Origin of the sequence: Streptomyces sp. NPDC020917, from assembly GCF_044333795.1 — a bacterium.
Classification (GTDB): Bacteria; Actinomycetota; Actinomycetes; order Streptomycetales; family Streptomycetaceae; genus Actinacidiphila.
The window spans coordinates 177,674-218,307 of record NZ_JBIRRR010000016.1 but is presented as its reverse complement, the minus strand read 5'-3'; the positions used below and the strand labels follow the sequence as shown (position 1 = coordinate 218,307).

The following is a 40,634-nucleotide window of genomic DNA, read 5'->3' as shown; positions in this document are numbered from 1 at the left end:
GTGGCGGCGGGGCCTCGGGGCGGGGTCTGTTATTTCCCCGGCGCGGGGGGGGGGGGGGGGGCGCGCGCCGGGGGGGGGGCGGGGGGGCCCCCCCCCCCCCCCCCCCCCCCCCCACGCCGCGCGGGACAGGCCTCAACGGTCCGACTTGGGGCGGACGTCGATCATCAGACTCACCGCGAAGGCGCCTACCAGCAGCACCCCGCCCAGAATCGTCAGGCCGGTGTCGCCGAACAGGCCGGCCTTGAGGGCCCCCACCAGGACCGCGAGTGCGAGGACGACGCCGACCGCGATCTTCCAGTCGTCGCCGACGATGAAGTCGTACCAGAACTGGCCGAAGGACTTGAGGTGCTTCATCGAACCGTCTCCTTACCGAGGGCCGCGGCCGCGGCGCCGGCGGCCTGCGGGGTCGTGCCCGGGGTGCGCAGCGCGGCCACGAACAGCCGGCTGAGCAGGAACCACACCACCAGCAGGCCGAGGATCGCGAAGTCGCTGCCCGGCCAGTCCAGGCTCTCCCGGCCGGACCGGAACAGGCCCACGCCCTCGACGGCCCAGAAGGTGCCGAACGAGGCGAGCAGCAGCCCCACGCCGTACTTGAGCAGGTTCTCGTCGATCATCGACAGCGGGCGGCGCACGGCGAAGGCGATGCCGAGCACGATGACCACCGCGGCGACCGCGCCGAGGCTGGCGGCCGGCACGTTGTTCGCGTTGAGGCCGAAGGTGATCACGATGAACACCACCTCCATGCCCTCCAGGAAGGTGCCCTTGAAGGACACCATGAAGGAGAACATGTCGAACGGGCCGTCCTTGCGGCCGGCCGCCTTGGCGGCGTCGACCTCCTTCTTGTAGATCGCGTCCTCGTCATGGATGGCCTTGCGGCCGGACGAGCGCAGGATCGCCTTGCGCAGCCACTGCAGGCCGAAGCTCAACAGCAGCCCGCCGATGATCAGTTGCAGCGCGGCCTCGGGGAACCAGCGCCCCAGGGCGTAGCCGGCGATCGACGTCACCACGGCCAGCAGGGCGAGGGCGGCGGCGACCCCGGTGAGCGCGGAGCGCCAGCTCCGGGTGAAGCCCATCGCCATGACGATCGTCGTCGCTTCGACCATCTCGACGAAGCAGGCGACGAACGTGGCGACGACGAGGCCCCAGGTTGCGGCAGTCACGGAATCTCCTCTCTCGGTGTGCGGTACTAAGAAGCAACATCTGTTTCAAGAAACGCTAGTTACGTGTAACAAATGTTGTCAAGAGATGGTGGGTGCCGTTCTCCCGGCGGGCGGCGAGGCGGGTGCGGGAGGGGGCACGAAGGGGCGGGGGAACGCAGTCGGCCGCACGGACCGGGCCCGTGCGGCCGACTGCGTCCGGACCGCGCGGTCCGGCGGTATGCGTCTGCGGCTCAGCGCATCCCGCTCGTGACGGCCGCCGCGGAGGCGGAGCGGCCGGGGGCGGGCTGCGAGGTGCGCTTGCCGCGCACCGGGATGCACAGCGGCTTCCCGCTCACCGGGTGCTCCATCACGCGTGACTCCACATGGAAGACGTGCTGGATCAACTCCGGTGTCAGCACGTCCTTCGGCTCCCCTTCGGCGACGAGCTTGCCGGCGGACATCACGAAGATGTGGTCGGCGTACTCGGCCGCCATGTTGAAGTCGTGCAGCACCATGGCGACGGTGGTGCCGTGGTCCTTGTTGAGGGCGGCCAGCAGGTCCAGGACCTCCAACTGGTAGGCGACGTCGAGGTACGTGGTGGGCTCGTCGAGCAGGATGATGTCCGTCTCCTGCGCCAGGCACAGCGCGATCCACACCCGCTGGCGCTGCCCGCCGGAGAGCTGGTCGACATGCATGTCCCGCATGTCCGCGACGCCGGTCACCGTCATCGCCCACTCCACCGCCTCGCGGTCCCGCTCGCCGGGGACCTTCAGCGACGAGCGGTGCGGATGCCGGCCGAACCACACCAGGTCCTCGATCGTGATCCCCTCGGGCGCCGACAGCACCTGGGGCAGGATGGCCAGCCTGCGCGCCACCTCCCGGGTCGGGGTGTCCTGGATGGACTTCCCGTCCAGCACGACCTGGCCGGCCCGTGGCGGCAGCAACCGGGCCAGCGACCGCAACGCGGTGCTCTTGCCGCACCCGTTGGGGCCGATGAGGACGCTCACCTTGCCGTCGGGGACGGACAGCGTGAGATCCTCCGCGATCAACCGGGTGTCGTAGGCGAGGTTGACGCCTTGCGCCTGCAGTCTCATCGAACTCTCCCTATTTCCCGGCTATTTCCCGGTCTTGACCAGCAGGTAGAGGAAGTACGGGCCGCCGATCACGGCGGTCACCACGCCCGCGGGCACCTCCAGCGGCGGGTCGACGCCGCGGCCGACGGTGTCGGCGACGAGCATCAGCAGCACGCCGATCATCGAGGCCGCCGCGAGCGACACCAGATGCCGGCCGCCCACCAGGCGCCGGGCGATGTGGGGCGCGATGAGCCCCACGAAGCCGACCGTGCCGGAGACCGCCACGCAGACGCTGGCCAGCGCCACCGCCAGCAGCAGCAGGAGGCGCCGGGTGCTCTCGACCGGCTCGCCCAGTCCCATGGCCATGTCGTCGCCGAGGCCGAGCACGTCCAGCCGGCGGGCCAGCAGCAGCACGAGCGGGACCAGCACGACGACCCACGGCAGCGCCATCACCACGGTGTCCATGGTCCGGCCGAAGAGGCTGCCGGTGAGCCAGATCAGGGACGCGTTCACGTCCAGCGGGTACTTGACCAGCAGATAGCGGATCAGCGCCTCGAAGGTGGCGCTCACCGCGATGCCCACGAGTGCCAGGCGCACCGGTGAGACCCCGCGCCGGTAGGCGAACATGTAGACCAGGCCCGCTCCGGCCAGGCCGCCCGCGAACGCGGCGACCGGCACCATCGAGGCGGAGGCCGAGGGGACGGTGAGCACCAGCAGCATGCCGGCGAAGCCGGCGCCCTTGGTCACGCCGATGATGTCGGGCGCGGCCAGCGGATTGCGCACCACGCCCTGCATGACGCCGCCGGAGACCGCGAGCCCCATGCCGACGATCCAGCACAGCAGGACCCGCGGCAACTGGAAGTCGAGCACGACCTGGGCGCCGTCGGTGCTGCGGTCGCCGGTCAGGGCGCGCAGCACGTCGGACAGGGGGATCGAGGTCGCCCCGATCATGAGGCTGACCACGCTCGCCGCGAGGGCGAGCACCAGCAGGCCGCCGACCAGGGTCCAGGGTCTGCGCGCGAGCAGCGCGGTACGTCGGACGGGCTGTCCCAGCGCGATGTTGACGGTCATGTCCGTGCCTTTTGCCGACGGGCCAGGTAGATGAAGATCGGGGCGCCCACCAGCGCGGTGACCACGCCGGTCGGCACTTCGTAGGGCGGGTTGACGTAGCGCGAGCCGATGTCCGCGTACACGGTGATCGCCGCGCCGGTCAGGGCCGAAAGGGGCACCACGATCACGTGGTTGGAGCCGACCAGCCGGCGGACGATGTGCGGGGCGATCAGCCCGACGAACGCGATCGGCCCGGCCACCGCGACCGTCGCGCCGCACAGCACGATCACCGTCACCGCGCCCAGCGCCCGGGTGCGTTCCACGTTCTGGCCGAGCCCGCGCGCCATGTCCTCGCCCAGGGCGAGGATGTTGAGCGAGCGGGCCAGGGCCATCGCGCCGGCGAGACCGGCCAGGGACCACGGCAGCGCGGTCGTGACGTCGTGCCACTGGGCGAAGTTGACCCCGCCCACCAGCCAGAAGAGCACCGACTGGGTGTCGTTCTCGTGGAAGATCACCAGCACCTGGGTCAGCGACACCAGCAGGGTGCTCGCGGTCACCCCGGCGAGGGCGAGCCGGACCGGGCTCACCTTGCCCGAGCCCATCCCGGCCAGGGCCATGACCGTGAAGCCCGCCGCGGCGGCGCCCACGAACGCCAGCAGGATCGTCGGCGCGCCCGCGATCGACGGCAGGACGGTGATCGCGGTGACCACGACCACCGCCGCACCCGCGTTCACGCCCATGATGTCCGGCGAGGCGACCGGGTTCGCCGTGATCGCCTGCATCAGGGTGCCGGCCGCCGCGAGGTTCGCGCCGACGAGCGCGGCCAGCAGGATCCGCGGCATGCGGATGGTCCGGACGATCTCCTGCGCGGGGGAGTCGGCGGAGAACCAGGACCGCAGCACCGTCCCCCAGCCGATGTGCTCGCTGCCCAGGGACAGGCCCCACAGGGTTCCCACGACCAGGACTCCGGCGCACACCAGGGCGACGAGTGCCGCCGTGCCGTGGTGGGTTCGCGCGGGCGGCGGCGCGGGCGAGCCGCCCGTGGCCGGCTCGGTGGAGACGGTCGACGTCGTCATCACTTCCCCGTCAGGTCCTTGATCGCCTCACGGGCGATCAGCTCCGCGGCCGCGGTGCCCCGGGACTTGGACCACACGTTGCCGTCCACGGAGAAGTCCGCGTTGCCCTTCACCGCGGGGATGGACTTCCACAGGCTGCTGCTCTGCCACTGGTCGGAGAGCGTCTTGGCGGTGTTGTGCGCGACGAACATCACGTCCGGCGCGGTGGTGACCATGGTCTCCAGGGTCATCCCCACGCTCACGTCGCTCGTCGACGAAGGGGTCGTGTCCAGCCCGAGATAGCCGAGCACCGCCGTGGCGAAGCCGCGCGGGGTGTAGGCGCTGAACGCCTTCTCGGAGGCGACCGCGAACATCACCTTGCCCTTGCCACCGGCCGGCAGCTCGCTCTTGAGCTGGTCCATCACCTTCTTGTGCGCGGCGAGCGCGGTGCTCATCCGGTCGCAGGCGTTGACGGCCAGGCCGATCTGCTGCTCGCTGACGAGGGTCTCGTCGTAGTCCGCGACGCTGCTGGGCAGGGAGATGGTGGTGGCGATCGACTCCAGCTGCTTCTCGACGGCGGAGTCGCGCTTGGGGTCGGCGATGATGAGGTCGGGCTTGAGGGACTTGATGACCTGCAGGTTGGGGGACTGGCGCAGCCCCACCGAGGTGTAGTGGTCGATCTTCTGCCGCACCGGGTCGATGATCCGCTTCGGGTCGCCGTCGTCGGCGATGCCGACGGGCGTGATGCCGACGTTGGCCAGGGCGTCGACGAAGGAGAACTCCAGGGCGACCACGCGCTTGGGTGTCCCGGTGACGGTGACCGGGCCGTTGTCGCCCTGGACGACGCGGCTGTCCTTGCCGCACGAACCGAGGTCGACGGCGGCGGTGGCGGGGGTCTTGGCGACGGCCTTCCGGCCGTCGGGGGCGGCTCCGGTGCCCTTGGCGGCCGACCCGGCCGTGCCGCCGCAGGCGGCGCTCATCAGCGCGAACGCGAGTACGGTGCAGGCAGCGGCGGCGGGACGTCTGGCGGTACGCAGGCCAACATGACGGGACATGGAGCGCTCCTGGGGAGGGGGACTGGCACGAGGACGAACGCTGACCCGTCGTCTGATGGCGGGTTCGATACGGAGAGGACGCCTGCTGTTCGGTTGAGGGAGTGGCCGGATGAACCGGCAGTTCAGCCTCGCCGATTGGGCAGAACCGTAGTAAGTGCTACAGCAGCCGTCAATAGATGTAGTGCAAACCTTCAGGAGAGTCTCGGGATCGCCGGGCGGTCAGGCCGGGGGCGCCTCCGCCGATCCGTCGTAGAGGTTCCAGGGCAGCAACCGGTACTCGCCCTCGCACGGATTGCCCGCGAGGATGCGGTACTCACCGGACGTCAGGTCCACCAGGCTGCTCATCGTGGTCTTGTAGCGGCGCACCGGTTCGTCCCTGGGGTCGGGGTGGGCGCACACGCCGAAGGGATGGCCGAAGTGGTCGCTCATCGTCTCGGCGACGACCTTGCGCACGGCGGCGGAGCCGGCGGCGTCCCTGGCCCTCGCCAGCCCCCGCTCGATGACCGGCACCCGGAACAGGGAGTCCACGGACGAGGGGCGGTAGCTGCCGGCCAGTGACTCGGGGACGCCGTACTGGTAGTGGTTGCCGTGCACCAGCACGCCGCCGACCGGGTAGCCCCACCGGTGGTCGAGGGGTGTCGTCTCCAGATCGATCGCGACGCCGTCGCGGTGGACGATCACCAGGTTGGTGGCGATGTGCTGGCGGACGGAGAACGGTACCTGCAGCGCGTCGCGCATGGTGGCGCTCTCCAGGATCAGCCGCCGCAGGATCGGCTGCGGCAGTCCCGGGGGTGTGCCGAAGCGGCCGTCCAGGCCGTTGGCGTTGAGCGCGATGCCCGCCGCGTTGGCACCGTGCCTGCCGACCTGGCCCGCCTCCACCTGCATGATGATCGTCGGCCGTGACGGCTGGACGACCCGGACCATGACCGTGGTCGCCTCGGTGCCCTCGCGCCAGTCCCAGTTCTGCCCGCAGTAGACGTGGCCGTCGCCGGTGGCCTCCGGCAGCAGTGCGAACGCCGAGCAGCCGTCGGCCGGTTCGTCCGCGGTGTCCATGCCGACGAAGGAGCTGTCGCCGCTGCGGACGATCTCGCCGCGGGCGTTGAGCGCGAGGATGTCGTCGGCGCCGGCGTTCGCGCCTTCGGCGATGCCGTCCATCTCGTCAAGGAGGTGCGGGGCGTCGCGGGCGATGACGCCGCGCCAGGACCGGGCCCGCTGGAGGACCTCCGGCCAGTCCAGCCCCGACGACACCGCGAACGCCCGGCGGTAGTAGTCGAGCGAGGCGGCGATCTCGTCCCGGGCCGCCTCGCCGTACGCGCGGCCGCGCTCCGCGGGTGTGCCGCTGATCTCGATGAGGGGTATCGCTCGCGTCATCGTTCCTCTGCCTTCCCTGTCGCACCCGAACCGGCAGCCCGCCAAGGGCTTGTAGCGACTGCTACGGTAGCAATCCCTACGACATCGTCAATGGATTGACGTAGTTGCGACAGATAGGGATCCCCGTGCCCCGACCGGAAGGCAGACCCTGATGCCCGAGCGCACCTACACCGTCGCCGTCATCGCCGGCGACGGCATCGGACCGGAACTCGTCGAGTCGGCGCTGACCGTGCTCGACGCGGTGACCTCGACAACTCCCTTCGCCCTGCGGACGGTTGCCGTCGACGGAGGTGCGGGTACCTACCAGCGCGAGGGCGCCGCGCTGAGCGACGCGGGCCTGGCGGCGGTCCGTTCGGCCGACGCGACGCTGAAGGGCCCCGTCGGGCTGCCGCACGTGCGGATGCCCGACGGCACCGAGGCGGGACTGCTCGGCGGGATCCTGCGCAACGGCCTCGACTTGTACGCCAACGTCCGGCCCGTCACCCTGCTGCCCGGCGTCGAGTCCCGGCTGCGCGTGGAGCCCGGCGCCATCGACTACGTGATCGTCCGCGAGAACACCGAGGGCCTGTACGCCTCCCGCGGTAAGGGCGTGGGCAACGAGCGGGCCATGGCCGACACCCTGCTGGTGACCCGGGCCGGCTGCGAGCGGATCGTCCGCCACGCCTTCGACCTCGCGCTGCGGCGCTCCGGGGCACCGGCCGACGGCGTCCGCCGCGTGACGTGCGTCGACAAGGCCAACGTGCTGCGCAGCATGTACTTCTTCCGCTCGGTGTTCCTGGAGGTCGCCGAGGAGTACCCGGGAGTCGAGGCCGAGTGCCGCTACGTCGACGCGATGGCGCAGGCCCTGGTCATGGAGCCGGAGCACTTCGACGTCGTCGTCACCGAGAGCATGTTCGGGGACATCCTCAGCGACCTGGGCGGCGGCACCGTCGGCGGTGTCGCGCTCTGCCCCGGCGGCAACATCGGTGACGCACGTGCCTACTTCGAGCCCATCCACGGCAGCGCGCCCACCCTGGCCGGCCAGGACCGGGCCAACCCGCTCAGCCAGATCCTGGCCGCCGCGATGATGCTCGACCACCTCGGCGAACCGGCCGCGGGTGACCTGATCCGCGGCTCGGTCCGGACGGCCCTGGCGTCCGGGGCGATCCGGCTCCGGCGCGACGGGACCGCCGAGGGCGGCACCCGCGCCGTCACCGACGCGGTCGTCGGCGCGCTCGGCTCCTGACGGCCGCAGCGCGAACGGGCCCGGCGCGCTGTCCGCGCGAGGCGCGCCGGGCAGCCGCCACGGGCGGACCCCTGACACCCGAGGTCGCGCGGAGCGGCCCGCCGACCGCTCCCGCCGACCGCCACCCGAATCGAGGACTGCTGTGAACGCCGAACCCACACCGCCCAATCTGCTCGTCCGCCCCGGGTCCGTCACCCCCTTCGACCGCGGGAACGGCGTGCGGACCCTGCCCTACGTGGGCGTCTGGAACTGCGCGTCCGCCACCCTGACCACCGGCGTCACCGCCTTCGAGGTGGGCACCGGCCTCCCGCTGCACACCCACAACGTCGAAGAGACCGTGCTGCTCCTCGAAGGCCGGGCGACCGTGACCATGGGGGAGGAGACCTTCGCCATCGAACCCGGCACCAGCACCTGGGTGCCGGCGGGCGTTCCGCACCGCTTCGTGAACAGCGGCGACACGGTCATGCGGATCTTCTGGGTGTACGGCGGGCTGCACGTCACGCGCACGATCTGCGCCACCGGTGAGACCTTCGCGCACCTCTCGGACGGCGACCGCGGCGGTATCACGCTGTCCGGCTGACGTGCCCGTCCTCGGGCCCGAGGGCACCGCCGGGCCCGAGGACGGCCGACGCGAAGCGGCAGCCCATGCGGCGGTAGCCGGCCGCGTTGGGGTGCACTCCGTCCGGCTGGTCGCCGGCGTCCCGCGGGCCGAACAGGCGGCGCCCGTCCAGGTAGTGCAGCGCCGGATCGGTCCGGGCGCGGGACCGGACGATCGAGGACAGCGCGTCACGGACGAACGCCATCGTCAGGTCGTCCTGCGCGCACTCGCCGGGGTCGCCGGCAGGTGAGCCGTCGCCCCCGGCCGCCCGTCCGGCGGCCGGCCCGCCCTCCGCCTCCAGCGTCCGGCTGAACACCGGCGAGACCACCAGGAGCGGGGTGTCCGGGTGGCCGTCGCGCACGGTGTCGAGGAAGCCGTGGACGGCGGGGCCGAACGTGCGGGGCCTGAAGGTGCACCTGGACACCGGGTTGGCACCCAGCTCCAGGCTGATCAGGTCCGCCGGGGAGTCCCGGACCGTCCGCGCGACGTACGGGTCGAGATGGCAGTTGCCGGCCATACCGAGGTTGACCACCTCCACGCCCGCCCGTGCCGCCGCCACCACCGGCCAGGTGCCGGTCGGTGCGTCGGCCTGCGTGCAGTGGCTGATCGAACTGCCGTGGTGCACCCACACCCGCCCTCGCGCGGGGCCCGGCGGCTCGACCGCCCCATCGGCCCGCAGGGTGCGCAGCTCGCACGGGGTCTGCTGCGGCAGCCACAGGGCCAGTTCCTTCATGCCGCCGGGCAGGCCGGCGAACCGGACGGTGCCCGCGCCGCCCGGCAGCAGCCGCCCCTGGGCCCGGGAGTGGGCGAGCCGCAGGACGTTCCCGAGCGGGGCCTGCGCGCGGGCGAACGGCACCCCGTCCACCAGCAGGTCGAGCACACCGGCCGGGCCGGGCTCCGGGGCGCCGTCGAAGTGCCGCACGGTGGTGAGCAGTTCGAGTTCCAGCGCGGTGGCGTCGGTGCGCAGCACCAGCCGCACGCCGGAGGGCATCGACGCGACGAAGTCCGTGAACGCGTCCGGGTACTGGGCCCTGGTCCAGGCGGGCAGCCTGCGGGGCAGGACCCCCGATCCGCGCCGCTCCAGGTCCAGCGCGCCGCGGATCTCCACCGGCCCGCCGCACAGCGGCACGTCACGCCAGGACGCCATCCGCGCGCTCTCCCGTCCGCGCCAGGATGTCCCGCAGCACGTAGCGCATGATCCCGCCGTGCAGGTAGTACAGCCGCTCGCGCGGGGTGTCCAGGCGCACCCGGGCGGTGAACTCCCGTTGCCCGGCCCGCACGGTGACCGTCCCCGGATGGTCGTCGTCCTCCAGCCCGGCCAGCCCGAGCACGTCGTAGGTCTCGGTTCCGGTCAGCCCCAGGGAGCCGGCGGACTCGCCGTCGGTGAACTCCAGCGGGAGCACGCCCATTCCGACCAGGTTGGCACGGTGGATGCGCTCGAAGGAGCGGGCGAGCACGGCCCGCACACCGAGCAGGGCCGGGCCCTTGGCGGCCCAGTCGCGCGAGGATCCGGTCCCGTACTCGGCGCCCGCCAGGACCAGTTGCGGGATGCCGGCGGCGCGGTACGCGTACGCCGCGTCGTAGACGGTGCGCAGTTCACCGCCCGAGGTGAAGTCGCGGGTCCAGCCGCCTTCGCGGTCCCCGGCCAGTTCGTTGCGCAGCCGGAGGTTGGCGAAGGCGCCGCGGGCCATCACCTCGTGGTTGCCGCGCCGGGAGGCGTACGTGTTGACGTCCGCGCGGGCCACCCCGAGTCCGGCCAGATAGCGCCCCGCCGGGCTGCCGGGCGGGATGGCGCCGGCGGGGGAGATGTGGTCGGTGGTGACGGAGTCGCCGAGCTTGAGGAGCACCCGGGCGCCGGTGATGTCCGCGGCCGGAGCGGGCGCGGGTGCCATCCCGTCCAGGTAGGGCGGCCGGCGCAGATACGTCGACTCCTCCTGCCAGGCGAAGGTGGCGCCCACCGGGGCGTCCACCGCCCGCCACCTGCGGTCGCCGGCGAAGACGTCGGCGTAGGCGCGGGTGTACATCTCCGCGTCCAGCGTCGCGTCGATGACCTGCTGGACCTCCCGGCTGCCCGGCCAGATGTCGGCCAGCATCACCGGCCGGCCGGCCGGGTCGAACCCGAGCGGCTCCGCGGTCAGGTCCACGTCCATGGTCCCGGCGAGCGCGTAGGCCACCACCAGCGGTGGCGAGGCAAGGTAGTTCATCCGCACGTCGGGGTTGATGCGGCCGTCGAAGTTGCGGTTGCCGGACAGGACGGCCGCGGTGCCCAGGCCGTGGGCGGTGATCGCCTCGGACACCCCGGGCACGAGCGGGCCCGACGCGCCGATGCAGGTCATGCAGCCGTATCCGGTCAGGTGGAAGCCCAACTCCTCCAGATACGGGGTGAGTCCGGCCGCGTCGAAGTAGCCGGTGACGACGCGGGAGCCCAGCGACAGGCTGGTCTTGACCCACGGCCTGGTCCGCAGGCCGCGGTCCACGGCGTTCTTCGCCAGCAGCGCCGCCGCGACCATCACCGACGGGTTGGCGGTGTTGGTGCAGGAGGTGAGGGCGGCGATGACCACGCTCCCGTGGTCGAGGCGGTGTTCCGTGCCGTCGACGGTCACCGGCGCGGGGCCGCCGCCGGAATCCGGCAGCGCGGCGACCGCCGACCGGAACGAGGCGCGCGCCCGGTCCAGCGGCACCCGGTCCTGCGGGCGGCGCGGGCCGGCCAGTGACGGGACGACGTCGCCGAGATCGAGCTCGACCGTCTCGCTGTAGCGGGGCGGGCTCGCCGGATCGTGCCACAGCCCCTGCTCCTTGGCGTACGCTTCGACCAGCGCGACCTGCGCCTCGGGCCGCCCGGTGAACCGCAGGTAGCGCAGCACCTCGCCGTCGACCGGGAAGTACGCGCAGGTGGCGCCGAACTCCGGGCTCATGTTGGCGATCGTGGCCCGGTCGGCGACCGGCATGCCGGCCACCGCCGGCCCGTGCACCTCCACGAACTTCCCCACCACCTTGTGGCGGCGCAGGAGTTCGGTGAGGGTCAGCACCAGGTCGGTGGCGGTGGCGCCCTCGGCCAGCCGTCCGGTCAGGCGCAGCCCCACCACCTCGGGCACCAGCATGGAGACCGGCTGACCGAGCAGCGCCGCCTCCGCCTCGATGCCGCCGATGCCCCAGCCCAGCACGCCCAGCCCGTTCACCATCGTGGTGTGCGAGTCCGTGCCGAGGCACAGGTCGGGGAACGCCCAGCCGTCCTCGGCGGTGACCACCCGGGCCAGGCGCTCGATGTTCAGCTGGTGCATGATCCCCCGGCCGGGCGGGACCACGGCGAACCGGTCGAACGCCGACTGGCCCCAGCGCAGGAAGCGGTACCGCTCGCCGTTGCGGGCGTACTCCAGCTCCACGTTGCGTTCCCGCGCGTCCGGGCGGGCGTGGAAGTCCGCGATCACCGAGTGGTCCACGACGAGTTCGGCGGTGACGGACGGGTTGACGACGGCGGGGTCGCGGCCCAGGCCCGCGGCCGCGTCGCGCATCGCGGCCAGGTCGGCCAGCGCCGGGACGCCGTTCGTGTCGTGCAGGAACACCCGGCTCGGACGGATGTCCACCGCGGTCGCCAACGAGGCCGGCGAGCCCCAGTCCAGGAGCGCCCGGACCTGTCCGGCCCCCACCCGCCGCCCGTCCTCGTGGCGCAGCAGGTTCTCCAAAAGCACGCGCAGGCAGTGCGGAAGGCCGGGCGGGGCGAGGTCGCCGACGCGGTGGATCCGGTAGGTCTCGCCCCCCACCCGCAGTGCGGATCGGGTGCCGAAACTGTCACGACCGTGCACGGGCCCGTCGGTTGCCACCAGCCACCTCTCCCCGCCGCGCTTCCGGCGCGACCTGTCGTGCCCTCGATCTCTGTGGGTCACACTACACTCATCGACAGATTCTGTAGGCTACGCTACAGTCGCTGCCGTGGCCGCCCCGGGGCCCGCGGCCGCGCCGCACGGCCCGCCGCACCCCGACCGGTGCGCGGCCGATCCGGGCCGTGCGGGTCGAGCGGTCCTCCGCTCCGCAGTCCAGCGTCACCTCATCTCCCGCCCGTCCGCGGTCCCCCGCGGGCCGGGCCCGACGATCGGGCACAGTCATGTCGACACTCACGGGAGCCCCTCCTCCTGAACTGCACCACCAGCACCGCGATGTCACCGGGGGCTGGCTGCGTCCCGCCACCTTCGGCGTGATGGACGGGCTGGTCTCCAACTTCTCGCTGGTCGCCGGGGTGGTCGGCGGCGGCGCCTCGGCACACGCCGTGGTCCTCACCGGGCTCGCCGGGCTGGTCGCGGGCTCCTGCTCGATGGCGACCGGCGAATACACCTCGGTGTCCTCGCAGAACGAGCTGACGCACGCCGAGATCACCACCGAGCGCCGGGAGCTGTCGGTCAACGCCGAGGAGGAGGAGCGCGAACTGGCGCTGATCTACCGGGCGAAGGGCCTGCGTCCCGAACTGGCCGAGGAGGTGGCGCGGGAGCTGAGCGCCCAGCCCGACGTGGCCTGGCGGGTGCACGTGCGGGAGGAGCTCGGCGTCGACCCCGACGACCTGCCCTCGCCCTGGACGGCCGCCGCGTCGTCCTTCGTCGCCTTCGCGCTCGGCGCCCTCGTCCCGCTCGTCCCGTTCTTCCTGGGGGCGGGCAGCGTGGTCCTCGCCCTGGTGCTCAGCGCCCTCGCCCTCGTCGCGGCCGGCGGCGTCATCTCCCGGCTCACCGCCACACCGGCCTGGTTCGGCTCGTCCCGCCAGCTGCTGCTCGGCGGGATATCCGCCGCGGTGACGTACGGGGTCGGCCTGCTCGTCGGATCGGGCGTCTCATGACCGCGCCGCCGCCGTCGGACGGCCCGCCCGGCCCGGGACTGCGCACGGTCGCGCTGGTCAAACAGGTGCCCCGCGGCGACGACTTCGGCACCCTGACCACGCAGGGACGGCTGCGGCGCGACGGCCTCGGCACCGAGATGAACCCCTGGTGCCGGCGGGCGGTGACCCAGGCGGTCGCGCTGAGCGGCCTCCGCGGGCGGTCCACCGCCGTCACCATGGGACCGCCGTCCGCCGCGGCCGTCCTGCGCGAGGCCATGGCGTGCGGCGTGCACGACGCCGTGCACGTGAGCGACCCGGCGCTGGCCGGCGCCGACTGCCTGGCGACGGCCAAGGTCCTGGCGAGCACCGTCCGCGGCCTCGGCGCCGTCGACCTCGTCACGGTCGGCCGCGCCTCCGTCGACGGCAACACCGCCGTGGTCGGCGCGATGGTCGCCGAACTGCTCGGACTGCCCTTCGCCGGCCCGGTGTTGGGGATGACGGTGGAGCACGGTCCTGGCGGCGCCGTGCTGCACACCACCGTTCAGGCGGAGGGCGGCGGACGGCCGGTCAGCGTCACCCTGCCGGCGGTGGTCGCGGTGGCCGAACGCTCCTGCGATCCCGCCAAGGCGGCCGCCGACACGTGGCCGGCCGCCTCACGGGTCAGCACCGTCGACCTCGCCGGCCTCGGCTCGTCCGCCGCACCGACCAGCCCCACCCGGGTCACCGCGGTACGGGACGCGGCGCACAAGCGCGTCCCGCTCGTCCTCGACGGGCCGCTCCACGAGCAGGTGGCACGGGCGCTCGAACTGTGCGAGGAGGCCGCCCGGCCCGCACCGGCGGCCGCCGGCGCCTCTGTCGCGCCCGTGCCGCCGGCCAGGGCCCTCGGCCCCTCCGGGCGCGACGCGGGCCGGCACCGGGACATCGTCGTCCTCGCCGACGGCGCGGACCCGATCGGCGACCGGGCCCTGCTCGGCGAGGCGGCGGTGCTCGCCGCCGCGACCGGCGGCCGCGTGGTCGCGGTCGCGCCCGGCGCCGCCACCGGCACCGGCCGCTTCGCGGCCTGGGGAGCCGACGAGGTGCTGATGCTGGACGGCGGCGCGCCCAGGACCGTGGCGGCGGCACTGGCGGACCGCTGCGCCTCCCACGGCATGCCCTGGGCCGTGCTCGGATCCGCCCGCTCCACCCAGCGCGAGGTGCTGGCCAGGCTCGCCGTCCGGCTGGACGCGGGACTGCTGTCCGACCTCACCGGACTGGCGCTCGGCGCGCGGCACGATCCCGCCGGACTGGTGGGGACCAAGCCCTCGGGAAACGCGTCCGTGGCCGAGGTCGTCAGCGACAGCGCCGTCCGGATCGCGACCGTGCGCACCGGCTGCCTCGCGCTGCGCACCCCGCGGGACGCCGGCGAACTGCCCGTCCGCCGGCTCGCGGTCGGCCCCGACCCGGCCGTGCGGCTCGGCGACCCCGGCGGTGCGGTCGACTACGACGCCCTCGAACGCGCGGAGGTCGTGATCGGCGTCGGCCGCGGCGTCGACCCCGGCCGCTACGCCGAACTGCTGCCGCTGCGCCGCCTGCTGGGCGCCGAGATCGCCGCCACCCGCAAGGTCACGGACGCCGGCTGGCTGCCGCACGCCCTGCAGGTCGGCGTCACCGCCCGGGACATCGCCCCCCGGCTGTACATCGCGCTGGGGCTCTCGGGCAAGGCCAACCACATGTCCGGCGTGGGCCGGGCCGGCACCGTCCTCGCCGTCAACTCCGATGCCACCGCACCGGTCTTCGCCGCCTGCGACATCGGCATCGTCGCCGACTGGCGGCAGTTCGTGCCGCTGCTCACCGCCGAACTGGAACGCCGCGGGGCCACGGCAGGAACCCCCTGACCGGTCGGCCGCCGCGCCCCACCCACCGCCCGTCACCGCCCCGGCCCGCCCGGGCGGTGGTCCACCTTCCCGACAACGGAGGCCCTCCATGCGCGACTTGCAGGACGACAGGATCCGCACCGCCCCGCCCGGTGCCGTCCCCAGGCCGGTGCCACGCCGATGCGGGCCGGAGCCGTCAGGCCCGCTCGCACCGGCTCCGAGCGGAGCCGGCCGATGATGCGCGCGGCCGCGCTGGACGCGCTCGGACTGCTGCCGCGGGACGTCGACTACGCGGACGTGCGGGTGGTGCACCGGCGGCACGAACTCGTGCTCGTCGAGCACCAGGGCCCCGGTGAGGTCGTCCACGACGAGTCGACCGGCATCGGGGTGCGGGTCCTGATCCGCGGGCAGTGGGGCTTCGCCGCGACCCACCGGCTCGACGCGCAGGGACTGTCCGACGCGGTCACCGCCGCGGTCGTGCAGGCCCGCGCGGCGGGCGCCGACCGCAGGGACGTGCGGCTCGGCGAGCCGGTCACCACCACCACGACCTGGCACTCCCCGATGAAGGTCGACCCCTTCACCGTCCCGGTCTCCACGAAGCTGGACCTCCTCGCCGCGACAGTCGCCGCCGCGGAGTCGGCCGGCCCGCAGGTGTCCCAGGTCGAGGCGTCCATGGACTTCTTCCAGGACGACAAGGTCTTCGCCAACACCGAGGGCGCCCTGATCGAGCAGCGGATCACCGAGAGCGGTGCGGGACTGCTGGTCTTCGCCTCCGACGGCGAGGACATCCAGCGGCGTTCCTACCCGCAGGCGATACCCCGCACCATCCGCGGCCAGCGCGGCCTCTTCGCCACCGCCGGGTACGAGCACATCACCTCGCTGCGCCTGGTGGAGGAGGCACCCCGCGTCGCCGCGGAGGCCGTGCAGCTGCTGACCGCCCGCCAGTGCCCCGACGAGACCACCACGCTCATCGTGTCCGGGGCCCAACTGGCCATGCTGCTCCACGAATGCGCCGGCCACCCGATGGAGGCCGACCGCGCACTCGGCGCGGAGGCGAGCCTGGCCGGCGGCACCTACGCCGCCCCCGAGCGCCGCGGCTCCTTCCGCTACGGATCCCCGCTCGTGTCGGTGTACGCCGACGCCACCATCCCCGGCGCGCTCGGCTCGTACGGCTACGACGACGAAGGGGTGCCCGCCCAGCGCACCGAACTCGTCCGCGAGGGCGTGTTCGTCAACTACATGTCCGGCCGGGAGTCGGCGGCGGCACTCGGCGAGCAGTCGACCGGCGCGGCGCGGGCCGACGGCTGGCAGCGGCTGCCGCTGGTCCGCATGACCAACCTCTGCCTGCAGCCGGGCGACTCCTCGCTGGAGGAGATGATCGCCGGGACCAGGAACGGCGTGCTGGTCGACATGACCAAGAGCGTGTCCATCGACGACCAGCGGCTGAACTTCCGGCTCGGCGCCGAGGTGGGCTGGGAGATCAAGGACGGCAAGCGCGGCCGGCTGCTGAAGAACTGCACGTACACCGGGGTGACCCCGACGTTCTGGGCCGGCTGCGACGCGCTCGGCGGCCCCGACGAGTTCATGGTGCACGGCATCCCGTCGTGCAACAAGGGCGAGCCGCTGCAGGTGGCCCACATCGGCCACGGCACGGTTCCCGCCCGCTTCCGCGACGCCCGGGTAGGTGGCCGATGATCGAGGAACGCAAGGTCCGTGACGCGCTGGAACTGCTCGGCCCGGGGACCCGGCTCGACATCTCCAGCGAGCGCACCGGTCTGCTGAGGTACGCCCGCTCCCGGGTCACCGCACAGCACGACGAGGAGCGCCTGCGGGTGCGGGTCCGGGTGACCCGGGACGGCCGGGTGGCCGGCGGCACCCTGGAGAGCCTGGAGACCGGCGCCGTCCGGGCGCTCGCCGAGCGCCTGCAGGACGCGCTGTCCTGCCTGCCGCAGGGCGGCACGGCGGGGGCCGTCCGCCCCGCGGCCGCCCAGGGCGAACCCGCCGTCCCGGCGGTCGCGCCGGCCACCGTCGCCGCCGGAGCGGGCGAGCGGTACGCGTGGTTCAGCGCGATCCGCGACGGGCTCGGCGGCCGGGCCGACCTCGGCGGGGCGGTCCGGCACGACGTCATCGGGCGGGTCGTCGCCGACCACGACGGCCTGTACCGGAGCGAGACGCTGACCAAGGCGTCGCTCCAGGCCGTCGCCTCCCGGGACGGGCGGTCGGCCAGCGCGCGGATCGTCCACCGGGACGCCGCGCGGATCAGCGTCGACGGCATCGCCGAGCGCCTGCTCGACGACCTCGCGCCGCTGCCGACCGGCGACCCGCTCACCGGCACCTGCCGGGTGCTGCTCCGCCCGCAGGCCGTCGTCACCCTGCTCACCACGTACGCGTACGCGGCCCTGGGCGCCGCCGGCTACGCGCAGGGGCGCACCGCCGCCGCGGGCCGGATGGGGGAGCGGATCGTCAGCGAACTGCTCACCCTCACCGACGACGCGGCCGACCCCGCGGGCCTGCCCAGCGGCTTCGACGTGGAGGGGACGTGCCGCAGCCGCACGCCGCTGATCGAACGCGGGGTGCTGCGCGGTGTGGTCTCCGACCTGGAGCGCGCCCCCGTCACCGGGGGCAGGTCCACCGGGCACGGGGTGCCGATCGGCTGGCGCTTCGGCGCCGATCCGTCCCCGTCGCACATCCTGCTGGACGCCGGGGACGCCGACGAGACCGAGCTGATGGCCGGCTGCGGTGACGGCCAGGTCATCAGCAGGCTCGACTACCTGCGGGTGCTGCACCCCAAGGACACCCTGGTCACGGGCACCACCCGGGACGCCACGTACTGGCTGAAGGACGGCCGCATCGCGGCGTGGGCTCCGCCGGTCCGCCTCACCTTCCGGATGGACGAGGTGCTGAGCGCGGTCATCGGCGTCGGCCGCGAACGCGAGCGCGGCGAGGCGGTCTTCATGGAGAGCGCCGTGGCGCCCGCGCTGCTCGTCGAAGCGGGCCCGTTCTCGGCCTGAGCGGCGCGGCGCCGCTTCCCGAGCGGCTTCAGGGCCCCGCCGCGTGCGGGGCCCTGCGCTGCCCGGGCTTACGCGGGAAGGGCCTGCGCGGCCCGGGCCTTCGCCGGGGAAGCCTACGCGGCCTGCCCCAGCTCCCTGGAGATCTCCGCCAGCGCGTCCAGGCGCCGCTGGAGGGTGGGGTGGGTCGAGAACATGGTGGCCAGCTTGTTGTCCTCCTTGAGGGCCGGAGTGAAGAAGAAGGCGTTGAAGGACCGCGCGGTGCGCAGGTCGTCGGTGGGGATGCGGGCGATGCTGCCGCTCACCTTGACCAGCGCGGACGCCAGGGCAGACGGCCGGCCGGTGAGCTGCGCCGCGGAGCGGTCCGCGGCCAGCTCCCGGTAGCGGGACAGGGCCCGCAACAGCAGGAAGCTGAGCGCGTACACGAGCGCCGAGACGGCCATGATCACGGCGAACATGGCGGCGGTGTTCTGGTCGTTGCGGCGGCCGCCGAACAGCTCGGAGTAGAACGCGAACCGCACCAGCAGCCCGGCCAGCACTCCCAGGAACGAGGCGATGGTGATCACCGCGACGTCCTTGTGCGCCACATGGGACAGCTCGTGGGCGAGGACGCCCTCCAGCTCCTCGGGTTCCAGCCGGCGCATCAGGCCGGTGGTCACGCACAGCACGGCGTGGTCGGCGTTGCGTCCGGTGGCGAACGCGTTGGGCATGTCGATCTCGGAGACGGCCACCCGGGGCTTCGGCATGTCGGCCAGGGCGCAGAGCCGGTCGACCGTCCCGTGGAGCTGCGGCTCCTCGGCCGGACTGACCTCGTGCGCGTGCATGGCGAACAAGGCGATCCGGTCCGAGTACCAGTACTGGGCGATCAGCAGCGCGCCGACGATCACCACCACCAGTGCCACGGACTTCAGCAGGGCGATCAGCGCGGCGACGAACGCCACGTACACCAGCCCGAGCAGGAAGATCACCGTCACCATGCGGACGGTCAGGCTCCTGTCGGGTGCGAAGCGGGAGCGCATGATCACCTCACCGCCTTACTCCTTCTCGTAGGGCCACGTGCGTCAGGCGGCCCTGGTGCGGCCGGGCGTGCTCTGACGGTCACCCCCGGTCACCGTCACGCCGGCCCGGCTTCGGCAGGTCCACTGCCGCTCCTTCCAGCATGCTGCGTGAGCCTGTGATTCGGGTGGTTCGGGCGCGTTCGGTCGCTCCCCGCCCGGGCCGGCGGCGCCGGCGGGGCGGGTCAGGCCGGTGGCGCGGGCGGGGAAGGCGTGCGCAGGCCGTCGACGAACACGGAGACCAGGCGCCTGCTGTACGCGGGGTCGTCCTCGCCGGGCACGGGCTGGCTCAGCAGGGCGATGGCGTGCAGCACGTCGCGGGCGCTGATGTCGTCGCGGACCTCGCCGGTCGCGGCGGCCGCGTCGAGGAGCGCCGCGAGCGCGGGTTCGAGCTGCTGAAGGAAGTAGGCGTGCAGCCCTTCGAACGCGGGGTCGCCGGAGTGCATGGCGCCGGCGAGGCCGCGCTTGGTGCCGACGAACGCCGTGTAGCGGTCCATCCATCGGGCCAGGGCCAGGACGGGCCCGTGTTCGGCGCTCAGCCCGGGCCCGGCCTCCGCGCAGGCGTCGATCTCGTGCTGCAGCACGGCCGCGACCAGCGCGGCCCGGCGCGGGAAGTGCCGGTAGAGGGTGCCGACGCCGACCCCCGCGAGGTCGGTGATCTCCTTCGCGGGCGCGTCGACACCCGAGCGCGCGAACACGGTCCTGGCCGCCTGGATCAGCGCGTCGAGATTCCGCCGGGCATCGGCGCGCGGGCGCCGGTCGCCGGGGTCCGCGCTGGTGGCAGCGGGTGCTGTACGGCCGGGGGCGCGCTCGCTCATGCGGGAAGTCTAGCGCCCGGTAGCGAAGCGGAAAGGCTTTCCGTATAGTAATCGGAAAGCCTTTCCGCTTCTGCTGGCCGCAGGCGGGCGGGCTCGGGCAGCGCGCCGGACGTCCTGCCGGCTCCGCGCCACCCCTCGTACCGACCTCGGGAGAGACGCCATGCAGTACCGCCCCCTCGGCCGCACCGGCATCATGGTCAGCCCGTACGCGCTGGGCACCCTGATGTTCGCCACCCAGGTCGGCAACCCCGACCACGACGACTCGATCCGCATCATCCACAAGGCGCTCGACGCCGGGATCAACCTCGTCGACACCGCCGACGCGTACGGCGACGCCGAGGAGGTGGTGGGCAAGGCGCTCAAGGGCCGCCGCGATCAGGTGGTCCTGGCGACCAAGGTCAGCCGGCCGATGGGCACCGGCCCCAACCAGCAGGGCGCGTCCCGCCGTTGGATCACGACCGCGGTCGAGAACTCCCTGCGGCGGCTGCAGACCGACCACATCGACGTCTACCAGATCCATCGGCCCGACCCGGCGACGGACATCGAGGAGACGCTCTCGGTCCTCACCGATTTGGTCCGCAGCGGAAAGGTGCGGGCGATCGGGGCCTCCACGACGCCGCCGTCGGACATCGTCGAGGCCCAGTGGGTCGCCGAGCGCCGCGGGCTGGCGCGCTTCCGCACCGAACAGCCGCCGTACTCGATGCTGAACCGGCGGGTCGAACGCGAAGTCCTGCCCCTGGCCGAGCGGTTCGGCATGGGCACCCTGGTGTGGGGCCCGTTCGCGCAGGGCCTGCTCACCGGCCGCGTCCGCAAGGGCCGGCAGAACGAGCTGCGCCGCGCGCACCTGCTCCGGCACCTCAACGACGAGCGTCGCCTGGACGCGGTCGAGCAGTTGATCCCCGTCGCCGAGGAGGCGGGTCTGCCGATGACCCACCTCGCCATGGCGTTCACCATCGCGCACCCCGGCGTGACGAGCGCGCTGCTCGGGCCGCGCACCATGGCGCACCTCGACGACCTCCTCGCCGGCGTCGACGTCGTCCTCGGGGACGACGTCCTCGACCGGATCGACGCGATCGTGCCGCCGGGCACCGACGTCGGCACCCTCGACCAGGAGTACGCCCCGCCCGCCCTGCTCACCCCGCACCTGCGCCGCCGCCCCCTCGCCGACCGCTCCGCCGCCTGACCTCCCCACCGGTCCCCGCGGCGCCCGGGTCAGGCAGGGTCCGGCAGGCCGGGGTCGGCGAGCAGGGGCGCGGGAAGGACGGGGGAGTGGGGGTGCGGGACGCCTGCGCTGGGGGCGTACTGCGCGGCCTGGGCCTCGAACATGGCGGCGTAGCGGCCGCCCGCGGCCATGAGCGCGTCGTGGTCGCCCTGTTCGGCCAGCCGGCCCTGGTGCAGGACGAAGATGCGGTCGGCGTGGCGGACGCCGGACATCCGGTGCGTGACCAGGACGACGGCCCGGTTCGGGGCGGCGAGCCGGCGGATGCGGTCGAACGCGGCGATCTCCGCCTGCGGGTCGAGAGCGGAGGTGGGTTCGTCGACGATCAGGACGCCGTCCGCCTGCGAGGTGGAGCTGCGCCAATGGGTGCGGGCCAGGCCCACTTTCTGCCACTCGCCGCCGGACAGCTCGATCGCCCCGCGGAACACCCGGGCCAGCAGGCTCTCCAGGCCGTGGGGGAGCTTCGCGACGACCGGGCCGGCGCCGGCGTAGTCGACGGACGGTTGCAGCTCGTCCGGCGCCGCGGCCAGTTCGGGCCTGCCGATGCGGATGTTCATCGCGGCGGTGACGGGCCAGCGCTGGAAGTCCTGGGTGAGCAGCGTGACCCGGCCGAAGACCTCGGTGCGGCCGAGGCGGGCGAGGTCCTGGCCGCCCCAGCGCAGCGAACCCTCCTGGGGCAGCAGCAGGCCGGACAGGAGCTTCATCAAGGTGCTCTTGCCGGAGCCGTTCTCGCCGACCACGGCGGTCACCGAACCCATGGGCAGCGTGAGCGACACCCCGTCCAGGGCCGCCGTCTCCCGGTCGGGATAGCGGTACGTGACCCGGTCGAGCACGATCTCCTCGACACGGTCGGGGAGTTGGGCGCCGCTGTCCGGGATGGCCCGCAGCGCGGCCTGGGCGAGGAAGCGTCCGTGGTCGCGGACGTACAGCGACTCCTCGTGCAACTGGTTCACGTTCATCACCAGCGCGCCCAGGCTCGCCGAGCCCGAGCGGACGGCGATCACGGCGGTGCCGGCGACCGCCAGACTCATGTGCCCGCTGGAGATCAGCCAGAACATCGTCCCGTAGGTGACCGCCATGGCAAGGCCCGATAACGCCGCGGCCACCCACTCGGTGAGCGCCTTGCTGGAGGCCAGCCGCTCCTGCTCAGCCTCGGCGCTCTCGGCCATCCGCTCGTAGCGGCTGAGCAGGAAGCGGCCGGCGCCGTGCACCCGCACCTCCTGGGCGGCGCTGCGCTCGGTGAGCAGGTTGCCGATCAGGCGGCTGGCCCGCACGTGCTCCACCCAGGTCATCGCGGAGACATAGCGTTCCTGCGCCACCCGCATGGCGCCCCAGCCGCGCGGCGCCGCGATCAGGACCAGCATCGGCAGCAGGAGCGGGTGCAGGACGGTGAGCACGCCGGCCGTGGTGACCAGCGAGATGACGCCGTTCAGCGCGGCGACGCAGGCGCTGATCATGCGGCGTGCGGAGGCCGGGCCCCACTGGGCGACGTCGACGAGCCGGCGGAAGTCCGGGTCGTCGATCGCCTCCAGCTCCACGGAGGCGGCGGCCGCCAGGTACTGGGTGGTGGCGATGCGCTCGACGAGCGGCTCCAGGCGGCCGGCCCGCGAGGTGGACCACCCGGCCAGCGCCGAGTTCACCACCGCGACACCGGCCGCGGCCAGCAGCCCGGGCAGCAGGGCGTGCAGCCGATGCGTGGCGGTGCCGCTCCCGCCGAGCAGCGCGTGCATCACGGCGTTGACGGCGAGCAGCCCCACGGCCGCGGCGAAGCCCTGCCCGATCTCGCTGACCGCCACCGCGGTCAGCGCCCGGCGGTCGGCGTTCCACGCGATGCGCAGCGTCGCGCCGACGAGCTTCGGCATGGACCGCAGTGCGGACATCATCGTCAGGTCGAGCGTGGCGTGCTCATGGTGGGACCACCCCATGTCGTACCGCAACGGCCCCCCGAACAGCTCCCGTTCGGCATCCGAGACCTTCGGCTCCGCCATCCGCACCCGCCCGAACAACCGCTTCACAGGCCCTCCCCCCATCCGCGTCCAGTCCCGGCAGCGTAGGAGGTGCCACCGACAAAGCGGACCATGCGGGACGAGGATCCCGGAGGATCACAGGTCCCGCGGGGGCAGCCCGTCGAGACCCGACTCGAGCATGATGCGGTCGACCGTCTCCTTCAGCGAGCTGCCGGCGCCGACGACTTGCCCGACGCGGAGTTCCCGCGGATCACGACCAGCCGGCTGTCCTCGCTTCCCACGGTCACGCCGGGCACCCTGCCCGCGGGTACGACCGGCAAGAGCGGGGGCCGCGGCCGCCGCTCACGCGTCCAGGCCGTTGATGCGGTAGTGCATCACCCGGTAGTCCTGGTTGTCGTACCACTGGCTGACGGCGATGTGGAAGTCGGCGAAGGTGGAGCCGGGGAAGATGAATCCGCCATAGGGGCTGGCCACCGCGTTGCCGATCTCCAGGCCGGGTGCGGTGGGCACGATCGTCGTCTGCTCGGGTGTGGTGAACAGGTTCGAGGTCGGCAGGGCGAAGATCTGCGCCCGCATCGACAGCACGTCCATGTTCAGCCAGCTGAAGGCGTACTTGCCGCCCATGGCGCGGAAGCAGATCTCGCCCCAGCGGCGGGCACCGGTGATCGTGGTGGGCGCGTTGCCCCACGCCCAGGCGCCGTTGGCGTAGCCCCAGGGCTGGTACGCGGCGGGGGTGCCCAGCTGGGTCTGCGGGACGCGGTGCAGCAGCAGGCCGGAGACGACGTCCCGGTTGAACGCCGTGGACAGCACGTAGCAGTAGCCGTCGTCGGCCACGGCGTAGGTCTTCTGCTGGAACTGGCCGCCGTACTGGCCGCCCGGCCACTGGCACAGGTACTCCCAGGTCTGGCCGTTGTCGGTGGAGCGCCAGAAGTCGGAGTGGTCCGTCTGGTAGATGACGCCCCGCATCAGGTGCATGTACATCGTGTCGCCGACGGTGAACACGTCGGACGGGATCGCGGTGGTGCCGCCCGCGTGGCCCTCGGGGACCAGCCCGACGGCGTGCGAGCCGCCCACGGCCCCGTCGATCCGCACCGAGGCCAGGTTGCTGCTGGACGACCGCAGGCCCACCGGAGCGCGCCAGTCGGGGCCGCCCACCCCCGAGCCGTCGAAGGTGTCGCCGCACACGAAGAGCAGGCTGCCGTCGGGGCAGCGGGCAGGGATGCCGAGATCCGTCCACGGCGCGGCGAACGGGCCGGTCTCCGCGGGCCCGGTGAGGTTGGCGACCTTGGCGCCGGTGATCACGGCGGGGGAGACGCCGGCGGGGGCGGCCGTGCCCGTGCCCGTGGCAACAGCCGTGCCGCGCAGGGGCGTTGCGGCCCCGGCCGTGCCCGGCAGCAGGCCCGCGCCGCCCAGCGCCGCGCCGAACAGCCCGGCGATCACGGCGCGGCGGGCGGGTGACGGTCCGCTGTCGCCCGCCACCGCCGCGGCGGCAGGGGGGTCATGGGGGTCCGGCGCTCCGGCCGGACCGGGCACTGACGACGAGCTCATGGCGACTCCTTGGTCGGGCCTTCTCCAGGCCGGTCGGCACCAGCGTCGAACTCACGCCCGGCACACGGTAGAACGGTCCGGCCCCGCCCACCAGAGGTCTGCACGCGCCCCAACCACCCCATGGGTCACAGTCCTTGCCGCGGTGAGCGCCCGCGCGCCCGGTTCGGCGCGCCATCGCCCCGGCCGCGCGCCCGCCCGGCGCCGGTCAGCCCATGCCCTCGTCCTGGATCAGCCAGCGGCCCTGCTGCCGCACCAGGACGTAGCTCCAGTCGTGGCGACCCGGGCGCATGGACGCGTCGTCGGTCCACCAGTGCTGGTGGAGGTCGAAGGTCACGCTCACCTGCACCTCGCTGCCCTCCGCGACCGGCGAGGACACCGTCAGCACCCGCAGGCCCGAGGTGTCCGACAGCCAGGTGCCGGTCACCGGGCGGTGGCCGGACGTCGACAGGGCGCGGGCGGTCGCGCCGTCGTGCGCGTCCAGCGACCTCATGTACGCCCGAACGACCTCACCCGGTGCGGCGCTCGCCGCCGGCACCGGCACGTGGTACTTCGGCGTGACCTCCCACCACCACGCCGCCCCGGCCGCGGCCACCGCGGCCACCACCCCAGCCGCCGTGAACTTCCAGGCTCTGCGCACAGCCGTCCCCTCCCCAGAGGTGTGAAACACCCGCCGGCGGGCCCCCTCCGACCGCGCCGGCTCCCCGCAGGATAGTGACGGAGGCCGCCCTTCCGGGCCCTCGCAGCGCAAGAGACCGCCCTCCGGCCACGAATCCCGTGACCTGCACCGCTCCCGGTGACGGCTCAGGGCAGAACGAGCAAAAGAGAGATCAACGAGCAGTTGCCCGAGGGTGTCTGGCCGCTGCCCGCGAACGCGATCTAGCGTCTCGCTTCGGCATCACGGCAGGGAGCAACGGGCGGGCCGGTTCGGTCCGTTCGGCGTCCCGTGCCGTTCTCGTCCGACACCCGGGAGAGCTCCGTGAGACCTGTACTCCGCGTCGCGGCCACGCTGGCGGTCAGCTGCGCGCTGGTGGCGACCGCCACCGCGAGCAGCATGGCCGGCTCCGACAACAGCGCAGACCACCTGGCGACATGGGCGATCGCCCCGCAGAAGCCGGTCGTTCCGCAGACCGACGAGCAGGACGCCTACAACCAGGCCAACGGCCGGCCGCTGCCCACCCCCGAGCTGCTGCAGCCCACGCTCGACCCGGGGTTGCGGTCCTATCAGGCCAAGCCGAAGAACTCGCTGCACGGCGACTACCAGTGCGGTGCCTCGGACGTGCTGGCCGCGCTGTCCAAGAGCTGGATCAAGGAGTTCGAGAAGCTCTACCCCAAGGTCCACATCGCGGTGAACCCGCCCTACGCGGGCAGCCTCGGCGCGCTGGAGCTGATCAAGGGCAACCTCGACTGCGTCTTCGTCTCCCGCGAGTTGAAGCCCACCGACATCCAGGGCTTCCACGACGCGTTCGGCTACGACCCGCTCAGCGTGCCGATCTCCGGCGGCAGTTACCGCCACTTCGGCTTCCTGGACTCGGTCGGCGTCGTCGTCAACAAGGCCAACCCGCTGGACAAGCTGTCCTTCGACCAGCTCGACGCGGCCCTGTCCACCACCCGCAACCGCGGCGGCAAGGCGGCCCTCACCTGGGGTGACCTCGGCGCCACCGGAGAGTGGGCGGACAAGCCGATCCACATCGTGGGCCTGCAACCGTGGAACGGCTTCGAGGAGTTCGTCCGCCAGCGGGTGCTCGACGCCGGCGGCAAGCGCGGCGAGTGGCGGCCCGGCGCTCCCGCCGGCTCGACACCCGCCGACCCGGCGGTGCACTGGGAGAAGACCGTCTTCAACATCGCCAAGGACGTCAGGGACGATCCGTACGCCATCGGGTACACGGGCATGGCCTACGTCGACCCAGGGCGTGAAGATCCTGTCCCTGAGCGACCACACCGGCGACCCGGCCTATGCGCCCACCTACGAGAACGTCGCCTCGGCCGTCTACCCGCTGAGCCGGGTCACCTACTTCAACGTGAACAAGGCGCCCGGCAAGCGGCTCGACCCGGTCATGGAGGAGCTGATGCGGTTCATCCTCAGCAAGCAGGGGCAGCAAGTGGTCGGCGGCCAGCAGGTGTTCCTGCCGCTGCGGTCCGGCCAGGCGGCCGCCGCCGTCGAGCGGCTGGACACCGCCCCCTGACCCGACCCGGGTCCTGACCCTGTCCTGAACCGGGCCGGAACCGGTCCGGTTCAGGCCCTCGCCCCCGGGGCGGCGGAGCACCCGCGGCGGCCGCCCTACCGGGTCTCCACCCGCAGCTGGAGCGTCGCCGAGAGGCGCTCTCCGGGGGCGAGGGTGAGGGGACCGAGCGGGTCGCCCTCGGAGCGGGCGTCGTAGGCGGCCGCCGAGGGCTCGACGGCGAGGGCGTCGACGACGCCCCACCAGGGGAAGCCGCGCTGCGCACGGTGCTCCTGCCAGACCTGGACGAGGGGGAACACGCCGGTGTCGAAGGTCAGTTCGGCGGTGAGGCCGCCTCCCGGAGCGGTGATGCGGGCGGTGCCGGCGTCGACGACGGTCATCGCCGAGTGGGTGGCCTCGGGGCCGGGTATCTCGAGATCGAGCTGCCGGCCGCCGACCGTCACGGTGGTGCCCGGCGCGACGAGGGCGGGCCCGAACGTGGGGTGCTCCACCCAGGTGAAGGAGACGTCGTCGGCGCCGTAGCACGTCACCTCCTGCGTGACCACCACGCCGTCGGCCCGCGCCTCCACCCGCCGCTCCACGGTGAGGGGAGAGGTGCGCAGCACGATCCGCAGCGTGCACGACGCCTCGTCGGCGTCGACGATCTGCCAGGGGCGCCAGCATGCCTCGCCGTGGAACGGGTGCGCGACGCCGTCCACGTCGAAGGCGTCACCGGCGTTCGGGACGAGGGTGTGCCACCCGCCGGGGTAGCGCGCGTGGAACTCCGCGTTCGAGTCCTGCGCCGGATACCGGCCGTCCCACTCCTCGCCCGCCCACGGGGAGCGCCACAGCAGCTCGGTGCCGCCGGTCTGGATGGATGCGATGGTTGCCCCGGTGCGCTCCACGACGACGCGCGTGTTCCCGGACGGATCCATCAAAGTGACCACGGGGGCCTCCAGGTGAAGAGGTCGGCCGATGTGCTCGGCGGGCTTTCGAACAGGTGGGACTGTACCTGTGGCCGCCCTCCCCCCGAATCCGCGTCCACGCCCGCGGCCCCGGCCCCCGGCGCGGTCGGGCTGGGACAGGCGAAGTCCGCTGCGCGGGGTCTCATGCGCGCTCGCCGGAGCGGCTGCCTCGGTCCGCCTCGCCCGCCTCAGCAGGCGTGCGGAGCACGGCGAACCGCGGGGTGCGGCGCAGGGTGAAGCCGAGGGACTCGTAGAGCCTGATGGCGGGGGTGTTGCTCGCGGCGGCGTGCAGGAACGGGGTCTCGCCGCGGGCACGTATGCCGGCGGCCACGGCGCGGACCAGCCGGGTGGCCAGGCCCTGGCCGCGGTGGTCCGGGTCGGTGCACACCGCGCTGATCTCCGTCCAGCCCGGCGGGTGCAGCCGTTCGCCGGCCATGGCGACCAGGCGGCCGCCGCGGCGCAGCCCCAGGTAGCTGCCGAGCGCGATGGTGCGCGGCAGGAAAGGGCCGGGCCTGGTCCGCGCGATCAGGTCGAGCATCTCCGGCACGTCCTGCGGCCGGAGCCGCACCGCCTCGGGATCGGGAGCGGACCGCAGCGCCGTCGCGACCAGTTGGACGCCCGGCACCGCGCCGGCGCGCTGCCAGCCGTCGGGCGGGTCCGTCGCCACACCGGTGACGGGGGTGACGACGCCGGGGCCGACCAGCGCGGCCAGATCGGCCCAGGCCTGAGGGTCGGCCGGATCGGCGAGCGCGGTGAACGGCGCGACGTCCGCGGGGTAGCGGGCTGCCAGCCCGTGGCGCTCGGCGAGGTGCGCGTGCGGGCCGGTGAGCGAAGCCCAGGCAGGGTTGTCGAGGACGTGCGGCTCCGCCTCGGGGTGCGGCGGACGCGGCGGGTGCAGGCTCGTGGACATGGCGTCGGATGCCTTCCGTCGGAGCGGTGGTGTGCGGGCAACGGGCCCGCGCAGGGCCGGCGTTGCCGGCGGCCGGCCCTGCGGGCCCGGTCTCAGGAGTTGGTGAGCGGCAGCCCCGGCGGGTTGATCCGCGACGACGGCACGGCCTCGTTGGAGAGGTTCCAGGCGGCCAGCCACTTCCCGTACTGGCCGTTCCTGATCAGGTAGTCGAGGGCGTCGGCGACCGGCTTCGCCAGCCCGCTGCCCTTCCTGGACGTGGCCGCGATCAGTCCCTGGAGCGTGGCGCCGGCACCGGAGTAGGTGCCGGCGTTGCGAGTGGCGCCGGGCGTCCCGGCGTCCTTGGCGGCGTGGTACTCCACGTCCGGGTTGGGAGCGAAGTAGGTGTCGATCTTGTGCCCGGACAGGGCGAGATAGGTGCTGTTGGCGTCCGGGAAGTACTTGACCGCGAGGTCCTTGCCCTCCGTGCGGAGCTCGGCCTTCCACTCCAGCAGGATCTTCTCCTGGTTGGTGCCCGCGCCGACGGCCACCGTCCGACCGGCGAGGCTCTCGTAGCCGGCGAACTTCCAGGTGCTGGTGCTGAGCACCTCGAAGGCCACGTTGTCCTGGCGGTAGGAGGCGAAGTCGTACTTTCTCTTGCGCTCCTCGGTGTCGGTGATGTTGGAGAAGCCCACGTCGGTCCGGCCGCTGTCGATGCCGACGAACAGGTTCTCCCAGGTGGAGTTCTTCACCACGGGCCGCAGGCCCAGGACGGCCGCCACCAGCCGGCCGAGATCGGGCTCGGAACCGGTGAGGGTGCGCTGGTCGCTGCCGACGAAGGCCAGCGGCGCGAAGCCCGCCGGCAGGGCGCCCACGCCGATCACCAACTGCCCCTTGCCGCGTATCTGTTGCGGCAGTTCGGCGCGGATCGACGGCACCAAGGGCACGGCCAGGTCGGTCTGCCGGGCGGCGCCGTTGGACAGGGCGCCGACGGTCACCGTGCCCTTCGGGGGATTCCCGGCCGACACGGCGTCCGAGGCGGACGAGGAGCCGTTCCCGCCGCAGGCGGTGAGGCCCGCGGTGAGGGCGACGGCCCCGGCGAGGGTACGGAGGACGGCGGCGCGCAGAAGGGTGGTGCCGACGCGGAGGGCGGGCATGACGAGGGTCCTTTCGGGGCGGAACGTCCCATGGCGGGACGGGGACGCGGGGGAGAGGCGGGATGGACGGCGGCGGCTCACAGCACCCGGCTGAGGAACTCCCGGGTCCTGGGGTGCCGCGGGCGGTCCAGCACCTCGGCGGGCGGGCCCTGTTCGACGATCCGGCCGCGGTCGAGGAACACGACCTGGTCGGCGACCTCGCGGGCGAAGCCGATCTCGTGGGTGACGACGACGAGCGTCGTCCCGCCGTCGGCCAGGTCCCTGATCACGGACAGCACCTCGCCGACGAGTTCGGGGTCGAGGGCGGAGGTGGGCTCGTCGAAGAGGATGACCCCCGGCCGGAGCGCGAGGGCGCGGGCGATCGCGACCCGCTGCTGCTGGCCGCCCGACAACTGCCGCGGGTACGCGCCGGTCCTGTCGCCCAGGCCCACCCGGTCCAGCAGGGCGTGCGCGAGCTTCCGCGCCTCCGGCGCGTCCAGCCGGCCGGTGGCCACCGGAGCGGCGGTCACGTTCTGCAGTGCGGTCAGGTGGGGGAAGAGGTTGAAGTCCTGGAAGACGAAGCCGATATGGCGGCGCTGGGCCATGATGGCCCGCTCGCTCAGCTCCTTCAGGCGCGTGCCGTGCCGCCGCACGCCGATGAGCTCGCCATTGACGCTGACCTGCCCGGCGTCCGGCTTCTCCAGGTGGTTGATCACCCGCAGCAGCGTCGACTTGCCCGAGCCCGACGGGCCGAGGATCACCGTGACCTGTCCCGGGCGCACGGTCAGGTCGACGCCGTTGAGCACCCGGTGCGCGCCGTAGGACTTGTGGACGCCGCGCACCTCGACGGCGGCGGGGAGGACGTCGCCGGCGGTCACAGCGCCGCCTCCGTCCGGACGCGCAGGCGCAGATCGCGCAGGCCGGCCCGCAGCCGCTGCAGCGGAGTGGGCGGCACCGTCCGCAACGTGCCCCGGGAGTAGGAGCGTTCGACGTAGAACTGGACGACGGAGACGGCGCTGGTGAGGATCACGTACCAGACGGTGGCCACCAGCAGCAGCGGCACGACGTCGCCGGGATAGGTGCTGCCCATGCTCTGCACCGTGCCGAACAGGTCGAGCAGCGAGACGTAGAAGACCAGCGAGGTGCTCTTCACCAGCCCGATCAGCTGGTTGACGTAGGCGGGGACGATCGCCCGCAGCGCCTGCGGGAAGACGATCCGGGTGAACTGGTAGCGCCGCGGAAGCCCCAGGGAGGCGGCCGCCTCGTGCTGGCCCTGGTCCACCGAGAGCAGCCCCGCGCGCACCACCTCGGCCGCGTACGCCGCCTCGTTGAGGCTCAGGCCCACCACCGCCACCACTGTGTCGGTGGCCAGCCGCGACTCGCCGAAGTGGACGAAGGACGGACCGAAGGGCACGCCCAGGCTCAACGTTCGATACAGGGCACTGAAGTTGTAGAGGAACAGCAGCACCACGATCAGCGGAACCGACCGGAACAGCCACACGTACACCCAGCTGACCACCCGCAGCACCGGGCTGCGCGAGAGCCGCGCCAGCGCCAGCAGCACCCCGCCGGCCAGGCCCAGCAACGCGCTGTACGCGGTCACTTCGAGGGTGATGCGCAGGCCGTCGACGATCACCGGGCGGACGAACCAGTAACCGAAGCGGTCCCACTGGTAGAAGCGGTTGGTGGCCAGGCCGTGCACGGCCTGGGCGCACAGCACGAGCACCACGGCGGTGGCGACCCACCGCCACGGGTGGCGCAGCGGGATCACCCGCTGAGCGGCCGGGGCGGAGGATTCTGCGGTGGGCGGGGGCTCAGGGGCGGGCGGCGGCGCCGTGCCGTCGACCACGGTGGGGAGTTGGGGTTCGGGCATGGGGGACTCCAGGCGGACGTGACCGCGCCGTGGCGCGGCGGGCCGCGGCAGCACGGAGCGCCGTCCCGGCCGCACGCGCGGCGGCGCGCCGCGGATCCGGGGCGGAAGGCGGGAGGAGGACAGGAGGCGACGACCTCAGGGGGACGTCGCGGGCGGCCGGCGGCCGGGCAGGGCCGGGGCGGCGCGCCCGGGCCGGGAACGGCGGGCTGCGTCAGGCGGCCTGGCCGCGCACCCCGCGGCTCACGCCCGTACACAGGGCGCTGCACACGCGCAGCAGGTCGATGTGCCGGGCCAGGTACGCCGCGACGCGGCCGTGACGCCGCCATGCGGCCATCCCGGGACCTGCGTACATCGCGCCACCGTCACATTCCGGCTCCCGGGGGAGCCTCGCGCTTACCGAACCTGGGCCGGTCGGGTCCTCACCTGGGGCACCCCGCCGCGACGGAGGGTTGCCGGCCAGCGAGCCAGGGCTTGTCGCTGACGCTCATGACCGTTCTGCGCGGAACCGTAGGGCGCCGGCCCGAACGCTGTCAACGGCGGTGTCCGGCAGGCGGACAGCCGTCCACCGTGCTCCGCGAAGGAAGGCGTTGTGCCCGCCGCGCCGCGGAGTTACGGTGAGGAGCAGGTCAACAGGGAGGTGACGCGGTGCGGGACACCAGCAGGCGGGCTCTCCCCGCCGTCGCCCTGTTCTCCCGGCGGCACATCGACTTCGCGCGCACCGCCGGCGCGCTGTGTCCCGGCGCCTGACCGCCCCGCCGGAGTCCCACCGCTGCGGCGCCGTGCCGTCACGTGGAGCGGTCTGACCCCGCACCACCGGCGCGCCGCCGGCCGGGCCTCAGCCCGGCCGGTTCCCCCCGAACTCCCCTGTATCTGCCATGACGTCGCCGCCCCCGGGCCGTGTGCCCGGGTCCCGGCCCGTCCGGCATGCCCGCGTGCTTCCGCAGCGCCGGGCGTCCCCGAGTAGGAAGCGGTACGGCTCATGTGCCCCTCCAGCCCCATGTCCCCGGCATTCCCGGCCTCTTCGCCCCGCGCGGCCGCCTCCTGCCGCCCGGCGCCGCACCCGTTCGCACGCCCTCGCGCAGCCCGCGCTGCCACCGCGGTCGTGGTGAACTCCCGTCGCTCACACGGGACGTGGTCGTGACCGTGGTCCGCGTCGCCCCGTCCCAGCCGCGTCCCGGCCGGCACGTGCCGGCCGGGCACCCCGTCCCGCAGGCGCAGCGGACGGCGTCCCCGGCCGAACTCCGGCGCGTGTTCGGCGCGTTCCCGACCGGGGTGACCGCCCTCGCCGCGCTGGTGGACGGCGTGCCCGTCGGCATGGCCGCCAACTCGTTCACCTCGGTGTCCCTGCACCCGCCGCTGCTGTCGGTGTGCGTCGCCCACACCTCGGCCACCTGGCCGCTGCTCGCCGGCCGCGCCCGGCTCGGCGTCACCGTGCTGGGCGCCGGCCAGGAACGCGCCTGCGCCCAGCTCGCCTCCCGCGACGGCGACCGGTTCGCCCGCCTCGACTGGCACGCCACCGGCGACGGCGCCGTGCTGCTCCACGGCGCCAGCGCCTGGTTCGACACCAGCATCGAGCAGCAGGTCCCGGCCGGCGACCACGACATCGCCGTCCTGCGCATCCACGCCCTGGGCGCCGACCACACGGTCCCGCCCCTGGTCTTCCACGCCAGCCGCTTCGGGCGGCTGGCGGAGACCGCCGGGGGCACCCAGGACGGGCCCGCCCCGCACACCCCGCAGCACCTCACCGCAACCGAGGAGACCTCGTGACCACGCACGCCGCAGACACCGACCGCGCCGCCTTCGCCCGTGAATGGGAGGCGTGGCACGCCCGCCACGAGGAGCTGCGGGCCGACCCGCACGGCTTCCTCGCGATCACCGCCCTGCACTGGCTGGACGGCACGCCGACCCGCTTCGACGACGCACCGGGCGCCTGGTCGACGACCGCCGGCGGCGCGGTCGTGGTCGAGCTCGCCGACGGCGAGGAACTCACCCTCGACGGCCAAGTACTGGGCGGCCGCCACGACTTCGGCGTCCTCCCCGAGCGCGGCAGCCTGTTCCCGGCGTCCGGCGACGCCGTGATCGAGGTCGCCAGGCGCGGCGGCCACGACATCGTCCGCCCCCGCCACCCGGAGCACCCCCTGCGTGAGGCGTACACCGGCACGCCCGCCTACGCGGCGGACCCTCGATGGGCCCGCACCGGGCGCTATCTGCCCTTCGACACGCCGCGCCCGACGACCGTGGGCGCTGCCGTCGAGGGCCTGCAGCACGTCTACGACGCCCCCGGGCAGGTCGAGTTCACCCTCGACGACGGCAGCACGCACCGGCTGACCGCGTTCAACGGCCCCACGCCCGGCAGCCTGTTCGTGCTGTTCACCGACGCCACCTCCGGCGTCACCACGTACCCCGCCAACCGGTCGCTCGCCGTGCCCGTCCCCGACGAGGACGGGCAGGTCGTGGTGGACTTCAACCGCGCCGTGAACCTGCCCTGCGCCTACACCGACCTGGCCACCTGCCCCCTCCCGCCGGCGGAGAACCGGCTGACGGCGGCGATCGAGGCGGGGGAGCGGACCCCGGTCCCCGGCGACCCCGGACTCAGGCGGACGGTGTGACCGGGGACCGCAGACCGAGCCACTGCTCGGCGTCCCAGGCATGGAACCGCTCGACCTCGGTGAACCCCAGCTTCGCAGCGAGGCGCATGGAGCCCGCGTTGGCGCTCTGCGTGGCGAGCACCAGCGGCTCGCCGGGAAGCACGCTGTCGAACCAGTCGAGCGCCGCCGAGCACGCCTCAGCGGCGTACCCGCAGCCCCACGCGCGCGGCAGGAACAGGTAGCCGAGATCGGCCTTCCCGGCTGCAGCCGGGCGGCGGGCCCCCGTCGCCCTCCTGAGGAGGATCTGGCCGATCATCGCCCCGTCGAGCTCGACCACGAAACTCCCGGGCCACCGTTCCGGTACCTCGGGCAACTCGCGCTCGAGCTCGTCGCGCGGGCGGGGGCCGCCGAGGTACGTGTGCACCTCCGGCGACGCCAGCAGTTCGATGAACGCCGCGCGGTCACGGGCCTCGGACCCACGGAGCACGAGTCTCCCGGTCCTGATCGGCTCGGGCGGCCATGCGACGGGTCCCAGGTCAGACATGTGCGCACACTAACAGCCCCCAGCGGCGCCGGTCCCCGGCCCCCTTTACCCGTGCCGCCGGCCCCGCCCGCCACCGCGGTGGCCGGCACCGCCACCCGCCTGCCGGACCTCCTCGACGAGGCCCTGGGACGGGCCCTCCCCTCGTGGAGCGCGTAGAAGGGGAGGCGTTCCGGCCCTCGGCGCGCGGTCACCCGGCCGGCGGCGCCGGCCTCGCGGGCCGCATCAGGGCGAAGGGAACGTCGCGCCAAAGGGCGCGGAGCGCGGTCGCGTCGCAGGAGGCCAGCCGGTCGCAGGGGACGGCCCAGGACCTGACCGGCGTGGCGGTGGCGGTGACCGCCGGCCAGCCCGGATCGCCGGTGGCCGCGAAGCCGGCCCAGGCGGAGAGCATGCGCCGCGACAGCGCGCGGTCCTCGTCGTCGGGCGGGCCGCCGATGAGGAAGGCGGCGCCGGCGGCGTCCAGGTTGCCGAAGGCGAAGGGGACGTCCGCGGTGTGCCAGGGCCGGGCCGTTCCGCGCCTGCGCGCGAAACGTGCCAGGTACGACCGGCCGCCCGTGCGGGCGTGCTGCTCGGCGAGGCGGGTGGTGTACTCGGCGAACCGCGCGTCGCCGAAGAGCGCCAGGTAGCGGTCGAGTACCGGGGCGTCCGGAAGCAACGCACGGTAGCCGTCGAGCAGTTCGGCAGGCAGCCGCAGGGCCTCGGCGGCGTCCGCGAGGTCCTGCTCGGTGGTGACCTCCCGTACGGCACCGACCGCGTGGAGGAACCAGTACTCCTCCAGCGCGTGGCAGGCCAGCAGGTCCACGTTCCGCGCCGCTCCGGACGCGAACGCCCGCAGTGGATCCGCGGGCAGCACCTCGCCGTCGACGACCGGCTGGAAGAGCACCGGGTCGAAGGCGTGGACGGCCGCCACGGGATCGGTCCGGCACGTCGCGGCGGTCCGGTCGGCGGCGGCCACCAGCGCTTCCGGCGGCGCGGACAGCAATCCCCGGGCGGTCGGGGCGACTTCCGCCTCGCGTGCGATCCGTCGCGTGACGGCCATGGCGAGTTCGACCGAGTGGTAGGCGCTGGGCACGCTGTGCGCGACGGCCCGCCGGAAGAGCCCCGCTGCCTGCGGCATGGCCATCAGGCAGGCCACCGAGCCGGCCCCGGAGGAGTGCCCGGCGACCGTGACGTTCCCGGGGTCGCCGCCGAAGTCCGCGATGCCGGCGCGGACCCAGCGCAGCGCCGCGGCCTGGTCCAGCAGCCCGCGGTTGTCGGGAAAACCGGGGACATGGCCGAACCCCTCGAAGCCCACCCGGTAGTTGCAGCTGACGACGACCAGTCCGGCGCGGGCCAGGGCCCTGCCGTCGAAGTCGGGCTGCGCGGAGGAGCCGAAGGTGTAGGCGCCGCCGTGGATCCAGAAGAACACCGGCAGCGCACCCCCGTGCGCGCCGTCGGGCACCCACACATTGACGGTGAGTATGTCCTCGTCGCCCGGGCGCCACACCGGTGCCCCGGGCAGCTCCGCCGACTGCGGGGCCACTGGTCCGAAGGCCGTGCACTCCCGCACCCCGTCCCAGGCCGCCGCCGGTCGTGGTTCGCGGAACCGGAGAGTGCCGAACGGCGGTGCCGCGTAAGGGATTCCGAGCACCGCGGTGACCCCGCCTGTGCTTCTGCCGCGCACCCGTCCGCCCGCCGTCGGGAACTCCGCTCCGGCACCGCCTGATCGCTCGCTCATCGCGCGCCAGTCTCCATGATCCGCAGCCACCTGCGCGACCAGGTATTTCCGCCCGTGGCCCTGCGTTCGGGCCGGGGGCCGCGAAGCCGTCGCGCCGCTCCAGCCGCTCAGCGCCACCTGCCCGCACAGGCGCAGGGCGGCGCGCCACGCGAGGGTGATGAGGGCGGTCGGCCCGCTGCGCGGCGGACCTGGGTGACGCCGGGCACGTTCCCGTCCGGACCTGCTCGCGCAGGCACGCACCACCGTGCGGCCCTTCGACTGCTTCCCCACGCCCGGCCGGCGTCTCCGACCTGCCGGTGGCCGGGGCGCCGTTCGTCCGCGCGAAGGCCCCGCCGGGAAGGTCCCGCTGCTCGCCCGAAGGTCTCGCGGCTCGCCCGCTCCCGGGCCGACGGGCGGCTGCCGTCCGCCGGAACTGGCGCTGTGGCGGCGGCAGCACGCCCGGCGTGAGCCGCACGCCGAGTCGACGGTCTACCGCACCGGCTGCGGGCGCATCCCGGTCGCCGGCCCGGTTCCCGCTCGATCACTGGCTCCGCTCGGCCGCCCGCGGCGAACCGCGGGGATCGCGCTCCCGGTTCGCGGCGCCGCTCGGGCGTACGGTGGTCGTCTCGCCGTCGGCGAACCGGCCCAACTGCCCCGCGGCGATGATACCCAGGAGCACCGAGACCGCGCCCTGGCCCCAGCCGAGCCCGCCGCGGTCGAGCGGGGCGGCCAGCCACTGGGCGAACGCGACACCGAGCGGACGCACCGTCAGGCAGGCGACCCAGGCCCACGCCGCCCACTTCGCGCCCGCCAGCCATGGTGCCGCCGAGCAGCCGAGGACGACCGCGGCGAACAGCACCTGCGCCAGCGCACGTCCCATCGGCAGCGCGGCGGCGGTCAGCCGGGCGGCGGCGGTGGCGGTCGCGAACGCGGTGAGCGCCGCGGCCCAGTACAGCGTCTCGCGCCTCCGGGGCCCGTGCCGCGCGGCAGTGGGCACGGACCCCTGGAGGCGGCGCGAACCGGCGGCCGCGGCGAGAACGACCGCGGGACCGACGGCGGCCCAGGCGGCCAGGTTCTGCGGCTCGCCCCGTCCCGTGCCGCCGGCGACGGCTCCCGCGACGCCGGTCGCCGCCACCGCTGCCCAGTAGGCCCACACGCGGTAGCCGTGCGCGCGGAACTGCACGGTCAGGGCCGCACCGAGCAGGCATGCGGTCGCCGCGACGGCTCCCGGATGCCCGAGGGCCTGGGAAAGCGCGGCGGCCGCGCACGCCCCCGTGCCGGCGATGAGGGCCTGCGCCAGCCAGAAGCCGCCGGTGGCCTCCGGTGTCTTGCCCGTCGCGGTGGGCGTCTCGCGGCCGCGCGGCGCGCGCTCGATCGCGCCGGCCCCACCCCGGCCCGCACCGCGGCCAACACCCAGGAACCGCCGTCCGGCCGGCGGGTCGTCGCGCTCGTCCATCGGCACGGCCCTCACTGGGGTGGGCACCCCGGTCACCCGCTCCGCCCGGTGCGCGGGCGGAGCGTTCCCTCACAGCCCCGTTCTGTCTACGGCTTGGAAGAGGGGGCGAGAGGGCCGGGCGTTCCCGCTGTGCGCGTCCGCACACCGTCAGGGCGCGGGCACGGCGGCGCTCAGCCGGTGGGCTCCGGGGCCGTGTAGCGCACCACGCCGCCGGCGACGGTGGTGCGCACCGCGCCGGGCCGGCCGGCGGAGTCGCGCTCGAACTGGACGAGGTCGGCGCGCGCGCCGACGGCCAGGCGCCCCCGGTCGGTCAGGCCCAGCAGGTCCGCCGGGTGCCGGGTGGCCATGGCGAGGACGTCGGCGGCCGGCAGTCCCGCGGTGGTGCAGGCCCATCGGACGCACTGCGCGAGCGAGGCGCCGCTGCCGGCGAGATAGGGCGTGCCGCTCAGCGAGACGCGGCCGCTGTCCTCCACCGTGACGTTCCCGCCGACCGCGGTGCGGTAGTCGCCGGGCGGGCAGCCGGCGACCGTGACGGCGTCGCTGACCAGCACGCTGCGGCCGGTCCCCTTCGCGCGCAGCAGCGCGGTGAGCACCGGCGCCGGCAGGTGGTGGCCGTCGGCGATGAACGTCGCCCACAGCCGGGAGGCGGCCAACTGCGGCCAGAGCACGTTGTCGTGGCGCTCGATGGTCGCCGGGAGCCCGTTGCCGAGGTGGGTGGACAGGCGTCCGCCGGCCCGGCAGAAGGCCTCGATGTCCGCCGCCGACGCGGCCGAGTGCCCGGCGGAGGCCGTCACGCCGCGGTCCGTCACGTAGCGGGTGAACTCCGCCGCCCCCGCGCGTTCCGGGGCCAGCGTGATGATCCTGATCAGGCCGCCCGCCGCCTCCTGCCAGCCCTCGAACTCCGCGATGTCCGGGTCGCGCAGGATCGCCCGGTCGTGGGCGCCCCGGTAGCCGTCGCGGGCGGACAGATACGGCCCCTCCAGGTGGATGCCGGGCACGCACGCGGCGAAGCCGGCGTCGGCCGCCCGTGCCGCGCCGATGCGGGCGAGCAGGTGCGCGACGCGGTCGCCCGCCGCGGAGATGACCGTCGGGTAGAACGTCGTCACGCCGTGCGCCCAGAGCAGGGGCGGGAGTTCGGCGAGCGGCCGGCCCTCGTCGGCGTCGTTGACGTCCACCCCGCCGAAGCCGTTGAGCTGGATGTCGATCAGGCCGGGTGCCAGCAGCAGGTCGGGTGCGCTGGTGATCGGGCTGATCTCCTCGATGCCGGCCGGCGAGAAGCGCACCCTGAGGGGCTCGCCTTCCGGGCTGAAGCCCTCGAGTGTCTCCGTCATCGTTCCTCGTTTCGGGGTCGGCGAGCGGCGCGCTGCAAGCGTTGCAGCAATGTAGTTGGTGCAGACCTCGGGTTTCAACAGGTTCCCCGCCGCGTCCGTTGGCTGACCTGAGCAGGATCGCTGATCGATGGAGTGACATTGCTGCAAGCGATTGCTAATGTTGCGCTACCCGCACTGCGCTCCGAGGAGGAACCTTTGACCACGGCTCGACTCGTCCGCGCCGGCAGCTTGCCGGTGGAGATTCACCCGACCGCCGCCGAGATGGGGGCAGCCGCCGCCCAGCACACCGCCCGAGTGCTGCGGCAGGCGGTCGAACAGCGGGGCTCGGCGCGTGTGATCATGGCGACCGGCAACTCGCAGTTCGCCTTCGTCGCCGCGCTGCCCGCCCAGGACATCCCGTGGAGCAAGATCACCGTGTTCCACATGGACGAATACATAGGCGTCGACGACCAGCACCCGGCCTCGTTCCGCCGGTGGATCCGGGAGCGGGTCGCCGAGCCGCTCCAGCCGGCCGGGGTCGAGTACATCGACGGCGTCGCCGAGGACATCGAGGCCGAGTGCGCCCGCTACGAGGCGCTGCTCCGCGAGGCCCCGATCGACCTCACCTGCATGGGCATCGGGGAGAACGGCCACCTGGCGTTCAACGAGCCCGGCGAGGCGGACTTCGACGACCCGCGATGGGTGCGCGTCGTCCGGCTGACCACCCGCTCGATCGACCAGCAGATCGGCGAGGGGCACTTCGCCGACCGCGCGTCGGTGCCCTCGACCGCGATCTCGCTGACGATCCCCGCGCTGCTGGCGGCGAAGAACGTGCAGGTGGCCACGCCGGAGGCCCGCAAGGCGCAGGCCGTGCGGAGCACCCTGTCGCTGGAACCGACCACCGACTGGCCGTCGACGATCCTGCGCCGCAACTCCCGCGCCCGGCTGTTCCTCGACGCGGAGTCGGCCGCCGAGTCCGCCGAGATCATCGACGAACTGCCCGCCGCGGGCGCCGGCGCGTGACCCGGGCCGTGTCCGGCCGGTAGCGCCCGCCGCCCCGCAAATGCCCGGCGGGCCGGGGGGGCCCCCCCCCCCCGCCGCCGGGGGCGGGGGGGGGGGCCCCGGGGGGGGGCCCCGCCGCCCCCCCCGTTCGCGCCCCCCCACCGGCGGGGGGCGAACGCCCCCCCCC

At 73.8% G+C, this 40,634-nt stretch carries 36 protein-coding genes and 1 riboswitch; of the genes, 12 read left to right on the top strand and 24 right to left on the bottom strand.

Annotated features, from left to right (window positions below; all coding sequences use genetic code 11):
• Nucleotides 1–132: 132 nt before the first annotated feature.
• The 7 genes from ACH4TG_RS29395 to ACH4TG_RS29365 form a co-directional block, all read right to left on the bottom strand.
• Nucleotides 133–354, bottom strand: coding sequence for a hypothetical protein (locus ACH4TG_RS29395; RefSeq protein ID WP_398245575.1), 222 nt, complete (start codon nt 352–354; stop codon nt 133–135).
• Nucleotides 351–1,160 (bottom strand): COG4280 domain-containing protein, encoded by an 810-nt coding sequence (locus tag ACH4TG_RS29390; RefSeq protein WP_398245574.1) that lies wholly within the window; start codon nt 1,158–1,160, stop codon nt 351–353. The genes ACH4TG_RS29395 and ACH4TG_RS29390 overlap by 4 nt, the downstream gene beginning before the upstream one ends.
• A gap of 230 nt (nt 1,161–1,390) precedes the next feature.
• A complete protein-coding gene (locus ACH4TG_RS29385) occupies nt 1,391–2,233 on the bottom strand; it encodes an ABC transporter ATP-binding protein (protein WP_398245573.1) in 843 nt (280 codons plus the stop codon).
• Between the two features lie 21 nt (nt 2,234–2,254).
• The gene (locus ACH4TG_RS29380) at nt 2,255–3,283 is read right to left on the bottom strand and encodes a FecCD family ABC transporter permease (protein WP_398245572.1); all 1,029 of its coding nucleotides are present in this window, start codon (nt 3,281–3,283) and stop codon (nt 2,255–2,257) included.
• Nucleotides 3,280–4,338 carry a FecCD family ABC transporter permease gene (locus tag ACH4TG_RS29375; protein ID WP_398245571.1) on the bottom strand — a complete coding sequence of 353 codons (1,059 nt, stop codon included), beginning with the start codon at nt 4,336–4,338 and terminating at the stop codon, nt 3,280–3,282. Before ACH4TG_RS29375 ends, ACH4TG_RS29380 begins: the two co-directional genes overlap by 4 nt.
• Complete coding sequence (locus ACH4TG_RS29370) at nt 4,338–5,372, bottom strand: Fe(3+) dicitrate ABC transporter substrate-binding protein (protein ID WP_398245570.1); 1,035 nt, start codon at nt 5,370–5,372, stop codon at nt 4,338–4,340. The genes ACH4TG_RS29375 and ACH4TG_RS29370 overlap by 1 nt, the downstream gene beginning before the upstream one ends.
• A gap of 219 nt (nt 5,373–5,591) precedes the next feature.
• Nucleotides 5,592–6,743, bottom strand: coding sequence for a C45 family autoproteolytic acyltransferase/hydolase (locus ACH4TG_RS29365; protein ID WP_398245569.1), 1,152 nt, complete (start codon nt 6,741–6,743; stop codon nt 5,592–5,594).
• Between the two features lie 151 nt (nt 6,744–6,894).
• Between ACH4TG_RS29365 and ACH4TG_RS29360 the strand changes: the two genes are divergently transcribed.
• Nucleotides 6,895–7,968, top strand: coding sequence for an isocitrate/isopropylmalate dehydrogenase family protein (locus ACH4TG_RS29360; protein ID WP_398245567.1), 1,074 nt, complete (start codon nt 6,895–6,897; stop codon nt 7,966–7,968).
• 142 nt (nt 7,969–8,110) lie between these two features.
• Nucleotides 8,111–8,548, top strand: a complete 438-nt coding sequence (locus tag ACH4TG_RS29355) for a cupin domain-containing protein (protein WP_398245566.1) — start codon at nt 8,111–8,113, stop codon at nt 8,546–8,548.
• Here ACH4TG_RS29355 and ACH4TG_RS29350 read toward each other — a convergent pair.
• Nucleotides 8,532–9,713: a GDSL-type esterase/lipase family protein gene (locus tag ACH4TG_RS29350; RefSeq protein WP_398245565.1), complete on the bottom strand. Its 1,182-nt coding sequence runs from the start codon at nt 9,711–9,713 to the stop codon at nt 8,532–8,534. The genes ACH4TG_RS29355 and ACH4TG_RS29350 overlap by 17 nt on opposite strands.
• Entirely contained in the window at nt 9,697–12,387 is a 2,691-nt protein-coding gene (gene acnA / locus ACH4TG_RS29345) for an aconitate hydratase AcnA (RefSeq protein ID WP_398245564.1), read from the bottom strand. The genes ACH4TG_RS29350 and acnA overlap by 17 nt, the downstream gene beginning before the upstream one ends.
• A 281-nt stretch (nt 12,388–12,668) precedes the next feature.
• On the opposite strand from acnA, the gene ACH4TG_RS29340 reads away from it, so the two are divergent.
• The 4 genes from ACH4TG_RS29340 (at nt 12,669) to ACH4TG_RS29325 (ending at nt 18,231) form a co-directional block, all read left to right on the top strand.
• Nucleotides 12,669–13,388, top strand: coding sequence for a VIT1/CCC1 transporter family protein (locus tag ACH4TG_RS29340; protein WP_398245563.1), 720 nt, complete (start codon nt 12,669–12,671; stop codon nt 13,386–13,388).
• Nucleotides 13,385–15,241 carry an FAD-binding protein gene (locus ACH4TG_RS29335; protein WP_398245562.1) on the top strand — a complete coding sequence of 619 codons (1,857 nt, stop codon included), beginning with the start codon at nt 13,385–13,387 and terminating at the stop codon, nt 15,239–15,241. The genes ACH4TG_RS29340 and ACH4TG_RS29335 overlap by 4 nt, the downstream gene beginning before the upstream one ends.
• A gap of 213 nt (nt 15,242–15,454) precedes the next feature.
• On the top strand, nt 15,455–16,915 hold the full coding sequence (locus ACH4TG_RS29330) for a TldD/PmbA family protein (RefSeq protein WP_398245561.1): 1,461 nt from the start codon (nt 15,455–15,457) through the stop codon (nt 16,913–16,915).
• Nucleotides 16,912–18,231: a metallopeptidase TldD-related protein gene (locus tag ACH4TG_RS29325; RefSeq protein ID WP_398245560.1), complete on the top strand. Its 1,320-nt coding sequence runs from the start codon at nt 16,912–16,914 to the stop codon at nt 18,229–18,231. The genes ACH4TG_RS29330 and ACH4TG_RS29325 overlap by 4 nt, the downstream gene beginning before the upstream one ends.
• A gap of 113 nt (nt 18,232–18,344) precedes the next feature.
• Here ACH4TG_RS29325 and htpX read toward each other — a convergent pair whose 3' ends face one another.
• Together htpX and ACH4TG_RS29315 are read right to left on the bottom strand one after the other, a co-directional pair.
• Nucleotides 18,345–19,247, bottom strand: a complete 903-nt coding sequence (htpX, locus tag ACH4TG_RS29320; protein WP_398245587.1) for a zinc metalloprotease HtpX — start codon at nt 19,245–19,247, stop codon at nt 18,345–18,347.
• A 221-nt stretch (nt 19,248–19,468) separates the two neighbouring features.
• Nucleotides 19,469–20,101, bottom strand: coding sequence for a TetR/AcrR family transcriptional regulator (locus tag ACH4TG_RS29315; protein ID WP_398245559.1), 633 nt, complete (start codon nt 20,099–20,101; stop codon nt 19,469–19,471).
• Between the two features lie 160 nt (nt 20,102–20,261).
• Between ACH4TG_RS29315 and ACH4TG_RS29310 the strand changes: the two genes are divergently transcribed.
• Nucleotides 20,262–21,284 (top strand): aldo/keto reductase, encoded by a 1,023-nt coding sequence (locus ACH4TG_RS29310; RefSeq protein WP_398245558.1) that lies wholly within the window; start codon nt 20,262–20,264, stop codon nt 21,282–21,284.
• Between the two features lie 29 nt (nt 21,285–21,313).
• On the opposite strand, the gene ACH4TG_RS29305 is transcribed toward ACH4TG_RS29310, so the two are convergent.
• The 3 genes from ACH4TG_RS29305 to ACH4TG_RS29295 form a co-directional block, all read right to left on the bottom strand.
• The gene (locus ACH4TG_RS29305) at nt 21,314–23,335 is read right to left on the bottom strand and encodes an ATP-binding cassette domain-containing protein (RefSeq protein WP_398245557.1); all 2,022 of its coding nucleotides are present in this window, start codon (nt 23,333–23,335) and stop codon (nt 21,314–21,316) included.
• A gap of 294 nt (nt 23,336–23,629) precedes the next feature.
• Nucleotides 23,630–24,835 carry a DUF4185 domain-containing protein gene (locus ACH4TG_RS29300; RefSeq protein WP_398245556.1) on the bottom strand — a complete coding sequence of 402 codons (1,206 nt, stop codon included), beginning with the start codon at nt 24,833–24,835 and terminating at the stop codon, nt 23,630–23,632.
• Nucleotides 24,836–25,040: 205 nt separating this feature from the next.
• Complete coding sequence (locus tag ACH4TG_RS29295) at nt 25,041–25,472, bottom strand: hypothetical protein (protein WP_398245555.1); 432 nt, start codon at nt 25,470–25,472, stop codon at nt 25,041–25,043.
• Nucleotides 25,473–25,811: 339 nt separating this feature from the next.
• On the opposite strand from ACH4TG_RS29295, the gene ACH4TG_RS29290 reads away from it, so the two are divergent.
• The gene (locus ACH4TG_RS29290) at nt 25,812–27,035 is read left to right on the top strand and encodes a PstS family phosphate ABC transporter substrate-binding protein (RefSeq protein ID WP_398245554.1); all 1,224 of its coding nucleotides are present in this window, start codon (nt 25,812–25,814) and stop codon (nt 27,033–27,035) included.
• A 78-nt stretch (nt 27,036–27,113) separates the two neighbouring features.
• Here the strand turns inward: ACH4TG_RS29290 and ACH4TG_RS29285 are convergent, their stop codons facing one another.
• The 6 genes from ACH4TG_RS29285 to ACH4TG_RS29260 all read right to left on the bottom strand — a co-directional run bounded on the left by ACH4TG_RS29285 (nt 27,114) and on the right by ACH4TG_RS29260 (nt 32,206).
• Entirely contained in the window at nt 27,114–27,941 is an 828-nt protein-coding gene (locus ACH4TG_RS29285) for a hypothetical protein (RefSeq protein WP_398245553.1), read from the bottom strand.
• 160 nt (nt 27,942–28,101) lie between these two features.
• Entirely contained in the window at nt 28,102–28,869 is a 768-nt protein-coding gene (locus ACH4TG_RS29280; protein WP_398245552.1) for a GNAT family N-acetyltransferase, read from the bottom strand.
• Nucleotides 28,870–28,961: 92 nt separating this feature from the next.
• A complete protein-coding gene (locus tag ACH4TG_RS29275; protein ID WP_398245551.1) occupies nt 28,962–30,002 on the bottom strand; it encodes a transporter substrate-binding domain-containing protein in 1,041 nt (346 codons plus the stop codon).
• 77 nt (nt 30,003–30,079) lie between these two features.
• Complete coding sequence (locus tag ACH4TG_RS29270) at nt 30,080–30,859, bottom strand: amino acid ABC transporter ATP-binding protein (protein ID WP_398245550.1); 780 nt, start codon at nt 30,857–30,859, stop codon at nt 30,080–30,082.
• A complete protein-coding gene (locus ACH4TG_RS29265; protein ID WP_398245549.1) occupies nt 30,856–31,854 on the bottom strand; it encodes an amino acid ABC transporter permease in 999 nt (332 codons plus the stop codon). Before ACH4TG_RS29265 ends, ACH4TG_RS29270 begins: the two co-directional genes overlap by 4 nt.
• Nucleotides 31,855–32,065: 211 nt before the next feature.
• The gene (locus tag ACH4TG_RS29260) at nt 32,066–32,206 is read right to left on the bottom strand and encodes a hypothetical protein (RefSeq protein WP_398245548.1); all 141 of its coding nucleotides are present in this window, start codon (nt 32,204–32,206) and stop codon (nt 32,066–32,068) included.
• 32 nt (nt 32,207–32,238) lie between these two features.
• Nucleotides 32,239–32,346: riboswitch (SAM riboswitch) on the bottom strand.
• Nucleotides 32,347–32,499: 153 nt separating this feature from the next.
• Here ACH4TG_RS29260 and ACH4TG_RS29255 point away from each other — a divergent pair.
• The 3 genes from ACH4TG_RS29255 to ACH4TG_RS29245 all read left to right on the top strand — a co-directional run bounded on the left by ACH4TG_RS29255 (nt 32,500) and on the right by ACH4TG_RS29245 (nt 34,463).
• Nucleotides 32,500–32,601: a putative leader peptide gene (locus ACH4TG_RS29255; protein WP_398245547.1), complete on the top strand. Its 102-nt coding sequence runs from the start codon at nt 32,500–32,502 to the stop codon at nt 32,599–32,601.
• A 390-nt stretch (nt 32,602–32,991) separates the two neighbouring features.
• Nucleotides 32,992–33,621 carry a flavin reductase family protein gene (locus ACH4TG_RS29250; protein WP_398245546.1) on the top strand — a complete coding sequence of 210 codons (630 nt, stop codon included), beginning with the start codon at nt 32,992–32,994 and terminating at the stop codon, nt 33,619–33,621.
• Nucleotides 33,618–34,463, top strand: coding sequence for a DUF1684 domain-containing protein (locus ACH4TG_RS29245; RefSeq protein ID WP_398245545.1), 846 nt, complete (start codon nt 33,618–33,620; stop codon nt 34,461–34,463). The genes ACH4TG_RS29250 and ACH4TG_RS29245 overlap by 4 nt, the downstream gene beginning before the upstream one ends.
• On the opposite strand, the gene ACH4TG_RS29240 is transcribed toward ACH4TG_RS29245, so the two are convergent.
• The 4 genes from ACH4TG_RS29240 to ACH4TG_RS29225 form a co-directional block, all read right to left on the bottom strand.
• The gene (locus tag ACH4TG_RS29240) at nt 34,447–34,986 is read right to left on the bottom strand and encodes a GNAT family N-acetyltransferase (RefSeq protein WP_398245543.1); all 540 of its coding nucleotides are present in this window, start codon (nt 34,984–34,986) and stop codon (nt 34,447–34,449) included. The genes ACH4TG_RS29245 and ACH4TG_RS29240 overlap by 17 nt on opposite strands.
• A gap of 187 nt (nt 34,987–35,173) precedes the next feature.
• Nucleotides 35,174–36,700, bottom strand: coding sequence for a carboxylesterase/lipase family protein (locus ACH4TG_RS29235; RefSeq protein WP_398245542.1), 1,527 nt, complete (start codon nt 36,698–36,700; stop codon nt 35,174–35,176).
• Nucleotides 36,701–37,220: 520 nt separating this feature from the next.
• Nucleotides 37,221–38,162 (bottom strand): hypothetical protein, encoded by a 942-nt coding sequence (locus ACH4TG_RS29230; protein WP_398245541.1) that lies wholly within the window; start codon nt 38,160–38,162, stop codon nt 37,221–37,223.
• Nucleotides 38,163–38,305: 143 nt separating this feature from the next.
• Complete coding sequence (locus ACH4TG_RS29225) at nt 38,306–39,466, bottom strand: N-acetylglucosamine-6-phosphate deacetylase (RefSeq protein ID WP_398245540.1); 1,161 nt, start codon at nt 39,464–39,466, stop codon at nt 38,306–38,308.
• A gap of 195 nt (nt 39,467–39,661) precedes the next feature.
• On the opposite strand from ACH4TG_RS29225, the gene ACH4TG_RS29220 reads away from it, so the two are divergent.
• Nucleotides 39,662–40,468, top strand: a complete 807-nt coding sequence (locus ACH4TG_RS29220) for a 6-phosphogluconolactonase (protein ID WP_398245539.1) — start codon at nt 39,662–39,664, stop codon at nt 40,466–40,468.
• Nucleotides 40,469–40,634 lie beyond the last annotated feature (166 nt).

Excerpts from the sequence above, each read along its gene's own strand:
- ACH4TG_RS29395 (WP_398245575.1), bottom strand. The coding sequence starts at position 354 with ATGAAGCACCTCAAGTCCTTCGGCCAGTTCTGGTACGACTTCATCGTC.
- ACH4TG_RS29385 (WP_398245573.1), bottom strand. The coding sequence starts at position 2,233 with ATGAGACTGCAGGCGCAAGGCGTCAACCTCGCCTACGACACCCGGTTG.
- ACH4TG_RS29380 (WP_398245572.1), bottom strand. The coding sequence starts at position 3,283 with ATGACCGTCAACATCGCGCTGGGACAGCCCGTCCGACGTACCGCGCTG.
- ACH4TG_RS29375 (WP_398245571.1), bottom strand. The coding sequence starts at position 4,338 with ATGACGACGTCGACCGTCTCCACCGAGCCGGCCACGGGCGGCTCGCCC.
- ACH4TG_RS29370 (WP_398245570.1), bottom strand. The coding sequence starts at position 5,372 with ATGTCCCGTCATGTTGGCCTGCGTACCGCCAGACGTCCCGCCGCCGCT.
- ACH4TG_RS29365 (WP_398245569.1), bottom strand. The coding sequence starts at position 6,743 with ATGACGCGAGCGATACCCCTCATCGAGATCAGCGGCACACCCGCGGAG.
- ACH4TG_RS29360 (WP_398245567.1), top strand. The coding sequence starts at position 6,895 with ATGCCCGAGCGCACCTACACCGTCGCCGTCATCGCCGGCGACGGCATC.
- ACH4TG_RS29350 (WP_398245565.1), bottom strand. The coding sequence starts at position 9,713 with ATGGCGTCCTGGCGTGACGTGCCGCTGTGCGGCGGGCCGGTGGAGATC.
- ACH4TG_RS29340 (WP_398245563.1), top strand. The coding sequence starts at position 12,669 with ATGTCGACACTCACGGGAGCCCCTCCTCCTGAACTGCACCACCAGCAC.
- ACH4TG_RS29335 (WP_398245562.1), top strand. The coding sequence starts at position 13,385 with ATGACCGCGCCGCCGCCGTCGGACGGCCCGCCCGGCCCGGGACTGCGC.
- ACH4TG_RS29330 (WP_398245561.1), top strand. The coding sequence starts at position 15,455 with ATGATGCGCGCGGCCGCGCTGGACGCGCTCGGACTGCTGCCGCGGGAC.
- ACH4TG_RS29325 (WP_398245560.1), top strand. The coding sequence starts at position 16,912 with ATGATCGAGGAACGCAAGGTCCGTGACGCGCTGGAACTGCTCGGCCCG.
- htpX (WP_398245587.1), bottom strand. The coding sequence starts at position 19,247 with ATGCGCTCCCGCTTCGCACCCGACAGGAGCCTGACCGTCCGCATGGTG.
- ACH4TG_RS29315 (WP_398245559.1), bottom strand. The coding sequence starts at position 20,101 with ATGAGCGAGCGCGCCCCCGGCCGTACAGCACCCGCTGCCACCAGCGCG.
- ACH4TG_RS29310 (WP_398245558.1), top strand. The coding sequence starts at position 20,262 with ATGCAGTACCGCCCCCTCGGCCGCACCGGCATCATGGTCAGCCCGTAC.
- ACH4TG_RS29300 (WP_398245556.1), bottom strand. The coding sequence starts at position 24,835 with ATGAGCTCGTCGTCAGTGCCCGGTCCGGCCGGAGCGCCGGACCCCCAT.
- ACH4TG_RS29280 (WP_398245552.1), bottom strand. The coding sequence starts at position 28,869 with ATGTCCACGAGCCTGCACCCGCCGCGTCCGCCGCACCCCGAGGCGGAG.
- ACH4TG_RS29275 (WP_398245551.1), bottom strand. The coding sequence starts at position 30,002 with ATGCCCGCCCTCCGCGTCGGCACCACCCTTCTGCGCGCCGCCGTCCTC.
- ACH4TG_RS29265 (WP_398245549.1), bottom strand. The coding sequence starts at position 31,854 with ATGCCCGAACCCCAACTCCCCACCGTGGTCGACGGCACGGCGCCGCCG.
- ACH4TG_RS29260 (WP_398245548.1), bottom strand. The coding sequence starts at position 32,206 with ATGTACGCAGGTCCCGGGATGGCCGCATGGCGGCGTCACGGCCGCGTC.
- ACH4TG_RS29240 (WP_398245543.1), bottom strand. The coding sequence starts at position 34,986 with ATGTCTGACCTGGGACCCGTCGCATGGCCGCCCGAGCCGATCAGGACC.
- ACH4TG_RS29235 (WP_398245542.1), bottom strand. The coding sequence starts at position 36,700 with ATGAGCGAGCGATCAGGCGGTGCCGGAGCGGAGTTCCCGACGGCGGGC.
- ACH4TG_RS29225 (WP_398245540.1), bottom strand. The coding sequence starts at position 39,466 with ATGACGGAGACACTCGAGGGCTTCAGCCCGGAAGGCGAGCCCCTCAGG.